At 31.6% G+C, this 55,747-nt stretch carries 49 protein-coding genes, 1 tRNA gene, 1 rRNA gene, 1 pseudogene, 2 riboswitches and 1 other annotated feature; of the genes and pseudogenes, 12 read left to right on the plus strand and 40 right to left on the minus strand.

Features of this window, described 5'->3' with window-relative positions:
* Positions 1-128: 128 nt before the first annotated feature.
* The 12 genes from fabG to thrC all read right to left on the minus strand — a co-directional run bounded on the left by fabG (position 129) and on the right by thrC (position 11,610).
* Complete coding sequence (gene fabG / locus HNR33_RS19420) at positions 129-869, minus strand: 3-oxoacyl-ACP reductase FabG (protein ID WP_429086787.1); 741 nt, start codon at positions 867-869, stop codon at positions 129-131.
* Between the two features lie 330 nt (positions 870-1,199).
* Entirely contained in the window at positions 1,200-2,057 is an 858-nt protein-coding gene (gene lipA / locus HNR33_RS19425) for a lipoyl synthase (protein ID WP_429086790.1), read from the minus strand.
* A gap of 17 nt (positions 2,058-2,074) precedes the next feature.
* Positions 2,075-2,743, minus strand: a complete 669-nt coding sequence (gene lipB / locus HNR33_RS19430) for a lipoyl(octanoyl) transferase LipB (protein WP_429086793.1) — start codon at positions 2,741-2,743, stop codon at positions 2,075-2,077.
* Between the two features lie 154 nt (positions 2,744-2,897).
* On the minus strand, positions 2,898-3,062 hold the full coding sequence (locus HNR33_RS19435) for a hypothetical protein (RefSeq protein ID WP_429086795.1): 165 nt from the start codon (positions 3,060-3,062) through the stop codon (positions 2,898-2,900).
* A gap of 244 nt (positions 3,063-3,306) precedes the next feature.
* A complete protein-coding gene (locus HNR33_RS19440) occupies positions 3,307-3,804 on the minus strand; it encodes a hypothetical protein (protein ID WP_429086798.1) in 498 nt (165 codons plus the stop codon).
* Between the two features lie 150 nt (positions 3,805-3,954).
* On the minus strand, positions 3,955-5,409 hold the full coding sequence (gene gcvPB, locus HNR33_RS19445; RefSeq protein WP_429086801.1) for an aminomethyl-transferring glycine dehydrogenase subunit GcvPB: 1,455 nt from the start codon (positions 5,407-5,409) through the stop codon (positions 3,955-3,957).
* Positions 5,406-6,749, minus strand: a complete 1,344-nt coding sequence (gene gcvPA / locus HNR33_RS19450) for an aminomethyl-transferring glycine dehydrogenase subunit GcvPA (protein ID WP_429086804.1) — start codon at positions 6,747-6,749, stop codon at positions 5,406-5,408. Before gcvPA ends, gcvPB begins: the two co-directional genes overlap by 4 nt.
* Before the next feature lies 1 nt (position 6,750).
* On the minus strand, positions 6,751-7,134 hold the full coding sequence (gene gcvH / locus HNR33_RS19455; protein WP_429086807.1) for a glycine cleavage system protein GcvH: 384 nt from the start codon (positions 7,132-7,134) through the stop codon (positions 6,751-6,753).
* Positions 7,135-7,166: 32 nt separating this feature from the next.
* Positions 7,167-8,273 carry a glycine cleavage system aminomethyltransferase GcvT gene (gene gcvT, locus HNR33_RS19460; RefSeq protein WP_429086810.1) on the minus strand — a complete coding sequence of 369 codons (1,107 nt, stop codon included), beginning with the start codon at positions 8,271-8,273 and terminating at the stop codon, positions 7,167-7,169.
* 206 nt (positions 8,274-8,479) lie between these two features.
* Positions 8,480-8,559, minus strand: a riboswitch (glycine riboswitch).
* Between the two features lie 3 nt (positions 8,560-8,562).
* A riboswitch (glycine riboswitch) is annotated at positions 8,563-8,665 on the minus strand.
* Between the two features lie 107 nt (positions 8,666-8,772).
* Positions 8,773-9,210: an ACT domain-containing protein gene (locus tag HNR33_RS19465; RefSeq protein ID WP_429086813.1), complete on the minus strand. Its 438-nt coding sequence runs from the start codon at positions 9,208-9,210 to the stop codon at positions 8,773-8,775.
* Between the two features lie 18 nt (positions 9,211-9,228).
* Positions 9,229-10,110 (minus strand): homoserine kinase, encoded by an 882-nt coding sequence (gene thrB / locus HNR33_RS19470; protein WP_429086816.1) that lies wholly within the window; start codon positions 10,108-10,110, stop codon positions 9,229-9,231.
* 9 nt (positions 10,111-10,119) lie between these two features.
* Complete coding sequence (gene thrC / locus HNR33_RS19475; protein WP_429086819.1) at positions 10,120-11,610, minus strand: threonine synthase; 1,491 nt, start codon at positions 11,608-11,610, stop codon at positions 10,120-10,122.
* Positions 11,611-11,797: 187 nt separating this feature from the next.
* Between thrC and HNR33_RS19480 the strand changes: the two genes are divergently transcribed.
* Together HNR33_RS19480 and HNR33_RS19485 are read left to right on the plus strand one after the other, a co-directional pair.
* Positions 11,798-13,090, plus strand: a complete 1,293-nt coding sequence (locus HNR33_RS19480; protein ID WP_429086822.1) for a homoserine dehydrogenase — start codon at positions 11,798-11,800, stop codon at positions 13,088-13,090.
* 20 nt (positions 13,091-13,110) lie between these two features.
* Positions 13,111-14,343: an aspartate kinase gene (locus HNR33_RS19485; protein WP_429086824.1), complete on the plus strand. Its 1,233-nt coding sequence runs from the start codon at positions 13,111-13,113 to the stop codon at positions 14,341-14,343.
* A 36-nt stretch (positions 14,344-14,379) separates the two neighbouring features.
* Here the strand turns inward: HNR33_RS19485 and HNR33_RS19490 are convergent, their stop codons facing one another.
* From HNR33_RS19490 to HNR33_RS19525, 8 genes are all read right to left on the minus strand, one after another.
* The gene (locus HNR33_RS19490) at positions 14,380-15,816 is read right to left on the minus strand and encodes a spore germination protein (protein ID WP_429086826.1); all 1,437 of its coding nucleotides are present in this window, start codon (positions 15,814-15,816) and stop codon (positions 14,380-14,382) included.
* A gap of 10 nt (positions 15,817-15,826) precedes the next feature.
* On the minus strand, positions 15,827-16,966 hold the full coding sequence (locus HNR33_RS19495; RefSeq protein WP_429086829.1) for a Ger(x)C family spore germination protein: 1,140 nt from the start codon (positions 16,964-16,966) through the stop codon (positions 15,827-15,829).
* Positions 16,950-18,044, minus strand: coding sequence for a GerAB/ArcD/ProY family transporter (locus HNR33_RS19500; RefSeq protein WP_429086832.1), 1,095 nt, complete (start codon positions 18,042-18,044; stop codon positions 16,950-16,952). Before HNR33_RS19500 ends, HNR33_RS19495 begins: the two co-directional genes overlap by 17 nt.
* 127 nt (positions 18,045-18,171) lie before the next feature.
* Entirely contained in the window at positions 18,172-18,561 is a 390-nt protein-coding gene (locus HNR33_RS19505) for a pyrophosphohydrolase domain-containing protein (RefSeq protein ID WP_429086833.1), read from the minus strand.
* A 122-nt stretch (positions 18,562-18,683) separates the two neighbouring features.
* Positions 18,684-20,102, minus strand: coding sequence for an NCS2 family permease (locus HNR33_RS19510; protein ID WP_429086835.1), 1,419 nt, complete (start codon positions 20,100-20,102; stop codon positions 18,684-18,686).
* A gap of 235 nt (positions 20,103-20,337) precedes the next feature.
* Positions 20,338-20,871, minus strand: a complete 534-nt coding sequence (locus tag HNR33_RS19515) for an ECF transporter S component (RefSeq protein ID WP_429086837.1) — start codon at positions 20,869-20,871, stop codon at positions 20,338-20,340.
* A gap of 60 nt (positions 20,872-20,931) precedes the next feature.
* The gene (locus tag HNR33_RS19520; protein WP_429086839.1) at positions 20,932-21,348 is read right to left on the minus strand and encodes a DUF3842 family protein; all 417 of its coding nucleotides are present in this window, start codon (positions 21,346-21,348) and stop codon (positions 20,932-20,934) included.
* A gap of 1 nt (position 21,349) precedes the next feature.
* A complete protein-coding gene (locus HNR33_RS19525) occupies positions 21,350-21,781 on the minus strand; it encodes a DUF1893 domain-containing protein (protein ID WP_429086840.1) in 432 nt (143 codons plus the stop codon).
* Between the two features lie 804 nt (positions 21,782-22,585).
* Here HNR33_RS19525 and cls point away from each other — a divergent pair.
* Both cls and HNR33_RS19535 read left to right on the plus strand, forming a co-directional pair.
* Positions 22,586-24,031 (plus strand): cardiolipin synthase, encoded by a 1,446-nt coding sequence (gene cls / locus HNR33_RS19530; RefSeq protein WP_429086843.1) that lies wholly within the window; start codon positions 22,586-22,588, stop codon positions 24,029-24,031.
* A 77-nt stretch (positions 24,032-24,108) separates the two neighbouring features.
* Complete coding sequence (locus tag HNR33_RS19535; RefSeq protein WP_429086846.1) at positions 24,109-24,480, plus strand: hypothetical protein; 372 nt, start codon at positions 24,109-24,111, stop codon at positions 24,478-24,480.
* 106 nt (positions 24,481-24,586) lie between these two features.
* Here the strand turns inward: HNR33_RS19535 and HNR33_RS19540 are convergent, their stop codons facing one another.
* Positions 24,587-25,777, minus strand: a complete 1,191-nt coding sequence (locus HNR33_RS19540; protein ID WP_429086849.1) for a M20 metallopeptidase family protein — start codon at positions 25,775-25,777, stop codon at positions 24,587-24,589.
* Positions 25,778-26,002: 225 nt separating this feature from the next.
* Between HNR33_RS19540 and HNR33_RS19545 the strand changes: the two genes are divergently transcribed.
* Together HNR33_RS19545 and HNR33_RS19550 are read left to right on the plus strand one after the other, a co-directional pair.
* On the plus strand, positions 26,003-26,467 hold the full coding sequence (locus HNR33_RS19545; protein WP_429086852.1) for a pyridoxamine 5'-phosphate oxidase family protein: 465 nt from the start codon (positions 26,003-26,005) through the stop codon (positions 26,465-26,467).
* A gap of 57 nt (positions 26,468-26,524) precedes the next feature.
* On the plus strand, positions 26,525-27,295 hold the full coding sequence (locus HNR33_RS19550; protein WP_429086854.1) for a dimethylarginine dimethylaminohydrolase family protein: 771 nt from the start codon (positions 26,525-26,527) through the stop codon (positions 27,293-27,295).
* A 17-nt stretch (positions 27,296-27,312) separates the two neighbouring features.
* Here the strand turns inward: HNR33_RS19550 and HNR33_RS19555 are convergent, their stop codons facing one another.
* From HNR33_RS19555 to serS, 13 genes are all read right to left on the minus strand, one after another.
* Positions 27,313-28,341 carry a lysylphosphatidylglycerol synthase transmembrane domain-containing protein gene (locus HNR33_RS19555; RefSeq protein WP_429086855.1) on the minus strand — a complete coding sequence of 343 codons (1,029 nt, stop codon included), beginning with the start codon at positions 28,339-28,341 and terminating at the stop codon, positions 27,313-27,315.
* Position 28,342: 1 nt separating this feature from the next.
* The gene (locus tag HNR33_RS19560; RefSeq protein WP_429086857.1) at positions 28,343-28,885 is read right to left on the minus strand and encodes a YkoP family protein; all 543 of its coding nucleotides are present in this window, start codon (positions 28,883-28,885) and stop codon (positions 28,343-28,345) included.
* Positions 28,869-29,576 carry a polysaccharide deacetylase family protein gene (locus HNR33_RS19565; protein ID WP_429086859.1) on the minus strand — a complete coding sequence of 236 codons (708 nt, stop codon included), beginning with the start codon at positions 29,574-29,576 and terminating at the stop codon, positions 28,869-28,871. The genes HNR33_RS19560 and HNR33_RS19565 overlap by 17 nt, the downstream gene beginning before the upstream one ends.
* A gap of 14 nt (positions 29,577-29,590) precedes the next feature.
* Complete coding sequence (locus tag HNR33_RS19570) at positions 29,591-30,763, minus strand: MGDG synthase family glycosyltransferase (RefSeq protein WP_429086860.1); 1,173 nt, start codon at positions 30,761-30,763, stop codon at positions 29,591-29,593.
* Positions 30,753-31,898: an MGDG synthase family glycosyltransferase gene (locus HNR33_RS19575; protein ID WP_429086863.1), complete on the minus strand. Its 1,146-nt coding sequence runs from the start codon at positions 31,896-31,898 to the stop codon at positions 30,753-30,755. The genes HNR33_RS19570 and HNR33_RS19575 overlap by 11 nt, the downstream gene beginning before the upstream one ends.
* Positions 31,899-32,230: 332 nt before the next feature.
* Positions 32,231-33,466, minus strand: a complete 1,236-nt coding sequence (locus HNR33_RS19580; RefSeq protein WP_429086865.1) for an amidohydrolase family protein — start codon at positions 33,464-33,466, stop codon at positions 32,231-32,233.
* A gap of 208 nt (positions 33,467-33,674) precedes the next feature.
* Positions 33,675-34,457, minus strand: a complete 783-nt coding sequence (locus tag HNR33_RS19585) for an IclR family transcriptional regulator (protein WP_429086868.1) — start codon at positions 34,455-34,457, stop codon at positions 33,675-33,677.
* Between the two features lie 137 nt (positions 34,458-34,594).
* Entirely contained in the window at positions 34,595-36,661 is a 2,067-nt protein-coding gene (locus tag HNR33_RS19590) for a 5'-nucleotidase C-terminal domain-containing protein (protein WP_429086871.1), read from the minus strand.
* 490 nt (positions 36,662-37,151) lie between these two features.
* Positions 37,152-37,601 (minus strand): tRNA adenosine(34) deaminase TadA, encoded by a 450-nt coding sequence (gene tadA / locus HNR33_RS19595; protein WP_429086874.1) that lies wholly within the window; start codon positions 37,599-37,601, stop codon positions 37,152-37,154.
* A 24-nt stretch (positions 37,602-37,625) separates the two neighbouring features.
* Positions 37,626-37,702 (minus strand) — tRNA-Arg (locus HNR33_RS19600).
* A gap of 62 nt (positions 37,703-37,764) precedes the next feature.
* Entirely contained in the window at positions 37,765-38,922 is a 1,158-nt protein-coding gene (locus HNR33_RS19605) for a D-alanyl-D-alanine carboxypeptidase family protein (protein WP_429086877.1), read from the minus strand.
* Between the two features lie 217 nt (positions 38,923-39,139).
* The gene (locus HNR33_RS19610; protein ID WP_429086879.1) at positions 39,140-40,702 is read right to left on the minus strand and encodes a M1 family metallopeptidase; all 1,563 of its coding nucleotides are present in this window, start codon (positions 40,700-40,702) and stop codon (positions 39,140-39,142) included.
* A 97-nt stretch (positions 40,703-40,799) separates the two neighbouring features.
* Complete coding sequence (gene serS, locus HNR33_RS19615; protein ID WP_429086882.1) at positions 40,800-42,083, minus strand: serine--tRNA ligase; 1,284 nt, start codon at positions 42,081-42,083, stop codon at positions 40,800-40,802.
* Positions 42,084-42,133: 50 nt separating this feature from the next.
* Positions 42,134-42,331 (minus strand) — a binding site (T-box leader).
* Positions 42,332-42,521: 190 nt separating this feature from the next.
* Between serS and HNR33_RS19620 the strand changes: the two genes are divergently transcribed.
* A complete protein-coding gene (locus HNR33_RS19620; protein WP_429086885.1) occupies positions 42,522-42,716 on the plus strand; it encodes a hypothetical protein in 195 nt (64 codons plus the stop codon).
* A gap of 62 nt (positions 42,717-42,778) precedes the next feature.
* Positions 42,779-43,865 (plus strand): annotated as a pseudogene (locus HNR33_RS19625) (GerAB/ArcD/ProY family transporter).
* A gap of 295 nt (positions 43,866-44,160) precedes the next feature.
* Here the strand turns inward: HNR33_RS19625 and HNR33_RS19630 are convergent.
* The 5 genes from HNR33_RS19630 to HNR33_RS19650 form a co-directional block, all read right to left on the minus strand.
* Positions 44,161-45,081 carry a DUF4179 domain-containing protein gene (locus tag HNR33_RS19630; protein ID WP_429086888.1) on the minus strand — a complete coding sequence of 307 codons (921 nt, stop codon included), beginning with the start codon at positions 45,079-45,081 and terminating at the stop codon, positions 44,161-44,163.
* A complete protein-coding gene (locus tag HNR33_RS19635; RefSeq protein WP_429086891.1) occupies positions 45,071-45,622 on the minus strand; it encodes a sigma-70 family RNA polymerase sigma factor in 552 nt (183 codons plus the stop codon). Before HNR33_RS19635 ends, HNR33_RS19630 begins: the two co-directional genes overlap by 11 nt.
* Before the next feature lie 175 nt (positions 45,623-45,797).
* The gene (locus HNR33_RS19640) at positions 45,798-48,593 is read right to left on the minus strand and encodes a UPF0182 family membrane protein (RefSeq protein ID WP_429086894.1); all 2,796 of its coding nucleotides are present in this window, start codon (positions 48,591-48,593) and stop codon (positions 45,798-45,800) included.
* Positions 48,594-48,691: 98 nt separating this feature from the next.
* Positions 48,692-49,216, minus strand: a complete 525-nt coding sequence (locus tag HNR33_RS19645; RefSeq protein ID WP_429086897.1) for a transcription repressor NadR — start codon at positions 49,214-49,216, stop codon at positions 48,692-48,694.
* A 17-nt stretch (positions 49,217-49,233) separates the two neighbouring features.
* Positions 49,234-49,890, minus strand: a complete 657-nt coding sequence (locus HNR33_RS19650; protein WP_429086899.1) for a TetR family transcriptional regulator — start codon at positions 49,888-49,890, stop codon at positions 49,234-49,236.
* A gap of 502 nt (positions 49,891-50,392) precedes the next feature.
* Here HNR33_RS19650 and HNR33_RS19655 point away from each other — a divergent pair.
* The 4 genes from HNR33_RS19655 (at position 50,393) to HNR33_RS19670 (ending at position 55,411) form a co-directional block, all read left to right on the plus strand.
* The gene (locus HNR33_RS19655) at positions 50,393-51,718 is read left to right on the plus strand and encodes a glycine/sarcosine/betaine reductase component B subunit (protein ID WP_429086902.1); all 1,326 of its coding nucleotides are present in this window, start codon (positions 50,393-50,395) and stop codon (positions 51,716-51,718) included.
* Between the two features lie 13 nt (positions 51,719-51,731).
* Entirely contained in the window at positions 51,732-53,048 is a 1,317-nt protein-coding gene (grdH, locus tag HNR33_RS19660; RefSeq protein WP_429086904.1) for a betaine reductase selenoprotein B, read from the plus strand.
* A gap of 162 nt (positions 53,049-53,210) precedes the next feature.
* Complete coding sequence (gene grdA / locus HNR33_RS19665; protein ID WP_429086906.1) at positions 53,211-53,681, plus strand: glycine/sarcosine/betaine reductase complex selenoprotein A; 471 nt, start codon at positions 53,211-53,213, stop codon at positions 53,679-53,681.
* Positions 53,682-53,905: 224 nt separating this feature from the next.
* A complete protein-coding gene (locus HNR33_RS19670; protein ID WP_429086909.1) occupies positions 53,906-55,411 on the plus strand; it encodes a glycine betaine uptake BCCT transporter in 1,506 nt (501 codons plus the stop codon).
* A gap of 241 nt (positions 55,412-55,652) precedes the next feature.
* Here the strand turns inward: HNR33_RS19670 and rrf are convergent.
* A 5S ribosomal RNA gene (gene rrf, locus HNR33_RS19675) occupies positions 55,653-55,747 on the minus strand; the annotation flags it as partial.

Consider the following 55,747-nt stretch of genomic DNA (forward strand, 5'->3'; position numbering starts at 1 on the left):
TCCTAGGTCTATAGCTGATAATGATGCTAAACTTCCTCCAAAACTTCCTACAGGTGTTCTAGCTGCACCTACAATTACTACTTCTCTCATTCTGTGTCCTCCTCCTTTATTAAAATATTGTTGTATTTCTATAATACTACTCCACCAGTAGCCTCTAATACAGCTCCTGTTATAAAGCTTGCCTCGTCTGATGCCAAGAAAGCATAACAGTTAGCAATATCTTCTGGCATACCTAGCCTCTTTAAAGGTGCCTTATCCTTCATCATATCAAGTACTTTTTCAGGCATTTTCTCAGTCATTGGAGTAAGTATGAACCCTGGAGCTACAGCATTTACACGTACACCCTTTTTACCAAGCTCTTTTGCCCATGTTTTAGTCATACCTATAACTCCCCACTTTGTTGCTGCATAGTTTGTCTGACCAAAATTACCATATAAACCTACTACTGAAGTAGCGTTAAGTATAACACCGCTACCTTGCTCAGCCATTATCTTTGCAGCTTCTTGACCACAGTTATAAACTCCTTTTAAATTTACATTAATTACTCTGTCCCATTCAGACTCTGTCATTTTCATTAATGTGTTATCTGCTGTAATCCCTGCATTGTTTACTATTATATCAAGTCTCCCAAATTCTTTAACAGTTTCAGAAATCATATTATGCACACTCTCAAGGCTAGTAACATCGACTTTTACTCCAATAGCCTCTCCACCGACTGCTTTTATTTCTTCAACTGTTCTATTGATGTCCTCTACATTTATATCTGCTACAACCACTTTTGCTGCCTCATTTACAAACTTTTTAGCCGTAGCTTCTCCAATACCTCTTCCTGCTCCTGTTATGATAGCCACTTTACCACTTAATCTCATTATTAACTCCTCCTTAATATTGTTTAATTTAATAAATTTTTCATAAATAGAAAGCTAATAATGTAACTAGCAAAGACTATGCCATCAATTTTTATAAACCTAATATATAGTATCTATCTGTTTTTCACCGTTCAGAGAGTTTTTATACTTTTATTAATTTCTGTTTTTATGTTCGAAATAAATACAAAATCTTTTATTTTTTTTGTGCAATACTAAATAAGGCAGTTCAAGCATATGTACAGTTTTCTGCACATGTGTTTGAACTGCCTTACACAACTAAACCTCTGACTATGGCCGGTTTCTCAGTTATTTATCTAATTTCCCCATAAACTACCTTGTTTCATACATATCTGCAGCATTATATGAGCTTCTTACAAGGGGTCCTGAAGCAACAAACTTAAACCCTAAATTATAAGCTGCTTCCTTATACTTATCAAAAACATCTAGTGGAATATATTCAACTACTGGATGGTGCTTTGTGGAAGGAGCCAAATACTGTCCTACAGTTAAGAAATCACATTCTACCTGTCTCAGATGTTTAAATACTTCTATTACTTCATTCTCGGTTTCTCCAAGTCCAACCATTATACCTGACTTTGTTAGAATATTTTTATCCATAGCCTTTACGTTTTTTAATAGATTTAAAGAGCGTTCATATATGGCCATTGGTCGTACTTCTTTATATAATCTAGGGATTGTTTCAATGTTATGATTAATTATCTCTGGTTTAGCATCCACAGCTTTCTTAAGTGCATCTATGTTTCCCTGAAAGTCTGGAATAAGCACCTCTACTATAGTTTTTTCATTTACATCCTTTATAGCTTTTATTACATTTGCAAAATGCTGAGCTCCTCCATCAGGCAAATCGTCTCTTGTTACCGAAGTAATTACTACATACTTAAGTCCCAGTTTCATAGTCGCATTTGCAATGTTCTCTGGCTCTTTTAGATCGACAGCCTGAAGATTACCATGAGAAACATTGCAAAATTTACAGTTGCGTGAGCATTCACTGCCTAAAATCATAAAAGTTGCTGTTTTTTTACTAAAACATTCTACTCTATTGGGACAATTAGCTTCTTCACAAACAGTATTTAATGAATATTCTGTAAGTATCTCTTTGACATAGTCTAAATTACGACCTTCTCTTAGCTTTATTCTTAGCCATTCTGGCTTTCTTTTAATTTCCATAAAAAGTCCTCCATCAATTATTTATCACTCAAATCTAATATTTCATAGCTATCATAGTTAAAATGCTTACAAAAATATTCTATAACTAATTTATTTGAATCATTAAAATCTATATAATTACCAGTAGCATTCTGAACTGAAGTAACTCCTCTGTCAGATATGCCACAAGGTACTATCCAATTAAAATGATCTAGGTTCGTATTTACATTAAACGCGAATCCATGCATGGTAACTCCACGCTTTACAGCTAATCCTATTGCAACAATCTTTTTATTGCCAATCCACACACCTGTATGTTCTGAATCTCTTTCAGCTACAATATTGCATTTCTCCTCTAATAATTTAATAAAGCTCTCTTCCAAAGTCCTAACAAACACTCGAATGCCCATATTTTTGCTTCTGAGATTAACTATAGGATAACCAACTATTTGCCCGGGTCCATGATAAGTTACATCTCCACCTCTATTTGTTTTAAAAATCTGTACACCATTGTCGTTTAAAAGCTTCTCTGATACTATTACATTAGATTCATTAGCATGGGTTCCTAATGTTATAACTGGTGGATGCTCTACTAAAATTAAAGTATCTTCAATAGCATTATCCTGCCTTTTTTTTAAAATATCATATTGAATATCTAAAGCTTTTTCATAATTACATCTTCCTAAGAACATTATTTTTAGTTTCATTTATTTCATCTCCCTATCTTAGCTTTTGCTATAATAACATGACTATATAATTTAAATCCCCCTATTTATGCAAATCAAGGGATATTTGCTGTGCAAGCATGTGGGGATTATCAGATGAAAATAATGTATTTTAATTCCAGCAGTAATTATTTAACTACATTGCTATTTGATATCTATATATTAATATAGCTTGATCAGACTTTATTTTAACATCTCCTTTTAAGAAAGAAATTTTTGTTCCATCATCTAGTATCATTTCTGTTCCTGATATACTTCTTACATATTCTTGAACTGCTTCTGCATGACTTAAATCTACCATTTCTTTAACGCCCCAGGCGGTTGCTAAAACAGCTACTGGGTCTCAAGTAGAACATGCATTTTCTTTTCTTTCTTTTATTGAATTTACTATGCTATCTATGAATGCTTTTTTAACATTACCATCGCTTGCAAACATCTTAAGCACCTCCTATTTCGTTACCCTTTTCACAGAGTAAAATTTTGTTTTTTACTTTATTGAATAAACTGATTATTAATCAAAAAAGTCAGGAGTTAACTGCTCCTGACTAGCCTTTAAAATCAACCTTTACAGGTCTTCCTTTTTCATTTAATGTAGTCTTTGTAATTTTAACTAATTTTTTCTCATCATCAATTTTACCGCATTCAAGTACTTGATATGTCTTTGAACTATCTCCGTTTGTTTTATATACATCCCCAAGTAGCTTAAAGAACGAATATGGATGATCTGGATCCTTAAGACAAATCATTGATGCATTTTGCTTTAACATTACATCAGTAATTAGCTTTGCATAATCAATATCTTTAAGGTCTCCAATTAAATAATATTCAGCATCATCAGCTAAATCTCCAAAGCTTTTAACCTGCTTCATTGAAAAATTCCCTTTTGCCACAGCACCTATCGTAGCAAAGAGAGGAAGAATTCCCCATCCTTTGTGGCCTGAAACAATAAAAGAATCTTTATTCGCTACTGCTTCCTCAATATAGTTTGCAAAAGCTTCTGTCATAAATCCTTGATCGACTAGTTTTTTTAACATAGGATTCATATTTATCACTCCATTAAAAATTTTATTACTAACTTTTATGGGCTTTTAGAATACATATTCCTTCCTCGACTAATTCCCATAATATATTTATCTATTATTGCAATAGAGTTCAGGCAGAGAACATATATTACCTGAACTCTAAATCAGTCTTTATTTATTCCACTTTAGTACAAGTTCTCTTGCAGCTTTAGCCTCATCTACTCTTCTTACTGGAGTATCATATGGTGCATTCTTTAAAAGCTTTGGATCACTATCTGCTTCTTTTGCAATTTGTATCATTGCGTCGATAAAACCATCAAGTGTCTCCTTACTTTCTGTCTCAGTAGGCTCAATCATAATAGCTTCATGTACTATTAATGGGAAGTACACTGTTGGAGGATGATATCCATAATCCAACAATCTCTTAGCTATATCTAGTGTTGAAACCTCAAGGTTAGCATCTTTAAGCCCACCTAATACAAACTCGTGCTTGCATATTTGGTCTATTGGAAGATAATAATGCTCTTTTAACTTATTCATCATATAGTTAGCATTTAATACTGCCATTTCACTTGCTTCTTTTAAACCTTCTGCTCCCATTGAAAGAATGTATGTGTAGGCTCTTATCATCACACCAAAATGTCCATAGAATCCTTTCACCTTTCCAATCGATTCTGGTCTATTATAGTCTAATATATATTTATCGTCTTTTTTCTCAATTACTGGTGCAGGTAAGAATTTTACTAAGTCTTCTCTCACTCCTACAGGACCACTTCCAGGTCCTCCACCACCATGAGGTGTTGATAAGGTTTTATGAATGTTGTAGTGCATTACGTCAAAGCCCATGTCTCCAGGTCTTGTAATACCCATTATTGCATTCATATTTGCTCCATCGTAGTAAAGAAGTCCACCTGCTTCGTGTACAAGATCAGCTATAAGCTTTATATTCTTTTCAAATAGTCCTAGAGTGCTTGGGTTTGTAAGCATAAGTCCTGCAATTTCATCATTTAATACTGCTTTTAAGCTCTCTATATCAACCGCACCATATTTATCCGATTTAATTTCTACAACTTCAAACCCTGCAACTTGTGCACTTGATGGATTAGTACCATGTGCTGAATCTGGAACTATTATTTTAGTTCTCTTCTTATCTCCCCTGCTATTATGGTAAGCTTTTATAATCATTAATCCTGTTAATTCACCATGGGCACCAGCCGCTGGCTGAATAGTAGACCTTGCCATACCTGAAATCTCTGAAAGCTGTTTATCTAAATTATACATTAGTTCAAGCGCACCTTGAACAGTTTCCTCAGGCTGATAAGGATGAATATCTGTAAACCTTGAAAGTGCTGCCATATCTTCATTTATCTTAGGATTATACTTCATAGTACATGAGCCTAACGGATAAAATCCTGTATCTACTCCATAGTTTTTATTTGATAGATTAGTGAAATGTCTTATAACATCAACTTCACTTACCTCAGGAAGAGCAACTTCTTTATCACTTAAGAATTCACTTGGTATAATCTCTTCTAATGAAAGTTCATTTACATCGTTTTTAGGAAGGCTGTATGCTCTTCTTCCTTCTCTTGAAACCTCGAATATCAATTTATCATATTTTCTCATGCTATCACCTCCATAACACGAGCTAGCTTATCTATTTCTTCTTTTGTTCTCTTTTCAGTTACACAGAACAAAAGTCCATTATTTAATCCACTATAATCTTTGCTAAGTTCATATCCGCCAAGTATTCCATTAGCAAGTAGCTCACTGTTTACCTTATTTGCTTCAATATCACTTGTTACTGCAAATTCCTTGAAGAATGGTTTATTAAATAGTGGTTTATATTTTCCACTTTTAATTAATTCATTATAAGCATAGTGAGCCTTTTGAGTGCTTTGCATTGCCACTTCTCTAAGCCCATTTTTGCCCATCGTTGTCATGTATATAGCAGCCATTACCATGTTCAACCCTTGATTTGAGCATATATTTGAAGTAGCCTTAAATCTTCTTATATGCTGCTCTCTTGCCTGAAGTGTAAGCACAAATGCTCTTTTACCATCTACATCCTCAGTTTGCCCTACTATTCTTCCTGGAAGCTTTCTTACTAATTTTGAGGTTGTAGCTAAGAACCCAAGATATGGTCCACCAAAGTTAAGTTTGTTTCCTAATGACTGACCCTCTCCAACAACTATATCAGCACCAAGCTCTCCTGGAGTCTTCAATATACCTAGGGATATTGGATCAGTGTACATGATAAAATTTGCTTTATTTTCATGAGTTATCTTTTCAACTTCTGTAACATCTTCTATTATCCCAAAGAAGTTTGGAGAAGCTACTACAACACCAGCAGTAGTCTTGTCAACCATTGATTTTAACTTTTCTATATCTGTAACACCATCTATCATATCAACTTCTTTTAGTTCTATATCTCTGAATCTAAGATAAGTTGACATAACCTTTCTTACTTCAGGATGAACTGTTTTAGATACTATAACTGATTTTCTTCTTGTATTCTCACAAGCCATTATAGACGCCTCAGCTGCTGCTGTAGGACCATCGTACATAGATGCATTTGTTACATCCATTCCTGTCAGGTTGCATAACATTGTTTGATATTCAAATATTACTTGAAGAGTTCCTTGACTTATTTCAGCTTGATATGGAGTATATGATGTATAAAACTCTGATCTCATAGCTAGATGTTTTACTATTGACGGTATATAGTGATCATATGCACCTGCACCTAAGAAACATGTAAGTTCATCTGTACTCATATTTTTATCAGTTAGACTTGCCATGTGTTTTATTATTTCAGACTCTGATAAAGCTTCGCTTATATCAAGTTTTCTATTAAACTTAAGCTCTTTTGGTACATCTTCAAACAAATCATCAATTGATTTCACGCCAATGCTGTCTAGCATTAGCTTTTTGTCCCCCTCAGTATTAGGAATATACCTATGCATGTTAATCCTCCTTACTACAGAATTCTTCGTATGCTTTAGCATCCATTAAGTTTTCAAGTTCTGATTTGTCAGCTATTTCAATTTTTACAACCCAGTTTGCATAAGGATCTTCGTTAATAAGCTGTGGCGAATCATCTAATGCTTCATTTACTCCAACAACTTTACCTGAAATAGGTAAATATGAATCAGATGCTGCCTTAACAGATTCAATAACTCCAAAAACATCTCCTGCATTTAATTCATCATCAACTTGTGGTAGCTCTACATAAACTATTTCTCCTAATTGATGCTGTGCATGATCTGTAATTCCTATATAAGCTTCATTTCCCTCAACCTTAATCCACTCATGATCATTTGAATATAGAAGACCTTCCAATACTTTCATTTTTATTCCTCCTCAAATTTAATTTTTATAAATTATTTTTTGTATTGTTTTTGATAGAATTTCTTACTTATAACTTTAGCTTTTGTAGCTTTATTTCTAATCATTATCTCAATTTCTGTATCAAGCTTTGAGTACTCAATATCAACCATGGCTAATCCTATGTTTTTCTTAACAGTAGGGGCAGAGTATCCTGTTGTAACGAAACCTATTTTTTTGCCATCTGCATGTACTTCATATCCATGTCTTGGAATACCTCTATCAATCATTTCAAATCCTACTACTTTTCTTTTTAATCCTTCTTCTTTTTGTTTCACTAATGCATCTTTACCAATGAAGTTTTGTTTGTTAAGTTTTACAAAAAATCCTAGTCCAGCTTCTAATGGAGTTATATCTCTGCCGATTTCATTACCATAAAGAGGCAATGTGGCTTCAAATCTTAATGTATCTCTTGCACCAAGACCAGCTGGTTTAATTCCTTCTTCACTTCCTGCATCCATTAGTTTTTCCCAAACCATTTCAGAATTATTATGATCAAGATATATTTCAAATCCATCTTCACCTGTATATCCTGTTCTAGATATTAAACAGTTTGCTCCAGCTATGCTCACGTCTCTCTTACAGTAGAAAAAACCTACTTGTGATAAGTCTGTATCAGTTAGCTTTTGAAGAATAACCTCTGCCTTTGGTCCCTGTATAGCTATTTCTGATATTTCGTCTGAAAGATTTTTTAGCTGAACATCATACCCAACTGCATTTTCTACCATCCAGTTGTAATCCTTTTCTACATTGCTTGCATTGATTACAAGAAAGAAATGATCGTTTGAGAACTTATAAACTAATAAATCATCTACAATCCCTCCGTCTGGGTAGCACATTAGATTATAAAGAACTTGGTTGTCATTAAGAACTGATACATCATTTGTCACTAAATTTTGTACAAATTCTAAAGCCTGACTTCCTTTTACCTCTACTTCTCCCATGTGTGAAACGTCGAATAATCCTGCACTAGTTCTTACTGCCTCGTGTTCGGGTGTTATTCCTTCAAACTGTACTGGAAGAGCCCATCCCGAATAGTCTACAACTTTTCCGCCATATTTTTGATGAACATTAAAAAGTGATGTTTTTCTTAGTTCAGTCAAAATAATTCCTCCTTTCAATATATCGTTTTATTTGTATATATTAATTATATGATTCCATCTAGTAAAACGTTTTTCTTAATAGTTATTTTCTACACTATCATTGAAAATATACTTTAATAAGTATCATAGTACTATTATCAATTTTCTAATTTTAGGTAATAAAAAAAGAACATAACAGCATTGCAAAGCCAAGTGCCATTACATTCCTCTGTTTACTTAACCTGAGAGCTTCTACATTTATCAAATGTATTTCTCCTTCGGCGCCGATTAACCGGGCTCTTCAGAGTTCCATCTAATAGCGATACTTTTGCCTGAAAGTTTCTATAAAAAGCTGGCTCTTTTTACATTGCTTCTTCGGCTATCTGTTAAAAGATATCTCACGCTATTTTCATCTGGGACAATATTATGTTTTGGTATTTATTATTTATCCTTTAATTAAATAATAAATCATATTTTAAAATTTTTCAACAATTGATATTTTATTAACTTAGATTTTATTTTATTCCATAGATACTAACTCTAATTTTTCTACTCCTTTTACTTGCTCTATATCTTTTATTACTTCTTCTAGCTCTCTTTGCAGCTTCGAAATATCAAAGGTAATGCTAACATTTGCTACATTATTAACTGGATTGTCTTGATTGATAGTAAGTATGTTACCATGATTACTTGATATCATCTGTAATATTTTTGATAATACTCCAGTTTGATGACTCAGCAAAAATGATAAAGTGATTTTTTTACCTCTTGTTCCTTCAGAAAGGGTAAAAACATAATCTTTATATTTATAAAATGCACTTCTGCTTATTCCAACACTTTTTACGGCTTCTGTTATCCCTTTAACCTTCCCAGTTCTCAAAAGCTCCTTAGCTTCTACTACTTTTTCAAAAACATCAGGTAATATTTCCTTATCTATAACTAAGTACTTACCATCCATGATATTCTCCTTCCTATACTAGTTAATGACAATGCCATGATAATCGATACTCATTTCTTTAATCTCCCATTTATTTTCAAGTTCTGATAAAAAAATAAGAAGGTCATTGTACATGCTTTTATTTTTTTCTTTATCTACAGCAATAATGGTAGGACCTGCTCCACTTAAAAATGTACCATAAAACCCTAAATGTTCACATTTTTCTATTATTGTATCATATTCATCTATGAGAATACCTCTATATTTTTGGTGAAGCTTATCTTTACTTGCTACCTTCAGCAAGTCAAATTCACCATTTACAAGTGCAGCTATCATCAAAGCAGTTCTTCCAACATTAAAAACTCCATCATCAAAAGGTATAACTTTTGGAAGAACTGATCTTGACTTCTTAGTAGATAGTTCAAAATTAGGAATTAGAGCATAGAACTTTATTCCATCTGTTACTGGTATCTTGCTGCAATAAACATTATCATTATCCACTATTGACGCAACCATTCCACCAAAAAGTGCAGGAGCTATATTGTCAGGATGTCCCTCTATTTCAGTAGCTATTTTTAATATTTCATCCCTTGATAATCCTCCTTTTGCAAGCTCATTTGCCGATACTACTCCTGCCAATATGCAAGCTGCACTACTTCCTAGTCCTCTTGAAACTGGTATTTCACTATCTATAGTTATCCTCATACCTTTATATTTATAACCAAGTTTTTCAAAGCATTTAAGCATCGATGTATATATTAAATTATTTTCGTTTTTGTACTCTTCGTCGCAGCCATTAATTATGAGTCCTTCTTCTATTTCTTCAACATTAAATTTATTATATATATTTAATGCTATTCCTAAGCTATCAAATCCAGGGCCTATGTTAGCGCTTGTTGCTGGTACTATTATCTGTATCATGAATATCACCTATGCCTTCAATATATTTTTTACTACAGACCTTATATCTGTTTTATTACAAATATTATCATGAACTATTTTCTTATTCTCTAAATCTTTTATTGTATATGGTACTTTGAGCTCTGCTGACTGAGAAAGTTTATATAGCAACTGAAAATCGTTATAATTATCTACCTCAAGTAATAATGCTTTACAAACACTTTTTGTAAATTTGAATGGACTTGCAGTAGAAACTACTACTGTTTTAGTATGATCTGATGTATCCTTTTTATATTTTTGATAAACAGAATATGCAACAGCTGTATGCGTGTCTATTACATACCCAGTTCTATTATATATGTCTCTTATAGATTTATATGTCTCCTGCTCGTCGCAAAATCCGCCATAAAAATCTTTTAACTTACCTTTCATTTGCACTGGTATTTCATAGAAGCCATCACTGCTGAGCTTTTGCATCATATTGCTTACTAGCTGAGCATCATTTGTACTTAAGTCATATAATAATCTTTCAAGGTTACTAGAAATCAATATATCCATTGACGGTGATGTAGTTACCTTTAGCTCTCTTCTTTTATCATATATTCCAGTTCTTATAAAATCATATAGTACATTATTCTCATTAGATGCACATATAAGCCTATTTATTGGAAGGTTCATCTTCTTAGCATAATATGCTGCAAGTATATTCCCAAAGTTTCCTGTAGGAACTACCACATTTATTTTCTCTCCTATCTGAATATCTTTGTTTTTAAGTAGATTAGCATAAGCATAAAAGTAATAGACTATTTGCGGAACTAATCTGCCTATGTTAATGGAATTAGCTGAAGATAATATTATATTATTCTTGCCTAGTTGCATACATAATTCTTTATCATTAAATACTTCTTTAACTCCTGTTTGAGCATCATCAAAATTCCCATTTATTCCGCAGACATATGTATTTTTGCCTTTTTGTGTTATCATCTGTCTTTTTTGAATCTGACTTACACCATTTTGCGGATAAAAAACTATGATTTTAGTGTTTTCTACATCTTTGAAACCTTCAAGCGCAGCTTTACCAGTATCTCCAGATGTAGCTGTGAGTATTACTATTTCTTCTGAACGATTAAGTTTCTTAGCTGCTGAAGTCATAAGATGTGGAAGTACGGACAAGGCCATATCCTTAAAAGCTAACGTTGGTCCATGAAATAGTTCTAAAAAATAAGTATCATCCTTTTTTACTACAGGAACTATTTCCTCTGTATCAAATTTTTCATCGTACGCATTTTCTATACAACATAGCAGTTCTTGATCAGAAAATTCTGAGAAAAACTTCTTCATTATATAAAAAGCTAGCTCGCTATAAGTCATACTTGCTAGTTGATTTAATGGTTTATCTATACAAGGTAAAAACGATGGAACATATAGTCCTCCATCTTCTGCAATGCCCCTTATTATAGCTTCAAGTGATGAAACACTGTTTTCTGCACTTCTAGTGCTCTTATATGAAATTTGTGCCATTTAATCTCCTCCGAATTCAAAATCATATTTTCTATTTTAACTTAGTTATATATAAGCCACTAAAATTTTTCTCAAAAAAACTATTGCTTAATACATATTATATGATATAATGTTTTTCATCGAAATACAAGTGTTTTTTATACAAATACATTTTAGAAATAGTGTTAACGAAAGAAGGTTGAAAAATATGATAAAAATAGGATTGCTGGGTTTTGGTACTGTAGGATCAGGAGTATATGAAATTATAAATACCTGTAGAAATGAGTTAAAGGAATGTACAGGTCAAAACATAGAGGTAACTAAAATACTCGTTAGAGATATAGATAAGTATAAAAATTCATATATAGATGTTAATCTTCTGACCATTAATGCTTCAGAAATATTGGACAACCCTAATATTGATATTGTAGTTGAAGTAATTGGTGGTGTTGAACCTGCTTATAGCTATATAAGTTACGCCCTTAATAATGAAAAACATGTAGTAACTGCCAATAAAGCAGTAGTTTCTAAGTATATGAAAGAGCTTACATACCTAGCCAAAAAAAATAATAAAGGGCTATTATATGAAGCAAGCGTAGCTGGGGGAATACCAATCATAAAATCTGTTAAGGAAAGCATTAAAATAAATAAAATAAGCAGAATAAAAGGGATACTCAATGGAACAACAAACTTCATACTCTCAAAAATGTATGATGATAATATTGGTTTTAATGACGCTTTAAAAATTGCTCATGAACTTGGTTATGCTGAAGCTGATCCTACTGATGACATAGAAGGATATGATGCAGCAAGAAAAATTGCTATTTTGTCCTCATTAGCATTTAGAGCTAATGTCAGCTTCAACGATATAGCATGCCGAGGAATAACATCTGTTTCAGCCTTTGATGTAAGCATGGCTAAGCAAATGGGTTTAATTGTTAAACTCATAGGTAGTTCTATTTTAAAGGATAATAAAATAACTGCATCAGTCGAACCCGTATTAATAGATGAAAATTCTCCATTTGCAGCTGTAAAAGATGCTTTTAACATAGTATCAATCACTGGAAATACAGTTGGAGAGCTTCAATTCTACGGTCAAGGAGCTGGTAAAAATCCAACCGCTAATGCTGTAGTATCAGATATCATAGATATATTGAATGAGGATTACAAAATACGTTCTAGCAAAAATAAAGATGTGACTAAAATTTCTAACACTGATAGAACTAAAGGAAGATATTATATAAGAACCACATTGGATGATAATATTACAACAGATAATTTCCTTGATGAATTGAATTTGCACAATTTGAAATACGAAGTTGTTGCTGCAGGAGAATATCTCGTTCTTATTACTGAAAAAACATCATCAGAGCAAGTAGCAGGTATAATAAATTCATTAGATTTACCTAAACAAAGCTGCTTTTTTATGAGGATTGATAGTAAAAATATTAAGCTTATTCAAAGCTTAATATCCACTAAAGCTAAAAACTGTGCTATCTAAACTACCTAGGGGGAATTAAGATGAAGAACATAATAGTTCAGAAATATGGAGGCTCATCTGTTGGATCTATAGAAAAAATCAAGAATGTAGCCAAAAGAGTTATTGATACAAAAAATAAGGGGTTTGATGTAATAGTTGTAGTATCTGCCATGGGAGATACTACTGATGAGCTGATGGATAAAGCAAAGCAATTAAGTGATAATCCATCACCAAGAGAACTTGATATGCTGCTTTCAACTGGTGAACAGATTTCAATTTCACTTTTATCTATGGCAATACAAGCATTAGGTCATGCTTCGATTTCCCTTACCGGCCCTCAATGTGGAGTATTTACAAACAATAATCATAAAAATGCGCGAATACAACAAATAAACATTGATAGAATTCAAAAAGAGCTTAGTTATGGCAATATTGTAATAGTGGCAGGATTCCAAGGAATAAATGATCATGGCGATATAACAACTCTAGGCAGGGGCGGATCTGATACATCTGCTGTAGCTTTAGCAGCAGCAGTTAATGCAGTCGCATGTGAAATATATACCGATGTTGATGGTGTATATACTACAGATCCAAGACTAGTTCCTAGTGCAAAGCTTATCGATAAAATATCCTATGATGAAATGCTGGAGCTTGCAAATCTTGGTGCAAAAGTACTACATCCTAGGTCAGTCGAAATAGCAAGAAAACATAATATTCATCTTGCAGTAAAATCTAGTTTTAATAATACTACTGGGACAAAAATAGTGGAGGTAGATGCTATGGAAAATGCTATTGTAAGGGGTATAACATTAGATGAAAATATCGCAAAGATTTCTGTAATAGAAGTACCAGATAAGCCAGGGGTAGCTTTTAAGCTATTTTCTAGATTATCTACAAATAATATACATGTTGATATGATTATTCAAAACATAAGTCGTGATAAGGTAAATGACATCTCTTTCACTATAAACAAAGATGACTTGTATGATACACTTAGAGTGGTAAAAATGGTTGCAAATGAAATAGGTGCTAAGGAAATGATATATGATGACTCGGTCGTAAAGCTTTCGGTAGTAGGAACTGGAATCTCTGGCAGTTCGAATATTGCCTCTGCTTACTTTGAAGCTATATATGATCTGGGAATCAATATTCAAATGATAAATACTTCAGAAATTAAAATGTCTTGTATAATAGGCCGAGATAAAGCAATAACTGCTTTAAAATACCTTCACAGTAAGTTTAAGCTTGATAAGGCTGAAGCATTCGCAGTTTAAAGCATAGACAAATATATAGAATCAGTGTAACTGGTTCTATTGTTTTGTCTTATCCTTAGTTTTCAAAAACCTAGGTCTTATTTTAGCTAATGTTATATCACTCAAGATATAGTTTTTTAAATCTTTAACATTTAGGGGTGCTACAGGTGAAAAATATGGCACACCAAAAGATGTTGCAGAAACTATGTTAATGACTATAATTGTGAATCCCATAATGAATCCAAACAGTCCAAAAACACCAGTAATAAAAATCATCATAAACTTTAGTATACGTATAGGAGTAGTTATTGTATAGTCAGGTGCAGCAAATGATGCCATGGTAGATAGTGAAACAATGATTACCATAAGAGGGCTTACGAGACCTGCTGCAACAGCTGCTTGACCTATAACTATAGTACCAACTATACCAATTGCAGGGCCTATCTGTTTTGGAAGCCTTATACTTGCTTCCCTAAGCAGCTCCGACACAAATTCCATAAGAGTAGCCTCTAATAGAGCATTAACGGGCACTGTAACTCTTGAAGTTGCTAATGCTAAAATATATTGAGGTGGAAGAATATCGGGATGAAAGCTTACAACTGCAACATACAGAGCTGAAAGATTTAAAGTTATAATAATGGCGGTTATCCTTATGAACTTCGTAAAAACTGCAAGATACAAATTATCATAATGATCATCACCAGTGTCCAAAAACTCAAAAAAAGTAGTTGGCAATATTAAAGCCAAATTGCTTCCCTCAACAATAACACAAATCTTACCATTCAATATGCTTGCACATGCTGTATCTGATCTTTCAGCAATACTTACTTGAGGAAATAAGTTTAAGGGGTTATTTAAAATAAACTTCTGAATATATCCGGATTCAACGATGCCATCTATCTTAATATCTTTTAAGCGATTTTTAATTTCACTTACAGTTCTTGGATTTGCAATATCATCTATATATATAACTGCAGTTGTAGTCTTAGTTCTCCTGCCAACAGAGCAGTAATCAATCCTTAGCGCAGAATCTTTTATCCTATATCGTATCAGAGATAAATTAGTATTTAAGTTTTCAGTAAAAGAGTCTCTTGGAGCTCTAATAGCAGTTTGAATATCAGGAGGTTCGACACTTCTTTTCTCAACTTTAAAGGTGTTTGCAATGATATATTTATCATCATTAGATGTCAAAATTACTGTATTACCTTTTAGTATATATTCTGTAATACTATCCTCCTCATCATCAATACATATATCATCTAAATATAGAATTGAACTCACCATAGTGTCTATATCTAGCTTCTCATTTTTTCCAAACTGTAGTATAGGTTTAATAATATCACTCGATAATCTCTCTCGATCTGTAAGCTGTGGTATATACAATAAAAATATCTCTATATCAATAATCGATATTTTTCTTATAGTAATGCCTAATTTATCTTGTCTAAGATCTTCTATTCTTTTTAAAAACTTATTTTGCTTTATATTCCTCATATTATCATCCTTAATACATTTTCTTAGCGTCTGGATCTACCAAATTCTTATTTACAATCGTAACTGTAGCATCTACATTTATAATTGCATCAGGATATTCCTCTAACCACTTAATTTGTCTATATATTTTAGGGTTTTCAGCTCTAAAATATCTTGCAAATTCAAAAACATCACACTTCCATTTTTTTTGTGATTTTTCTATAGCATTAATTATATCCTTTTTTACTTTTTCAGCTAACATTTCCTCTAACCTCTTGATTTCATCATCACTGATAGGCTCTACATAATACTGGTATTGCAGTAAAGAGTTTAAATCAAAATGCAAGTCTATAACAACCTTCCCATCAACATAGTCAGTTTTTATCTTTCTCTTTTTTATTGTTGAAAGAAATGAAATTTTGTTTTTAGGATTTTTAGTGCTAGTCATGACTTCTGTAAATTTAGGGCTGTCTGCTAATATGTACAATATTCCTGTTGTATCCTTAATATTAACTGTATCTATTAGTCTTGAATCCTTCATCGCTGCAAGTCCCAAGTATTTAACAGAATTCTGTTCAACCCCAACATGTGGCAGGAGGTAGCCTACTTCACCTAATGCTATGTCCGAAAGCAGTTCACCAATGGTTGGATATAAGGCAGCTCCTTGACTTGATAAAAAATTTAAATTATCTTCTATAAAAAAGCCTACAGATATATCATTTTCTACCTTAGTTTTTAATAGTTCTCTTGGTGATTCACGGCTAACTACAGCTAATACTGTTTTTCTATAGTCATATATATTGTTAATTCTGTTCAAATAAGGCTCAATACTCTCCTTAGCATAATTTGTACTGAAAATAACTACTCTCGTCGCTCCTAAAAAAGTAGGGTATGGGCGTTTGCTATCATAGTCTAATCTACCTTTTTCAAAGTTTTCTCCAATAGACACATCACTATATACGCCCGAAGTTTCTATTTTCCCTTTTTCTTCTCCCATTTTAGGTATGAGTTTTGCAACCTCAGTTGAAAATTCAATCTTATCATCAACTCTATCTACACCAATAGAAATTACTATGCTCTTTTTCTCAATATCTCCATAGTCCCAGCATCCTGTTAATAAAATCGATGTTAATATAATTAAAGACCATAACTTATTATACTTTTTTGTCATATTTTTTCACCTTTGTAATAATTAATAGTATTAATGGTATTATTACTGCTGCAATTACTGCTAAATATCCAGTAAAATCAATTATTTTTTCTACTTGGATTACAGTTTTAGGTGCTTGAGATACTATAAATGACATAGTTATCACAATAATAGCTACTAGTCTATATGAGATGTTTTTAAAGCATTTTGAGATATAAAAAGTTGTTCCATATGCAAACATCATCATGGTTGTAAATACTGCAATATTCCATACTAAAAGCAAAATACCATCTAGTCTTCTAAAAGTCTCCAAATATTTGATATCTATTCTTCTTACGGTAGAAATTATTGCATCTTTATAATGTACAATATCATCTACGCCTACAACAGAAATATTAGCTTCAAATATGATTATATAAGATAGACCTATAAACGCTATCATAAGTGCTGTATATTTGAATATTCCTTTTTTATTCTCTTTACGTAAAGGTAAAAAAGTAATTGCTTCCATACCTAGAAATGGAATCACGAGCTTAAAAGAGGTTTTAATATATTCCTGCACATCTTGTATCACAAAAAAAGGTTTTAAATTAATCATTTCGCCTTGAGTAAACATTAGAAAATGTATAATGAAAGCTCCAAAAATGATAATGAATCCATATAACTCACATATCCTAGCAACAACCTTTATTCCTTTAATTATTGCGTAATATACAACAATTAAATAAAGCAAAGATATAGCCCACACTGGTGTCTTTAGTAAAATAGTAAGCTTGATTACTTCACCAGACATTCTTGCTATCATCGTAAAAAACAAGAAAAAATATACAATATATAAAGCTAAGAATATATATGTTATATATCTCCCTACTAATATTTGACTATATTCATATAATGTTTTGTTTTCATACACACATCCAAGATAAGCAATAATATATGTAATGATAATAGACGCTATAGTTGCAAGCAATAATGGTACCCATCCTCCAGTACCTGCATTCTCTGCAATCTGTTTTGGAAGTGCTAAAATACCGTATCCAACTATTGTACCGTAGATTATAAAAGCTATCTGCCTATTATTAAGAGTTTCGTTCATCATTCTTCACCTCTCATGAGATTATGATTTCCATAAATACATAAAATATTGCATTTTAAGTATAAACAAAGAAACAGGATAGCTAAAATATCTAAGCTATCCTGTTTCTTTATATACAAATATAAAGTTTTTATTTTTTTATCTGACTATCTATTTCATCCTTTAACTTAGGATATGGATCTTGCCATCCTGCTGGTTTAATAGTCTTACCATCTTCATTATAGTGCGGCTTACCATCTTCCCATAGCTTGTCCATGTTTGCTTTATGAACTATTTCAAATATATTATCAGGTTCAATTCCCATTTCAACTAAAGTGCCTAAGGCAAAGTACATTAAGTCTATCATTGCATCTGCCTGTTCATATATATCTTCAGCTTCTTTGAATTCATCTATTTCTTCAAGCATCCAATTATATCTTTTCCCAACCCTATCTTCATCTAATAGCTTAGGACTATCTTCATAAGGATGATTGAATCTAATTTGAAAGTCTCTAACCATATTCCACCATTTATTGCTCATATGTATTCCTCCTAGCACATGTAGTATTAGTTTAATTTATTATAATAAATATTTTACATTAACTTTAAGCTTTTGTAAAAAGGTAACAAAAAAGCTGTCGAAAATCCGACAGCTTTTTTTCATTAGTTAGGCAACAATGTAAATCTTATAATGAACATCACTGCTAATATATACATTATTGGGTTTACTTCTTTATGTCTTCCAGTAAATATCTTCATAATAGGATAGAATATTATTCCAGCTGCAACTCCATTTGCTATACTAAAAGTAAATGGCATCATAGCTATTGTAAAGAAAGCTGGGACAGCTTCTGTAAAGTCTGTAAAATCTATTTTTACTATAGACTGAATCATTAGTACACCAACTACAATAAGTGCTGGTGCAGTTGCTTGAGTAGGTACAACCCCGATTACTCCAGCAAAGAATAATGAAGCTAAAAACAACACACCTGTTACAACTGACGTAAGACCAGTTCTACCACCTTCAGCTATCCCTGCAGTTGACTCAACATAAGTTGAAGTAGTAGTTGTTCCAAGGAACGAACTTAGCGTTGTAGCAATAGAATCTGATAGAAGTGCTCTATTCATATTTCTTACTTTTCCATCTGGCTCAATCATATTTCCTTTTTGAGCAGTTCCTAGTAGTGTTCCTATATTATCAAATAAGTCAACAAAGCTTATTGTCATAACAACCATAACTATATTTAACAATGCACCCGCAACACCAACTTCACCATTTCCTAATAATCCTTTAAAGTCCCATTTCATAAATGTTGGTGCTATAGATGGTGGCGCAGTAAATATTTTGATACCTTCAATATTTGTTACTCCTAGTGGTATACCTATTATAGTAGTTAAGATAATTGATATAAGGATTGCTCCTTTAACATTTCTAGCCATAAGAACAACTGTTATCATTAGTCCGATTAATGTCAATGCTACACCTGCATTTGTAAAATCTCCAAAACCAACTAATGTAGCCGGGTTTGAAATAATGATACCTCCACTTTTTAAACCTATTAATGCAATGAAAAGACCCACTCCTGCACTAATAGCTGTTTTAATATTTTGTGGAAGACTGTCTATAATCTTTTCTCTTATTGAAGTTACTGTTATTATAATAAATAGAATACCAGATATCATAACTGCTGCAATACCTTGTTGCCATGTATATCCTAAAGTTAAAACTACACTATATGCAAAAAACGCAGAAAGTCCTAATCCCGGAGCTGTTGCAAAGGGTAATTTAGCATATAAACCCATAGAAAGAGTTCCATAAGCAGATATTAAACATGTAGCTGCAAATATAGAAGCTACAACAGGATCATTAAATATCGTAAACTCTGAAGCAGCGTCTCCCACTACTCCAGCTGCATTTAAACCTGCTGCCTTTAAAAGGTTTGGAATAACTAAAAGAACATATGCCATTGTAACAAATGTAGTGATCCCTGCAATTATTTCTGTTTTAACGTCTGTACCATACTTAGATAATTCAAAATATCTTTCAACAAATGAATCTGTTTTTTTCGTGTTGCTTCCCACTTCATCTCCTCCTCAGAATATTTTCATTGGTAATCGTTTGCATGTTAAAATTTTTTAAGTCGAAATTCACTATTTCGACCTAGAAAACGTTAACACATTTTTATATACTAACAATATTATTATTTGCTGTCAATTGTAAAATACTACTAAAGAACGTTATCAAAAATAGTATACATATTTTGTAAATAAAAAATCCCTAGAAAAGCTCTAGGGATAAATCACTTGCATCACTATGTTAGCCTTGTATAGTTTGATTTTTAATAAAACCTTTTAGAGCGTACATTAGTGATGGTATTATTACTATTTGTATAATTATTCCTGGCAGTCCAGTTATTACTGCCCCCTTTACAAAGGCTATTGAATTCATTTTAATACTAAACAATTGAACTAAGACAGCCACTGTTAACCCTGCAACTATTCTTCCACCTATCATGGATATGATAAGAGAAGGAATAGAAGATAATTTAAACTTTCTAGTAGCCAATGAGGCTATAATCCCATATGCTCCCAACTCAAATGCCATAATAACTGCCATTGGAAACATTGGAGGCATTCCTGTAAGCACACCGCTTATAATTGGAGTTGCAATCCCCAGAACAAGAGCTAAATATGGAGAAAGTATAAGTCCTCCTATTAAAACTGGTATATGCATAGGTAGAAAAACAGGCCCCATCATACCAAAACTGTGAAATATCATTGGTAGCAGTATTCCAATTGCTAATAATAATCCTCCTGACACTAATTCTTTTGTTGTCAATTTACTATTCATATTATTCCTCCTCAAAAAAATAACCATGAAAGTTTCCTTCTTGGAAATACCTTCATGGTTTTATTTTTCATCTATTATTTTCTTTATTGTTTGTAAAAGCTCATCAAAAAGGGATTTAAACTGATAATTATTCAGTCCAATAACATCAATGTTACATTTGCTTACTGGCAATAAAAGCTTTCTTGCTTCACTACTTGCAACAGCCTCTGCCATTTTAGGACTAATTTCACCCATCATAGAATTAGCAGCAATAATAGCCATAGGTCCAATTATTATATCAACCTTTTTACTGGTCCATACAACTGCATTTTCTCCAGTAGCACCATCATCAGCACCAGCCTTTAGCATATTAGAAGTCGCTTGGGAGTTCGTTCCCAATGCAATGATTTCAATACCATCGGTTTTGAAAGACTTCAGTCTTTCAACGACTTGACATCCAATGCCTCCGCCTTTGCCATCAATCACAGCTATTCTCATGTCAGTTTCTCACTTTGATGCTTTTTAGAAAGCTTGATATATCTTCTAGCAAGTCATCAACATTATTGACGTTTTGTGACAATGTTTCTACTGGGCACATACCGGTTTTATCACGGTTTTTTATGTATGGAGTAGTTTCGTCATAACAAAATTGAATAGATGTTTTTTGTAACACCTTTACTGCATTTTCTGATACAAGCTTTGTATAAAGCTCCTTTATACAAGCATATTTACAAAGCATGGCAGCTGCTTTTCCAATAACTCGATCAGCAACACTCGCTCCTTTAAGCTCATCCTTAAGCTCACTTACTGCAGTATACATTGGCTTTATACCTCTATCTCTACTAGAAAAAATTAACTTCCCCTCTTTGACGATTGCTAAGGCAAGCTGTTCCTTTTCTAATAGCTCCTTAGCTAAGTCAATATCCTTCATAAACTCAACTCCTGATTACAGAATATACTATATGATATCAAACTTTTCAATAAATTTCAATTTATTGATATTTGTTAAATTAATATATTTAATTTATAAGGACATTATACCAATATATCATATAAATGGTGTTTTTATGCTAGTATTAAATATTATATATTAAAAAGAATTTATTCATGCAAAGGCAATTGTAATACATGGAAAGCTTATGTCAGTCGAAATTAGAAATATTGATGTTAGAAGCTTTAAGCTAAAAAAGATGTGATTATCAATCCTACTATATTTACTATACAAAAAATTATTAAGCATAGAGAAACAAAACCATTATCATTTTTCACAGTATTAGGAAGTCCTTTGTAGTTTTTTAAAACTGTAAATTGACTTCTAATTTCTTCAAAAAAGTTACGATCTGGAGTTTCCCAGCATATATTTTTTTCGGCTTACCTATATATATGTACACAATAGATAAAATCGAAATAAAGACCCAAAATATAAAGAATATTTCTAGATTAATGCCTGCAATTAACGTTAAAAATAGACAAAGAATCTCTATTAAAAATAAAATGATAATACCTTTATATTTTTTCACACTAATTCCCTCGTTTAATTATTTACTTCTCTATTTATATAATATATTTTTACCTTACATATTATAATTGTCTTTCATAATCTCAGCTCTTGATTATATAACTATAATTTATGGTATCAAACTTTTCTATAAATTTCAATTTATTCATATTTACAGAATTGATATATTTAAAAGATTGGGATATTATACTATTATATCATACAGGGGGTGAATCTATGCAATTATTCCTTTCTACTCTTTCCGTAATGCTGATATTAAATATTATTTTGGCATTTGTTATAATTTTTCTTGAAAGAAAAAATCCTGCTTCTACATGGGCATGGTTAATGGTCTTATTGTTGATACCTAACATAGGATTCATTCTGTATTTAATACTTGGTCAGAATTTGAGCAGACAAAAAATATTTCAATACAAAACTGAAGAAGACCAAATAATACGCAAGCTTCTATTAGAACAGATTTCCCATTTGCAGAACAACGAACTAGAATATAATGATAAATCAATGGTATCCTATCAAGATATGATCCATATGAATTTAATAAGCAGCGACTCTATTTTTACTCAAGACAATGAAGTGAAAATATTTACTGATGGTATAGAAAAGTTTGATGAACTTATTCGCTCAATTGAAGAAGCAAAAGACCACATACATATGCTTTACTATATAATAAAAAACGATGATATAAGCCAAAAAATAATAAGCGCATTAACTAGAAAAGCAAGTGAAGGACTCGAAGTTAGGTTCTTATATGATGCGGTAGGTGGACGATCTCTTCCAAAAAACTTCTTCAAAGAGTTTAAAAAAGCTGGTGGAAAAGTAGCTTCATTTTTTCCTTTCAAAATACCACTTATAAACTTGAGAATAAATTATAGGAACCATAGAAAGCTTGCTATAATAGATGGAGAAATCGGATTTATTGGTGGTTTTAATATTGGAGATGAATATCTTGGGCTAGACAAAAAATTTGGATATTGGAGGGACACTCATCTAAAAATAAAAGGAAGCTCTGTACATATGATACAGACTAGATTTCTACTAGATTGGAGTTATGCTTCAAAAGAAGATGTTAATTATAGTGAAAAGTACTATCCAATTATAAATTCAGCAGGTACAACTGGTATACAAATAGTATCTAGTGGCCCTGATTCTGAAGAAGAGCAAATAAAGAACGGATATATAAAAATGATAAATTCTGCAAAAAAAAGTGTCTATATACAAACACCTTACTTTATTCCTGATGAAAGTGTGCTTGAAGCATTAAGGATTGCATCATTATCTGGTGTAGATGTTAGGATTATGTTCCCAAATAAACCAGATCATATGTTTGTATATTGGGCAACCTACTCTTATATAGGTGAACTCTTAAAGTCTGGCATTAAAGCTTATGTTTATGAAAATGGATTTATCCATGCAAAGACCATTGTAGTGGACGGAAAGCTTTCATCAGTTGGAACTGCCAATATTGATGTTCGAAGCTTTAAGCTCAATTTTGAAGTTAATGCATTTATATATGATACGGTTACATCAAGCAAGCTGAAAACTATATTTGAAAAAGACATTCTATACTGCACTGAATTAACTAATGAAATGTATGAAAGCCGTTCACGAAAAATAAAATTCAAAGAATCTATATCAAGACTATTGTCACCTGTTTTATAAAACATAACAACAATTTCTACATAAAGCCAGCTCTAAAAGTAAATAATATACTTAAAATAATCTAAGAGGTGTTATTTGTGAAAAATAGAGCTGTTATATTTTTACTTGTAATTATAAGCATCTTTTCTATAGGATGCAGCAACAAATATACAGTTGAATCATTAGATGTGCCTATAGAAGAAAACATGAAGCTAGAATCAACTAAAGAAGGAGAAACTGAAGGAAAAACTGTAGAATTATCTACCTATGTTGTGGAAAATGGAGCCTTAGATTCGTTCCTATTTGAGTATGAAAAAAAGCTTAATGATAAAGGCTGGAAAACTACAAATAACCTCAAGCCTAATGGTCTGGTAGTTGAAAAAAACAACAAAAAAGTAACTATTCTAGCTTATGAGAGAGAAGGCAATTTAATGGTAGATGTAATTCCTACTCCAAAAGAAAAGGAGTAGTATAAGAAAGTATTTAAGGGTTATCAATATGATAACCCTTAAATATTCAGTCAAGCAATTAATCCTTAATATTTTTTTACTTTATCATCTTTTGTATACATTTTTATTACTTGCTAAGAAGCTTTATGGCATTAGCTATTTGAAGAAGAACTCCTATTTCTAAGCAGTCCTCATCAATATTAAATAAATCACTATGAAGCGGAGCTGTAATCCCTTTTTCTTCATTTCGGCAGCCTAAATGATAAAATGCAGCCTTTGAATAATGTGTAAAAAAAGAAAAATCCTCAACCCCAAGAGAAGGCTTCTCTTTATAAACCACGTTTTCTTTACCCAGTATGTATTCACTATTTTCCTTTATTACATCTACAACGTCAGAGTCGTTTATTAAAGACATGTATCCTTTTTCTATTATTACTTTCCCCTCTCCACCCATGGAGCAAGCTAACCCTTCAACAGCTTGTTTAATCCTATCCTTAAGATATTCTCTTATCTTTACATCATAAGTTCTTAATGTTCCTGTCAGTTCTACATAATCGCATAATACATTATGAACTGTTCCTCCATTTACGATTCCAAAGCTTAACACAGCTGAATCCAAAGGAGATATATTTCTACTCATAATCGTTTGGAGTACTGTAATTATCTGCCCTGCAATTACTATTGCATCAACTCCAGCTTCAGGGTATGCACAGTGACTTTTTCTTCCCTTGATTATGATTTTTATAGTATCGCTAGATGCATTAAGCTTTCCATACTTAATCTCTATCTTTCCAGTATTTATATAAGGAGCTACATGCAATCCTATAGTGTAATCTACTTTAGGATCTTTCATGCACCCATCTTTGATCATTGGAAGAGCTCCTCCATCAGTTTCCTCTGCTGGCTGAAAAAATAGCTTAACATTCCCTTTTAGCTCATCTTTATGTTGAGTTATAATTTTTGCACAACCGAGAACAATAGCTGTATGTGCATCATGTCCACAAGCATGCATTTTACCTTTGACCATAGACCTATATGTAATTTTATTTGCTTCTTCAATTGGAAGTGCATCTATGTCTGCCCTTAACGCTACTGTTTTCCCACTTTCATTGCCTCTTATAATCCCTACAATTCCTGTATTCCCTACTTCTCTGGTATATTCCACACCTATTTTATCAAATTCTCTGCATATTATGTCCCCTGTCTTATGCTCTTCCATACCTAATTCAGGATACATATGGAACTCTCTTCTTATTTCAATAAGCCATGGTTTTATTTCACTTATTTGTTTCTTAATCATTTCTAGTTCCACTAACATTCCCCCTAAGTTCAATCTATTAATGATGTTTCTTTCTAGAATTATTGGGAATTTCCTTTATAATATTATTTAAATTATGATTTTTGTTTCTTTATCACGATACATTTTTTATATATAATATTGTATAAGAAGAAAACAAATAGTAGAAACACTTACAAATTATTTTCATAAAATTATTTCTATTGCTAATTCTGTATAGCAGATTATAGAAGGGGGAGTTTATTAATGTTTAAAGAAATGAGAAAAGCTGAAAGAAAAATAACTGATTTAGAAAGCTATGAAATACTTGAAAATGGAGAGTACGGAGTGTTATCTACAATAGGCACTAATGGTTATGCTTATGGAGTACCTGTTAGCTATGTTCTATTAAATAATTGTATATACTTCCATTGTGCTACAGAAGGAAGTAAGTTAGAGAATATTAGTACCAATAATAAAGTATCTTTTTGTGTTATTGGAAAAACTGAAATTTTACCTGAAAAGTTTTCTACAAAGTATGAAAGTGTTATTATCTTTGGAAAAGCTGTTGAAGTTTATAATGAAGAAAAAGAAGATGCTCTTGAAGCAATCATAAACAAATATTCAAGAGATTACCTTGAAGTTGGAAAAACCTATATAAACACTTCTAAAAATAAAACTAAAGTAATTAAAATCATAGTAGAACATATCACAGGCAAAGCAAGAAGATAAAATGTATTTATTAAAAAAGTTACATATTTTTAATTATATTAAATAGGGGGTATTTTGATGTTTAAAAATGTAATTGTCAGAAGACCGAGTAAGTCATTGGTAAATGGTATCACATCATCTCCTGAATTAGGTAGACCAGATTATGTGTTAGCTCTAAAACAACATGATTCATATATTGAGGCTTTAAAGTCATGTGGAGTAGAAGTAACTGTGTTAGAAGCAAATGAGAGATATCCTGACTCATGCTTTGTTGAAGATGTTGCGGTTGTTACCAAAAACTGTGCTATCATCACTAATCCAGGCGCTCCTACAAGAAAAGGAGAAGAAAAAGAAATTATTGATGTAATAAAGAGATTCTATACTGAGGATAAAATAGAATATATTAAAGACCCTGGAACTCTAGAAGGTGGAGATATTATGATGGTTGGAGATCATTTCTATATAGGTCTTTCCGCTAGAACTAACAAGGAAGGTGCTAGACAGTTTATTGAATCATTAGAAAAATATGATCTCACAGGCTCTGTAGTACCTTTAGAAAAAGTTCTTCATCTAAAAACTGGACTAGCTTATCTTGAAAACAACAATCTTCTCGTAGCTGGAGAATTTGTTACTAGTCCTATATTTGAAAATTTTAACAAGATTATAATTGATGAAAACGATAGCTATTCAGCAAACTGTATATGGATTAATAATAAGGTTCTAGTACCTTTTGGATATGAAAAAACACAAAAAGCTATTGAAAACGCCGGCTATGAGGTAATACTTGTTGATACCTCCGAATATAGAAAGCTTGATGGAGGTTTAAGCTGTTTATCCCTTAGATTTTAGTCTAAGGGATGGATTTTTTACTCCTCTAGCACAAGTCTTCTTCTCTTCCTGACTAAATAATCTATAAGCGTAACTATTCCACATATGGATAGGCTTAAATAGTAGCTTATTATCCTCCATAAAAGCATTGCATATACTAAAAGATTGGCGCCAAAAAATACTTTAAATAGAACATAAAAACCTCCCTCTGAAGCACCAACTGTTCCAGGAGTAGGTATAAAAGATACTGTCATATACAAAAGAGACTGTATAGATATTATATCTACATAAGTAGCTTTCCCTAGCCCTAATGACAAGTAAATAAAATAGGTTATACTAAAGTACAATGTCAGTTGTATGATGGTCATAATTGAAGCCCTAACTGTCATGCCCTTATTTTCTCTTATCTTTATTATGCTTTCTTCATATTCAATAAGATGAGATTCTGCTTTTAATTTATACTTATCAATATCCTTAATAATTTTAATCTTATTAAGGAATTGCAATATCAGCATAGTAATTTTTTTAAGCAAACCTGGATTTAAAAATAGTATTAAAATAGTTATTAACCCAATAAAATTAAGCATTATTCCTATCACCATAAACGGCAATGCAGTTTTTATCCTTGTATACACAAAGCTTAGTCTAAGAATAAACATAATAATTGAATACAATGTCACTATTATTTGGTATATTATAAACTTTTCAATTAGAATAGATGTCGCCTTGCCTATAGGTATAGAGTCGTTCACCATAGAATAAACTTGAGCAGGCTGCCCACCACTAGAAAATGGAGTTATTAGACTGTAATATTGACCTATCATAGTGAATTTTAATGATTGAATAATATTATTTTTTATATTAAGCATTTTTGATATATTTGTAATTATCAACGCATCAAACACCCAATAGCCTATCATACATAAAAATGCTAGCAAAAGGTATCCCTTGTTTGTCTTAGTCAGTAATCCTGGTAACCTATATATATCACTTGAAGAAGCTATCATCCATACTGTTATGCCAACAAGTGAGAGTAGTACTATATAATTAATTAGCTTCTTTTTCATATTAATCGCCTTTCTTATAGTTTAATCTGTCTAATACCTGAGACTTAGATATCCAGCATTCCTTAGGTATTCTAAAGCCTTTATTTGTTTTCGCCTTGCTTTTTCCATATGATAATTTCAAAATATTTTCCCATATCCTTATAAAGATTTTCTTAGACTTATCTCTAATTTCTATAATTGTAAATCCTTTTCTTGAAGCTATTGGATAAAGTAGTGTCACTCCATAGTACGCTTTAATATCTCTATATTTGTCTATATTAGATATAGCTTGTGAAAGATCGTAAAGTTCTTCTTCTAGTATTGAATAAAGGGTACTAAGATCATTCTTTATCTTGCCTACTTTTAAATTATCTATGTGAAGCTCAGCTACTTGATCACCTTTTATTATAATTGTTCCATCTGCAAGCTTCAAATCCTCATCTTTATAAGTATGAGGATTTATATATATCATTTTCTTAGTGGAATTAGGTATATACTCCCATCCGTTTAGTTTTACTATGGTTTTATCTATCTTAATAAACAGAGCTTTAAACAGTTTGTTCACTTTTCACACCGCCCAGCTTTTCATCAACAGTGACAAATGTATAACCTTGGCTTTTAATAATAGGTATTATTTCTCTCAATGCTCGTATAGTTCTTTCTGGTGCTTTATCGGCACCATTACTATCGTGAAGAACTATTATGTCTCCTGATTTAACATTATCTGCTATTCTATCTCTTATTTGTTCAGCAGTAGAACTACTACTCCAATCTTTAGCCTCTATAGACCATAATATTGTTTTTAGATTGTTTCTTTCTGCATAATATTGTGTAAGAAGATTAAATGTTCCCCAAGGTGGCCTAAAAAATTTAACACGCTGTCCTAAATTTTCTAATGCTCTGACGGACTGTTCAAAATCCTTCTTGGTCTGCCATGGTAAACTGAGCCATGCACTCTTATGTTTTAACGAATGCAGTCCCACACTATGTCCTTCAGATATAATCCTCATATATATATCTTTATTTGTTTTAGCTTTATCTGCTACAAGAAAAAATGTTGCCTTTATCTCATGTTCTTTTAGTAAATCTAATAGTAGAGGTGTGTACTTGCTGTCTGGTCCATCATCAAATGTAAGTGCTATTTCATTCTTACCATTTATATGTTTTATAACTTTATTTGACTTATTTCTATAGTAATAATTAGGTAGTATAGAATATATTATAAATGCTATGATAATTAAAATAGTGATCCACAATTTATATCAGTCCTTTAATTGATTTTAAGATATTCCTTTTCCTCTGGCATAAAGTAATTTTGTCTTCTATTAGAATAGTATAAATCTAATATTGCTTTCGAAAGCATTTTCATGTCTACGTGCTTACTTAGGTTTATCGCACTTAAATATAACCTATTTCTGTAATTTTTGTCGTATAATACCCTATTTATCTCTTTTTTAAGCTCATATATATTATAAGCAATACTGCCTAATCCTTTATCTACTATAAACTTTGCGTTCTCTATTTCTTGCCCTAAAGATGGATTAAAAACTATCATAGGTAGATGTGATGTAATAGCTTCAAATAATGTAACTCCACCAGACTTTGAGACTAACAAGTTTGAGATTTTCATATATTCAGCTACATTGTCTGTATACTCTATTGGTATTATATTCTCTAAGTCGCTATATTCTTTTAGAGCATTATAAAGCTCTACATTTTTCCCGGTCAATATCATGGTTTTAGTATCCTTTAACTCATTTAACCATATATAAAATTCTTTTTCTTCTGGTAATATTCCCATTCCTCCACCCATCATCAATACAACAAAATCTTCATCACTTATATTAAATGCATTTAATAGCCAGCTATTTTCTTGTCTGTTAAAAAACTGAGCTCTAACTGGGATACCTGTAGGACATATTATTTGTTTACTAATTCCTTTTTTTATAAGCTTTTTTTTTGTTTCGTTATTAGCAACAAAATACATATTAGTATTTGGATGAATCCATTCCCAGCTATCTACTACATCTGTAATACAAGTAACTAAGGGAATAGTTGAATGATACTTCTCTTTATATTTTGATATGAAGCCTGAGCACACAGGAAATGTTGATATAATGACTCTTGGATCTATTGAAGAAATATAGCTTGATATTTTGGGCAAATATAAATTATATATTATATCATCAACTTGAGAATATTCACTATAATTCTTTTTATAATAAAAGTGATTATATAATCTGCTATTTCTTGATATCAATACTTCATAGCCTTTATACATGCTTTTATATATCTTTGGATTCATCAATTGAAACATGTCTACTATTTCTACGTTTAGGTTGCTCTCTATTGTTCCTATATGATCTTTAATAGCCTGTGCCACAGATATATGTCCCGAACCAAATGTAGCAGTCAATATTAAAATGTCTACGCTAGCTTTCATACACCATTCCCCATTTGAAACTATATTGATTAATAAGTTTGTCAGACAGCTTGACTATATTTTCTATTGAATATGTATTAGATATTTCCTTCATTTTTTCTTTCATTTTATCTAATACTTCTGGATTTTGAACAATATAATCAATTATATAATTAATATCTTTTATATAATTAACTCTAATAGCTACATTGTACTTTGCTAGAAAATCAGCATTTTCTTCTTCTTGACCCGGTATAAAGTAAGGTATTATCATAGGCACATTCTTTACTATAGCTTCAGAAACTGTTAATCCCCCAGGCTTTGTAATTATAATATCTGATATATCCATTAGCTGAGGTATTTCTTTTGTAAATCCATACACTATAATTTCTTTATTCTTAAAATTGTCCATATAGTTCTTTTCAATTTCATATTTTAAGATATTGTTATTGCCACATACAACAATAATTTTTATTGCATTTTCATTCACAACTAAATTGTTGAGAACTTTTTTCATGGCTTTCACGCCCATACTTCCACCCATTAGAAGAATTGTTAATCTACTATGTAAATTATGAGATTTTATGCTATTAATATTTTCTTTCTCAAGAAACTCTCTTCTAATCGGTATCCCATATGGGTATATCTTTTGCTCAGAAATGCCTCTGTTTATAAGACTCTGACTAGTATAATAGCTTGCAGTTATGTACGCATCTACATAGCTATTTACATAAGTCTGATGGGCTTGATAGTCTGTTACTATAGATATAAAAGGTATTTTAATTAATTCATTTGCTTTCATGTATCCTATTACATTTACAATAAAGGGATGAGTACCTATTATTAAATCTGGCTTATTTTCTATAATTAACTGATATATCTTGTTATAATGTAATTTTGTAATTAGTCTAGTAACTCTTCTATTAACTCTTTTCTTATCACTAAGCTTATAAAGACCACCGTACATTTTAGGCAGAGAGGTAGCTAAAATCCTGTAGCCATCAGATATCAATGTGTCTAGTAGTTTACTTGTTTCCTTAAGTACATCAAGCTTTATAACCTCATAACCATATGACTTAAACTCATTTTCTAATGATTTAGCGGCTTGATTATGTCCTCCCCCTGTTGAAGCTGTAAAAATAAGAACTCGCTTCACTATTATTACCTCCTTGAATTTTAAACCATATATTATGATAATAATTTCTTGTAGTTGAAGATTATCTCATTTTTAATATCATATATAATATATAGACTGATATTTGTATAATTTTACTTCACTTTATGGTAACAAATGCTATTTAATATAAATCTTTAGTATACATTCAGATTAACATATAAAAGTTAAATCTAGCTTAGAAATTTATTAAGTTTTTCTTAAATAGTTTTTGCATATACAAAAAAACAAGTCCGATTTATTGAAACACAATAATCAAACTTGTTTTCTTGTACATTATAATCTTTTTTTGTGTTTTGATAATATAACATTAATTAGAAATAAGTGACTACATTTCTTTTTGTACTTGCCACAATCTTACCTTTTCTAATAACATATAATCTATCAGGTTGGATCCTTATTGCATCAGCTTCATTCTCGACATCTAAAACAACTATATCTGCTCTTTTACCTATATTTATTCCATAGTCATCTAATCTTAATATTTTAGCAGAGTTCTCTAATGGCATATTAAATACAGTGTTTATTTCATTTGACATACTCATCTGTGCAGCATGTGCAACGATTAAACCTACCTCGAGCATATCTGCTTTTCCAAAAGGATAAAACGTATCTTTAATACAGTCTTGACCATATGCAATGTTAATTCCTCTACTCAATAGCTCTTTTACTCTTGTTATACCTCTTCTTATTGGCTGTTTATCATTTCTTCCTTGAAGCATCAAGTTCGTAACTGGATTAGTAATCATATGAATTCCAGCTTCTTTTACTTTATCCATAACATATTGAGCATAATGCTCATCATATGCAGCTAATGCACAAGTATGACCAGCTGTCACTCTTCCTTGGTACCCTCTTTTCATAGTTTCATCTGCAACCATTTCCAATGTCCTATAAAAAGGGTCATCTGATTCATCTACATGCATATCTATATCCGCATCATACTTTTGAGCAATATCAAAAACTATTTGTACATGCTTTCTACTATCATCTGGAGTGTTTTCATTAGCTGGCATTCCTCCAACTACATCAGCACCCATTTCCATAGCCTTCCACATCAATTCTTCGCATCCTATGTCTTTTATTATTCCTTCTTGAGGGAATGCAACTATTTGTAAATCTACTAAATCAGAGTATATTTCTTTTGCTTTTAAAAGACCTTCTATAGGCAGTAGTCCTCCAATTGTATCAACATCAGCATGAGTTCTCATCCTTGTAGTTCCATTAATTAATCCTGTTTTAATTATCTTACCTGCTCTTTCAACAATATCATCTACTGTGTATCTAGCTTTTTTCTCCCATATAATCTCGATAGCTTCCTTCAGTGTCCCAGATTCGTTAGACCTTACTACATCATTGATTAATGTCTTGTCTAAGTGAATATGTGGGTCAATAAATGCTGGAATAGTTAACTTGCCATATACATCAATTTCTTTTTCAGCTTTAGCTGATATTTTTTCCTCTAACACTACAATCTTACCATCTTTTATCCCTATGTCTGTAAGATTTTCTTTTTCTCTCAATCTTGCATTTCTTATAATTAGTTCCATAATAAATCCCCCTTGTAGTAATATTATTAATTTAAAAGCTTGTTTTTGATGATTATATTTTTATATTTTCATATTATGAAAATATAGTTTCATATAATCGGATCATAATTCTAGTATTCTATACAGTATTTAAAATTCCTCCCACATTTCTTGGAAAATTATTGTATTTAGGTAAACAAAAAGGCTTTATTCCTTTATAGAATAAAACCTAATAGTAAAAGTCTGTTAATTTTTTTGATATGTCTTTACTCTTTTCTTTTAATATGTTAGCAGTTTCCTTCATTTTTTCATCTGTTAGCCTTGTATTAGGCCCAGTAACAACCATTACTGCTATAACTTTCTCTTCCATGTTAAATATTGGAACTGCTACTGCATTAATCTGTTCTTCATACTCTTCAATCTCTATTGAATACCCTTTCTCTTTAATATCCTTAAGCTCTTTTAATAGCTCTTGTTTATTTGTTATTGTATTCTTACAATAGCTTAATAACTTGGTTTCCATATACAGCTTGTCTATTTCATCAATGCTCATATAAGCTAAAAAAGCTTTACCTGTAGCAGTACAATGCAAAGGTATATTTCTTCCTACCTGTAAAAATGCTCTTAGTGTTTTAGAGGTCTCTTTTCCTATAACACATATAGCTTGATTTTTGCTCTTAATAAATAAGCTGGTTGTTTCTCCGACAACCTCAACTATTTCCTCTAAGTCTTCGCTTGCTTTAAAAAAGTATCTTTCTATTTTATCAAATTCCAATAATGAGTTGAGCACTTTTGAACCTAGGTTATATTTCTTAGTTATAGTGTTTTGACTTACAAAACCTTCATACATCATAGTTTTTAATATATGGTGAACAGTACTAGTATTGTACCCTAATTCTTGCTGTAGCTCTTTAATACTAACTTCTTGAGGTGATGTAAGTATATAATGTAATATTTTCAAGCTCTTTTGAACTGATTTAATTATACTACTGCTATCGTTGTTTTCTTGCAATTTTGAATCTCCTTTCTTAAATGAAGTTATTAATAGCTATTATCTAGTTTATCATATCACTTACGTTGACAGTAATCTACCTATAATTAAAACTCCCTTCAGATTGTAAATATCTAAAGGGAGCTTGATATTCTATTTTATTGTTCTATTGGATTAACTATTTTAATTCTTCCTTCAAGCTGCGGAGATATAGTTTTATGATTTTGAAGGTATTCTACAAATGCATCTCTTAAATAGCTTTTTGTTTTTAATATTTCCTTTGTTTCATCCTTTAACATAGTGAATTTATCTCCTCCACCTGTTAAGAAATCATTTGAAACAACTTTATATGTCTTTTGCTTATCTATTGGTTTCCCATCTACTAATACTTCTACTATTCTTGATCCAACTTCTTTTGATGCATCAAAAGTATATTCAAGTCCTGATACCTGTAGGAATCCGCCTGCAGCACTTGGATAAGAAGATACTCCATGCTCTAAGGTCTTCCATATAGTCTCTCCACTAGCTTCTACCATAACAACAGTATTATCAAATGGAAGGACTGCGTATATTTCCTCCATAGTGATTTCACCACCGTTTATACTAGCTCTTACTCCACCACCATTTTGAAGTGCTATATCTGCTCCTGTTAATTCTCTTAAGCTATCAGCTATTGCATTTGCAAGGTTTGATTCTTTTAATCTTACAGTCTGTCTTTCCCCATCTAGCTCAACAGTCGTTTCTCCTATTACTTCTTTCATCTTATCATCAAGCTTAGATTCATATCCTTCTATAATATTATTTGTTGCTTCATCTGCTTCAAGATTCTCTGTTATAAATATATGGGCGAAATTAAATCCAATCATTTCATTTTTCAATACATTTATGTTAATTTGATTTAATACTTCAGCATGCTTACCAGGAGATATCAACCAAGTTCCATTAATATCTTGAGGGAATCCCACTACATCCTGTCCTCCACCGATCTCTATATCTATACCATCAACTTTTGTAGGTAATACAGGATTATTGCCATGTATATGTGCAAGTGCTATAACTATATCTGACTCCCCTTTAATGTCATTAACAGCCTTCTGTGCAGATTCAAATTGTTCTTTTAAAGTTATTCCTTCTACATTCTTAGGGTGTGTATAATACTTGCTTTGATCATCAGTTAATCCCATTATTCCTATTTTAACTCCATCAACTTCTTTAATTATTGATGGCTTTAAAAATTCAGGATATTCATCATTATAATATGTGTTCGCTGAAAGGAATTGAAAATCAGCATTTGCAGCATTTCTTTCCATAACACTGAAAGGAAAATCAAAGTCATGGTTTCCTATTGCCATTGCATCGTAGTTCATTTCATTCATTACGTCTATAGCTGATGCGCCTTCAAATAGATTTGTTATATTTGTATTATATGGAGCATCACCTACGTCTACTAATAGAGTATTAGGTTGTTTCTGTCTAAAGTCTTTTATTATCTTGCTCATTTTAGCAAGTCCACCAATATCATATTTTGCATCACGTGGCTTATATGGCTCTAAATGTCCATGAATATCGGATGTTGCAAAAACAGTAATAACTTTAAATTCTGAATTTGATACTATATTGTATAAAATACCAGCTGCTTCTTCTCTACTAATTAGATCTTGTGAATTCGCAAATTCTTCAGTCACAAACCCTAGTTCAACAGCTTTTTTAGAGAAGTCTATTTTTTGATCTGCTCCAAAAATTATCTTAGCTATCATATCAGCAAATTTAGCCTTTGTTACTTTATCGTTAGGATTATATATGTTTTCTTTTACTTCATCTGCTCTAACTTTTATAATACCTTCTATGTAATTAAGTCCCCAGTGATTTACTATGTCTTTTGCTGATGGTATAGTAAATGACTCATCTATTACTTGCAATGGATCACTGTAGCTAAATTGTTTTTTTATATTTGTATCTTCAATAACCATAGGTTGTATTTCTGGTAGCTTAAATGCTCTAACTAATAAATCAGCTGCCTCTGCTTTTGTTAATATACGATTAGGATAAAAAAGTGAATTTGAATCTGTACTTATAATCCCTTGTTCATGAAGATTTAATATTGCTTTCTTGTACTGTGAGTCTGAGATATCTGTAAATGTGTCTATGCTTTCACCATAAATAGGCAAGCATACGCTGAAAACAAGGATAAAACATAAAGCAAAGCTCAAAAATCTTTTTGTCATACTTAACTGCCTCCTTTTAATTAATTGCACATTTCAGTTCATTCAACTATTATTATAATATAAGAAATGACAATATGTAACTCTGTTAACAAAATTTTTACATATTTTTTAATTGTATTTTCTCATATCTTTTGTTACTGATTTGATATAATGATGTTATTAGAAAAAAATTGCTAGAGTGGTGATATAATTGTTAAAAATACAAGATAAGGCTATTTCTTATGTTAAAAAGAATGGTTTAGATTTTATTGTTGAAGTCACTTCTTCTCCATGTGGGTGAGTTGGAACAGTAAGGAATCTAAGTGTTAGATCTTCTAAAAGCTTTAAGAATAACGGAAACTATAGGGAGCAGGTCTTTGAGGGGATAAAAGTTTTTGTTCCTAAGGCTGCTGATATTAAAGGTGACATTTATATTTTTCAAAACATTAAACTTCCTTTTATTGGACCTATTTGGGGCATAAAAGGAAAAATATAAAAGAGATAGCTTTCGCTATCTCTTTCTCAATTTCTTAAAGAAATCTTTCATTACATCCGAACATTCTTTTTGCATTATATCCCACGTTATATCCACTTGATGATTAAAGCTTTGGTTTTGAACTAAATTAATAACCGAACCACAAGCACCCATTTTGGGGTCACTGGAACCAATCACGAGCCTTTCTAACCTTGAATTAATTATTGCACCAGCACACATAGGACATGGCTCTATAGTGACGTACATAGTGCATCCTAAAAGTCTCCATCCATCTAATACTTCACTTGCTTTCTTAATTGCTATGATTTCGGCATGAGCAATAGGATCCTTAAGAGTCTCCCTCATGTTATACCCAGCACTTATTACTTTATTCCCTTTTACAATAATAGCACCAACTGGAACTTCGTCAGCGCTATAGGCTTTATATGCTTCATCTAATGCTAATCGCATAAAATATTCATCCATATTATCATCCTCAAAAAACAATAATGGCGCTCCCGAGAGGAATCGAACCTCCGACACACGCCTTAGGAGGGCGCCGCTCTATCCTGCTGAGCTACGGGAGCACATTTATTGAACAATTATATATTTTACAGTAAAATACTATATTTGTCAATGCAAGGTTTCACTATAAGCCTACTAAGTTTGCCAAAAACCTAAATATCCTACTAAATACACCTGCTTTAGCTACATCTCTATTAACTATTAAATCAATATTTTCTTCTTCTTCGCCATTTTTCACAATAATTGTGCCTACTTTTGTTCCCTTTTTTATTGGGGCTTTAATATTTTCATCAAGTTGTATCTCTTGCTCTATATTTTCGCCGTTCTTAACTAATAGATACAAATCTCTTTGTGGCAAAATATCTACTGTAGGCTTTTTAGCATTGTCTATTTCTATGGTTTTGATATGTATATCCTTGTTTAAAACTTGTATTTTTTTATAATTGTTCACCCCATATTGTAAAAGCTCTAAACTTTTGTTTTTTCTTTCTTCTTCACTTTTAGCTCCCATAAGTATGCCAATAAGCCTAAATGGCTTTTGGTTCTCTTCTGACTCCTTGACGACTATAGTTGACACTAGGCAATATCCTGCTTTATCAGTATACCCTGTTTTAAGTCCATCTATTTCTTTAATTTCATTCAACAGTGGATTTGTATTTTCTTTTTCAAAGTTTCTTGATGGCATAATTATTCTATTCATTTTTGTTATATTAAGTATTTGAGGATACTTAGTAATTACATATCTAGCAAGCTCGAATATGTCTCTTGCTGAAATTCTGTTTTGATTACCATTCTTAAGTGGAAGTCCATTAGAATTTAAAAATGCAGCTTGAGTTAATCCAAGCTCTTGTGCTTTATTATTCATCATATTAACAAATTCGTCTTCTGTACCAGATACATGCTCTGCTATAGCTACACATGAGTCGTTAGCAGATACTATCATTATAGACGCAAGAAGTATTTCTAGTTCTATTTCTTCTCCTTCTTTAAGCTTAAATGATGTACCTTTTGTATCAGCTGCTTTTTTACTTACTTTTACTAAGTCCTTTAGGTTTACTGTGCCATTAGTTACTTGATCCATTGTAACAAGATATGTCATAATTTTAGTTATACTTGCCATTTCAATCTTGTTGTCTATGTTGTATTCATATAATATTTTTCCACTTTCGTATTCACCAAGTAAAGCGGATGCAATCCCATCTTCAATACCGCCATCACTATATGCAATACTAGATGATAAAAATATAAAAATTGAAAGAAAAATTAATATACTTTTTTTCATTTTTGCCTCCAAAGCTATGTCATAATAAAACAGTGCTATAATACTATTTATTCTTATTATATCAAAGTTATATATATTTCATTATATTTTGTAGAATTTTATTAAAAACCAATTTTAGGAATGACACTCTATTTAAATATGAATAGAATACATAAAAAAATAACTATGAGATTTTATTAAGAAATCAAAAAGGAGCCTAATAGACTCCCTGTAAATTCTATTTTCCATATAACCATTCATTTGCTAACTGATCAAAATTATCACCAGTAACTTCTTCACAAACTTTTATGAAATCCTCAGTTGTAGCATTTTTGAATTTATATTGATTGAAATAATTGTTTAGTATTGTATATAATGTTTTATCTCCATACCTTACCTTTATCTCATTTAAAAGCATAGCCCCTTTATTGTATACAAGTGGGCCATAATCATCCCAATTTTCAAACTCACTCAAAGGCTTTACAACAACTTCACTTGACTGTGATAGTACTTCCTTCGATGATTTGTAATATTCTTCCACATTGTTCGCATAGTAATTTTCTGCTACCTTATCTCCATATTTCCCTTGTGCATATACTACTTCAGAATAAGTCGTTAAAGATTCATCAAGCCAAGCTTCATCGATTTCATCATTTCCAACTACCCCATACCACCATTGATGGCCTGTTTCATGAGCTATAACAATTTCAAGATATCCTTTATAGAAATCATCATAGTATTTTTCTCCTATAAAAACAATTCCTGGATATTCCATGCCACTCGGAAAGCTTGTAGCTACAACAGAATATTGTCCATATGGGTATTGCCCAAATTTATCATTAAATATTTCTATGGAATTATATGAAGCTTCTTCAGCAAATTTATTAATTTTTTCATCTTCTTCTAAAAAATATACCTTAACTATGGTTCCATCAACTTCTTTTTCCTTCTTAATGAAATGCTCACTTGCTACCCAAGCAAAGTCTCTCATAAGCTTTGCTTCTATCTTCCAAATTTTATTAGTACCTTCAATCTTTTCAGATAAAATATTCCCTGATGAAGCTATTTCAACGTTTTTAGGCACAGTTATTGTAATATCATAATTACTTGTATCACTATAGAAAGGATCACCTATACTGTAATACGGATCTAGATTCCAGCCTTCATCATCGTATACTGCCGCTATTGGATACCAATTTCCGAAGTTAAATGTCTTCTCTCCATAACCAAATCTATCTTGAGCCGGTGGTAATACTACACCATATTCCATGTCTATAACTAAGTTTTCCCCTGGCTTCAATACCTTTTCTAATGGAAGCTTTAGAATAGTTTTTCCATGTCCTTCTATAGAATAATTTTCTACAGATTTATCGTCTATACTTAATTTTTTAATGTCTATCTCTCCAGGTTTAAATCCATCGGGAAAAGCTTCTTCAAAATTATCAAATAAAAATGGTGCCGTTTCCTTCTCTCTAAATGCATTAGGATATAGATGGAAATACAATTCATTTAATTCAACATCCTCGTTATTCACATACACTACCTTTTGAGATGCTGTATAGCTTTTTGTACTCGGATTAAATTCAACATATATTGTATAATCATTTAATTTGTCTATGTCGACATTATTAAAATCACTAGTAATTAGCGTTGGATGACCTTTATAGCTTTCAGAGGCATGTATGTCAGAACTCTGTTTTTCATCCTGGACAGCATTACTATTGTTGTTTACATCGCATCCTATAAATGATAGTGCAAGCAGCAATATTGCAAGTAGCAAAGATAACCTTTTTCTATTCATCATTACCCTCCTAATTAAGCGGTTTTACATGTTATGTACTAAATATATTAACCTTGAAGGATACATATCCCTCAAAGTTAATATTGCCAATTTATAATTATTTATTTGTTTTTTCTATTTTTTCGATTCCACCCATGAAATGTCTTAATGCTTCTGGTATTATTACTGAGCCATCCTCCTGCTGGTAATTTTCAAGTATTGCTGCAGTAGTTCTTCCAACTGCTAAGCCTGAACCATTTAATGTGTGAACATATTCAACCTTACCTGTTTCTTTATCTCTGTACTTTATATTTGCCCTTCTTGCTTGGAAATCTTCAAAGTTACTACAAGAAGATATTTCTACATATCTGTTGTAGCTTGGCATCCAAACCTCTATATCGTATGTTTTTGCAGATGAGAACCCTAAATCACCAGTACATAGCTCTACTACTCTGTATGGTATATTTAAAAGCTGAAGCACCTTTTCTGCATTATTAGTAAGTGTTTCTAACTCTTGATATGAATTGTTTGGTTTAGCAAGCTTTACAAGCTCTACCTTATCAAATTGATGATTTCTTATCAGTCCTCTTGTATCTCTACCTGCAGATCCTGCCTCTTGTCTAAAACAAGGAGTATAAGCTGTGTAATACACAGGAAGCTTTTCCTCATCTAATATCTCATCTCTATGGATGTTTGTAACTGGTACCTCAGCAGTTGGTACAAGGAAAAAGTCTTTTTCAGGTAGTCGGAATGCATCTTCTTCAAATTTTGGAAGCTGTCCTGTTCCTGTCATACTATCTCTGTTTACCATAAATGGTGGAGCAATTTCCGTGTATCCATGATCAACTGTATGAAGATTAAGCATAAAGTTAATTAGGGCTCTCTCAAGCTTTGCTCCAAATCCTTTAAATATTGTAAATCTAGCTCCTGTTATTTTTGAAGCTCTTTCAAAATCTAAAATATCAAGCTCTGTTCCTATGTCCCAGTGTGCTTTAGCTTCAAAAGCAAATTTTCTTGGCTCTCCCCATCTTCTCATTTCTTTATTATCTTCATCACTTGCTCCAACAGCAACGTTCGGATTCGGAACATTAGGGAATCTCAACAAAAGATCGTTCAGTTCTCTTTCTACATCTTTAACTTCTACATCAAAATCTTTTATTTTTTGAGATAGTTCCTTCATCTCTTCAAGTACTGCAGAAACATCCTTACCTTCCTTCTTTAACTTGGGAATATCTTTAGACACTTGATTTTGTCTGGCTTTCATTTCTTCTACCTTCACAAGAAGCTGTCTTCTTTTCTCATCAAGCTCTAAAACTTTATCAACATTATATTCTCCGCTTCTTTTAGCTAATCCTTGTTTTACCTCTTCTGGATTTAATCTAATTCTTTTAATATCCAACATTACAAACTACCTCCTTTTTTAGATAAAAAAATAAACCCCCCATCCCTAAAATAAGGGACGAGAAGTTTTCCCGCGTTGCCACCCTAGTTAACCATATTGGTCCACTCTTTGCAGTTATCCCCTGCTTAGGCTTACCTTTTAAGTAAAATACTCAAGGATGGATTCGATACCTAATCACACCAATTCACACCAACCATTAGCTCTCTTTAGAAATCAATGTATCTACTATTTCCCCTCATTGCATTATCTTATATAAATTTGAATGAATTATATCATATATACATTAAAATTTCAATACTACTTTATTTAATTATTGCCTTTTATATAAATAAATATGTACTATAAAATAATTTTTAAAAATCATACTTCAGTTTTCACGTATATACTTTTTATTTACGTCAATAATAATAATAATAAATATTCAAGGGGGATATTACTATGATGTTTGATATTGATATTTTAGCACAATTAGGAGACATGAAAGACATTAATTATAGAAATACTTTAGCTATTGCAAGTATAATTGAGATACTTGTAGAAAAAGGACTTATAGACAGAAGTGAAGTTACTTTTAAAGCAAAAAAACTGGACTCAATGTCAATAGATGAAATAAAACTGATGAGAAATATATAAGAAATTTATGCAATTCATTTATCAAAATTAGTCGATAATTATGTAGTATTTGGAGGAAAAAATTGAGCAAAGAAGTTCTTTCTGATAAACAAGGTATATCTGTTATAAGTTTATTCATAATAGGAAGTTCGATAATCCTGACTATAGCAGGAGAATCAAAACAAGATTTATGGCTTGCGATTATTATGTCAATTATCGCTTCAATACCTTTATCGATGATATACTCTAGACTTCTAGTGCATTTCCCCGAAAAAGACCTGTACGATATACTCCCGGTTGTTTTTGGAAAAATCATTGGCAAAGGAATTTCAATATTATTTATCTTGTTTTCATTCATTTTAGGAGGGTTAGTATTAAGGGTTTTTGGTGACTTTATTTCTGTAACCTCTTTGACACAAACTCCCATAATCATATCTATGTTTCTAATCGGTATTCTATGTATTTGGGCAGTAAAGGCAGGTATCGAAATAATAGGAAGATTAGGAGAGTTTTTTCTAACAGGAACTATTATCTTAATATCAATATTTACTTTATTTCTAGTTAATAGAATGAGCATAAATAATTTAAGTCCCACACTATCTGAAGGCATAAAACCAATTATCGAAGGTTCTTTTCATGCTTTTATTTTTCCATTTACTCAAATAGCCATGTTTACAGCTTTTTTTTCTACAGGTAAGGTAAAACACATCCGTAAAGTTTTTATATTAGGTTTATTAATAGGCGGAATAATTATATATATCTTCTATTACTAATATTTTAGTATTAGGTTCTAATATTGCTAAAGAAATGTATTTCCCAACATATGCAAGTGCTAGAAGATTAAGTGTTAGAGATGTTATTGAAAATTTAGAAGTTGTAATTGCAGCAACATTATTAATAGGAGGTTTTATTAAAGTATGCATATGCTTATTAAGTACTTGTAATGGAGTTGCTAAAGTATTTGGTCTTGGTGATTATAAGTTTATAGTAACACCAATTGGATTATTAATAATTAATTTATCTTATTTTATTCATGAAAGTGTAATGGAAAAAGCAGAATTCGCTTCGGATATATATCCTAGTTATGCTCTCCCATTTCAAGTAATTTTACCTATTATTATATTTATTACTGTTAAAATAAAAAAGAATTATAGAGAAAATAGCTTATAGATATTCCTATATATAACTAAAAATAGAGGTCTAACAAAAAATAACAACAGGTAAAAAATTAGATGACTTGTATGAAATCTTAAAGTATTTGGTAAACCTAAAAGATATTCAAAATACAGAATACAGATAATAAGAATTAAACAAAAACAAGCCAGTAAAGATAATCAAAATTATCTTTACTGGCTTACTTGAGCTATATAAAATTTTTTATTGTCCAGCCACTAATGATAAAATTAACCTTTAAATCTTTTACTTATTATAATCTATAGAGAAAGAAACTAGTACTATTGCTATTCTATTTGCTATTCGCTGATGGTAAGCCTTCCATAGTTCTTTCTTCAACTAACAATTTTACACTTTCTCCATAAGTATTCTTGAGCTCTTCCATTTTTTCTATTGCTTCTTGTTCTGTTTCATAGTTTCCCAATTCATAAAGAAATGTTCTATTTTTATCTTTCAGTACCCTTAAAGTATCAATTTCAAATAAAATTTCTTCCATCATTGCGAATTCTTCTCCTTTTTCATAAGAATTAGTTCTTACTGAATAGATCTTATGACTAGAATCTTTTGATGTATCTTCAGAAATAGTCACTTTTATTGAAGAAGGGTTTTTATATTCTTCTATCTCGAAGGTTACAGGACAATTGAAAACTATGTTAAATCTCTGTTGCGAGTCATCTAATGTTATTACACTATATATATCCTTCACGTATTGACTGCTTCTAATTTCATCAAAGTATTTTCTTGCTGTAAAATCTCTTACACCTGATACAGAAAAAGTCATAGTATATGGAGCTTCTTTATATTTTACATCAAAATATGGTGTAGTATCTTCTATATGTTCACTATCAAAACTAATAAGAATTGAATCTGAGTCCTTTCCTTTTTGAAGAAACATCTTATTTATATTAACACCATCAGTTATTTCTCCACCTTGGGATTTCCCTTCATTAAATTGAAGTACCTTTACTAAGGAACCTAGTACTGGTACATCTTCTAGTTTACTCGCAAAAGATGGAATTCCATTTATACTTACTGTAAATATGCCTACAGCAGCTGCGATACCTACTATACTCTTAAGTATACCTTTTTTTCTGTTACTTTTTTTCATATCAATTTTCCCCCTTAATATGGCATTATTAATAACTTCATCTAATCTATCTGATGTTTCTATATCCTCATATATTTTTTTTAAACTATCTATATCATTTTTCAATAATACCTTCCTCCTTTAACTCTATTTTCAATTTTTCCAGAGCCCTATAAAGCTGAGTTTTTACGGTGTTTAAAGGAATTTCTAGCAACTCGGATATTTCCTTTAAGGTCAAATCTTGAAAATATCTTAATATAATAACAGTTTTATATTTAATATCTAGTTGATTTAATGCTGTTTTCAGATCCATTTCTTCTGCAATATCTTTAGAATCCTGGACAATGTTTTCTGACATATCTTTATCTATATATATAACTTTTTTAGATTTATTGATAAAATTTATAGAACAATTTTTTACTATCTTTGTCAACCAAGTATTAAAGTATTCGGGATGTTTTAGTTTTTTTATAGATATATAGGCTTTATATACTGATTCTTGAACAATATCAAGAGCGTCTTGTTCATTATTAACAAAGCTATAAGCAACTTTATAAATATTATCTTTTCTGCTTTTTATAAGGACTAGAAAGCTTTCTTCATCACCTTCTATTGCTCTCTTAACTATTTCTTCCAGAACAACTCCCTCCTTAATATGTGTACACATTATTTTTTATTTAATTATTAGACAAATGAAACCATAAAAAGGTTTCATTCATAATAAAAAAAATTTTTACCCCTATTGAAGTCTGCCTATACATAAGTTAAAAGAAAAATTTAAAGGACTGTTGCAAACGAACTAATTAATTCGTTGTGCAACAGCCCTTAGTTTACTTTATTGTTTATTCTGAAGGTTGTTGTTCATTCTCTTGTGGTAATACAGAACTGTTAAGCTGGCCTAAAATCTGCTCTAAATCATCAATATATTCTCCATATTTAGCCCAATCTCCATTTTGAGATGCCTCTCTAGCATTATTAAATAACTCATTTGCTTTTAATATAAGTTGTTCTATACTTCCGTCTGTAATATCTGTATCAACATTATCTACAACGCCATTGTTATCTTCTTCTATATCCATTTGTCCAAATATCTTAGATAAAGCTAAATCTAATGTTTCTTCCATTACAATCTTATCTTTGTATCCCACTATTACTCTTTTAACTTCAGGCAATCCATTTTCATTGTCTGCTTGAAGATATATAGGCTCAACATAAATAAGTGAATCTTCTATTGGTATTGTCATCATATTTCCCCTTAATACGTTTGAACCCTTCTGACTCCATAGTGTAAGCTGCGGAGATATTGATGAGTCTTGATCTATCTTAGACTCCATGGTCATAGGACCTGGTATATTTTTGCTTTTTGGAAACTTATAAATAAATAGTTTTCCTAAGTTTTCTCCATCATTTCTAGCTACTAATAGAGATATCATATTAGGCTTTGTTGCCGGTGTATACGGCACAGATAACAAGAATTCAGCCTTTTCTTCACCAGGTAGCTTAAACATAGAATAGTTTGATTCAACAGTCTGAATTTCTCCCATATATTTTTCTTTTGCTATATCCCAAGCATCCTCTTTATTATAAAAAACTCTTGGATTATCCATATGATATATTCTATAAATATCTGACTGTATATCAAAAATTGTTTGAGGATACCTAGCATGTTCTCTGAGTGCTTTAGGCATCTGTTCCTCGTCAATAAATAGATCCTTGAATATTTTCTTATATGTCATTATTATTGGATCATTTTCATCAAATACATAGTATTTTACATCTCCATTATATGCATCAACTGTAACTTTAACCGAATTTCTTATATAGTTTATTCCAGTATCCTTGTAAGGCTCTGAATAAGGATATCTAGAAGTCATTGTATATCCATCAATTATCCAATATAGCCTTCCATCTTCTTGATTTACTACTAGGTATGGATCATCATCATACTCTATAAAAGGCGCAATCTTTCTTGCTCTCTCAAGTATATTTCTATACATTATTATCCTGCTATCCGAATTAATATTACTCGATATTAAAAGCTTTAGATTTCCATTTTTTATTGCAAATAAAAGTTTGTTAATACCATTAAGCTCTATCCCTGCTGTGCCCTGATAAGTGGTATCCTGATTATCATCACCCTTTGGATAGTCGAATTCTTTTTCATCAGTATTTATAACAGTATAATTATTAGTTATTTCACCAAAGTATATTTCTGGCCTCTCTATTTTTAAATTTGTCTCAGTTATCGGAGGTATGTTTTTAACTAAAAGCTTTGGCTGTCCTTCAGTAGTTACAGAGTTTACAGGCGATAATGTTAAACCATATCCATGTGTATATCTAAGATGTTGATTTATCCATGTCTGAGCCTGTGCATTTAGCTTCTTTTGGTCTAATTCTCTTGCTGATAGAAATACTTGTGTATACTTGCCATCAATATTGTATCTGTCAATATCAACATCATTAAATCTATAGTAAGATCTTATTGCCTGTACCTGATTATATACTTGTTCAACGGGAGTATAATCATTTATTCTAATATTTTTAATAGTTTCTTCATTATTCATTATTGATTCTTTCGTCAACTCTTGGCTTACCGGGAATTGTTTCTCCTCAACCTCTGATAGCCCATAAGCCTTCTGTGTGAATTCTATGTTATATTCTAAATACTTTTGTTCTTTAGATACTTCATCTGGCTCAACAATAAATTTTTGTATCGCACCAATAGCAATATTACCTACTATTGCTACAGCAACTAGTATTGCTGGACCAGCTAATGCTATTTTCATTTTCTTTTTAAGTGTGCCAAATAAAAATCCAAATGCAGATAATATGGCTATAACTGCCATTATTCTATTAATCCATAAAGTTACATGAACATCTGTATAACTTGCTCCAAATGCTATTCCTCTAGGTGAATATACAAGATAATAAGATTTCAATATATAGTTCAATCCAAATATAATAAATATAACTAATCCAATTATACTTACCTGAACTAACGCAGTATTAAATATTTTCTTGCTTATCCCTCTATACTTCTCTTTTTGATTTGCAAAGTCAGCAAAATCAAATACATTTGAATCCTCTGATTCAGGCCTTCTAATAGCCATCATCAAGAAGTAAAATGCAATCGTAACAACAATGAGTATAAACATCAATAGTATCAAAAGACTTATTATTTCACTTAATAGTGGAAGCTTAAATATATAGAAAGAAAGATCTTTACTAAATATTGGATCATCTATATTGAACATAGTAGAGTTTCTATACTGAAGTATAGTAAACCATAGCTTTCCTGCAAATATAGATGATGTAAAAATAGAAATTAATATAGCTACTCCTGCCAAAAGTTTATTAAGTCTTTTTTCACCATTTTTATCCGGCACTATATAACTAAGCCTATAATAATTCTTTTTTATTGACATTAAATAAACCATTATTAAAAGGAAAACTCCTAAAAATGTTGGAATTCCAATTAAAATTTGACTCTTTAGCTTTGTCAAAAACGTTTCTGTATATCCTAGCTCACTAAACCATTTATAATCAGTAATAAAGTCGATTATATTTGTAAATGACCCAACTAAAATGAACAGCGCTATTATACCCAATGTTAAAGCATAGCTTGATTTTCTTCTCAATAAGACAACCCCTTTCAAAAAAATAGGTAGCATAGTTAGTAATACCATTATACTACCCAATTACATTATTTTCAAATTATAATAAATGCAGTTTAGTTTTATTTTTCATTTATTAGATATCCTTTTCTGCCTAGCTGCTCTAATATCTTTTCATAAATTTCATCACTTGGTACGTCAATATTGTGTATGTGCACTCCTTCTGTAAGTGATGACAATGGTTCAGCTTTTTCTTCTACTAAACTTTTAACAAATTCATCTACTTCGACTCTTGAACTAAGCATCAATGAGTTTTTTATTTCACCATAAATAGGATGCTCCACTATTACGTCTAGCACTTTTCCACCCATATCAATTATAGTTTTAAGCTCATCATCTATCTCATCATAGCCAGTATGTTTACATACTACTGCCTTAACTATTCTGTAATCCTGTTTTTTTGTTAAAATCATATATCCCTGAGGAGTGGCAAGTATTTCTTCACCTTTTGCCCTTAATATAGCAATATCCTGTACTATGACCTGTCTACTAACATTAAATGTTTTTGCAAGTTCGGTACCTTTTATAGGAATCTCTTTCTCAACTAAAATCTTTTTTATAGACTCTCTTCTTTTTTCAGAATCCACTATATCACCTCTAATATCTATGCTTCTTTTAGAACATATGCTTTCAATATTTGCTTAATATACTTCATAGTTTTTTCTGTAGCTTCATTATAATCAATCTTGTTACGAATAACTCTTGAAAGTATACTTTCATAGATTAATAAAGTAAGTTCATTAAGTTCATATGCATCTTCCTGTCTTATAAATCCTTCACTAACACAGACATCTAAAGTAGTCATCGCTCTGTCATAGATATTATGCTTTAAAAGCATAGTTGATAATCCTTCTGACGGACTTCCTAATTCTTCAGGAAATAACTTATAATAATCCTTAACATATTCTTCTAGGTCATTATCAAGCTTAGCAAAGAATATAGCATAATATATTTCAGGTTTCTCAAAAGAATAAATACAAAAACACTCCCAAATAAGTAAATACTTGTCCAGTACATTTTTGGAATCTTTGATATAGTCTGGTAAAGCTAGGGCATATTCTTTGATATATCTCATTGCTGCAAAAAATGTTAGGTGATCAATATTTTCAAAATAATTATATAAAGTGGCGCTATTGTACCCGGCATAGTCTGCTACTTTTCTTATAGTGATTCCGTTAATACCTTCTTGCTCAATAATCTTATCAGCTGCATCAATAAAATAAGACATTATTCTTTTCCTCTGAATTTCTTTATTTGTCATGTTTCCCTCCATGTTACTTTTTAATTATCTACTATAATAATATCATAACTTATTTTCTAGCACATATAAAACTATATTTATATTAAAATTATTGACAACAATATAACTTTTATATTTTATTTTACAAAAACTATTCGTATAAGTTTTTGCAAAAGCTTTTTATAATACGTAAAAATTTTTAATTTGTTATGTATATTCTCTAATATTGTTTTTTTAAAATTTATTTTAGTTTATATATTAAACCTCTAGAATATAGATTTTAGCATGTTTTGTATTTTTTTAAAATCTTAACTATTTGTTATGTCTATACAAACTTTTTATTCTATAGAAAATTATTATATTCATGATTGTGTTTCAATCATGATTATGATATTCTATTGTTAAATAATTAATGAAGTCTTAATTTAAGTGTTGTGAAAACGTATTCCTTTATCATTTTGTTTTTTTGTTAAGAAAATTCTTAATATTAAGTCAATTTTTTAATAAGAAAGGAGTGTAATCAATGAAATTAGAACTAGGTAATTTTTATGTCAAAGATATTATCTTTGGCGAAAAAACTTCATATGTTAATGGAATTTTAACTGTTAACAAAGAAGAAGCTTTAGCTGTTGTCAGAGAAGATGAGCATATTACTGAAGCAGATTTACTGATTGTTAAACCAGGTGATAATGTTAGACTTGTTCCTGTTAAAGAAGCAATTGAACCAAGACACAGAGTAGGAGGCGGCCCATTGTTCCCTGGAGTTACTGGAGAACTAATGCAGGCTGGAAATGGACAAACTTTAGCACTTAAAAATTGTAGCGTTATTGTTGTTGGAAGACATTGGGGTGGTTTCCAAGATGGTCTTATTGATATGAGTGGAGAAGGTGCTAAATACACTTACTACTCTCAACTTAAAAATATAGTTCTTGTTGCTGATACTGATGAAGAATTTGAAAAGCGTGAGCAGCAAAAGAAAAATAGAGCTTTAAGGTGGGCTGGAATGCGTTTGGCAGAATATATAGGGGACTGTGTAAAAGACTTAAAACCAGAAAAGGTTGAAGAATATGAACTAGCTCCTGTAACTAAGCGTTCAGCTGAAGTAAATAATTTACCAAGCGTTGTATTTGTTATGCAGCCACAATCACAGATGGAAGAGCTAGGATACAATGATTTAGTTTATGGGTGGGATGCAAACCGAATGGTTCCAACGTTCATGCATCCAAATGAAGTATTAGATGGTGCAATTATATCGGGAAGCTTCATGCCTTGTTCATCTAAATGGTCAACATATGATTTTCAAAATCTCCCTATGATTAGACGTTTATATCAAGAGCATGGAAAAACTATTAACTTCTTAGGAGTAATAATGTCTAACCTAAACGTTGCTTTAGAGCAAAAAGAAAGATCAGCTTTATTTGTTGCTCAAATAGCTAGATCTCTAGGAGCAGACAGTGCTATAGTAGCTGAAGAAGGATACGGTAACCCAGATGCAGATTTTATAGCATGTATAGTAGCTTTAGAAAATGCTGGAGTTAAAACAATTGGATTAACAAATGAATGTACAGGTAGAGATGGTGCATCTCAACCGTTAGTTACTTTAGATCCTAAAGCTGATGCAATAGTATCTTGTGGAAACGTTTCTCAATTAATAGAGCTTCCTCCAATGGAAACAGTAATAGGTGAGCTTGCAGCTTTAGGCAGAGATGGACTATCAGGAGGATGGGATGGAGATGAAATATTAGGTCCATCTGTTAGAGAAGATGGTTCAATTATTATGGAAAACAATGCAATGTTCTGTGGTGATCAAGTTGTTGGTTGGTCTACTAAAACAATGAAAGATTTTTAAGGAGGTGTAATTGATGAAAAAGGCAATCTTATATATCAACCAGTTTTTCGGTCAAATTGGTGGAGAAGATATGGCAGATTTTGCTCCTGAAATAAAAGAAGGCTTAGTCGGTCCAGCAATGGAGCTTGATAAACAGTTAGGAGACGATGTAAAAGTTACTCATACAATTATTTGCGGAGATAACTTCATGGGTTCAAAAACAGAAGAAGCTGTAGAAACTGTATTAGGATTCTTAGCTGATAAAGAATTCGATATATTCTTCGCAGGTCCTGCATTTAGAGCTGGTAGATATGGTAGTGCATGTGGTCATATAGGAAAAGCTGTAAAAGAAAAATTTAAAGTCCCAGTAATCAGTTCAATGAATGCTGAGAATCCTGGGGTTGAAATGTTTAAAAAGGATATCTATATCTTTAAAGGTGGCGCTAGCGCTGCTGCAATGAGAAAAGATATTAAGTGCATGGTTGGCTTTGCTAAAAAACTATTAAATGATGAAGAACTTTTATCAGCAGATGAAGAAGGATACTATTCAAGAGGAGTAAGGCATCAAGTATGGTTAAATCCTCCAATAAATGCTACTGACAGAGTAATTGAAATGCTTCTTAAAAAAGTTCATGGAGAGAAATTTGAAACTGAATTGCCAATCCCTGCTTCTGACTTAGTTCCTATAGCACCAGCGATTAAAGATTTAAGCAAAGCAAAAATTGCTCTTGCCACAACTGGTGGTATTGTACCAGTAGATAATCCAGACAGAATTCAATCTGCTTCTGCTACTAGATGGGGTAAATACGATATTACAGATATAGATAGACTAGAAGGTGGAGTATACAAAACTATACATGCTGGATTCGACCCAGCAGCTGCTGATGCTAATCCAAACGTTATAGTTCCATTAGATGCCTTAAGAACATACGAAAAAGAAGACAAAATTGGTTCTATTCATAATTATTTCTATACAACAGTTGGAACAGGAACTACTCAAGGTGAAGCCGCTAGAATGGGCAGAGAAATGGTAGCCGATATGAAAGCTGCTGGCGTAGATGCAGTTATATTAACGTCAACCTGAGGTACTTGTACACGTTGCGGTGCAACAATAGTAAAAGAAATTGAAAAAGCAGGAATTACTATAGTGCAAATGGCTAACCTAATACCAGTTGCTAAAACAGTCGGTTCTAATAGAATGGTTCCAACAATATCAATTCCTTATCCTTTAGGTGATCCAAGTACTTCTCATGAAGAACAATGGAAATTAAGATATCATAGAGTAGGTGTTGCATTAGATGCACTAGCTACAAATATCATTGAACAAACTGTCTTTAAGGTTAAATTTTAACCTTGATATAAAACAAATCATAATTCAGTTAAAGTTTTTTTAACTCTAACTGAATATACACTCTGTGATGGATTTTAAAGTTTTCTATTTAATAAATGCATAAATGAAAGAAGTCACAATTAATCTAACATTACTAAAATTGAAATGAAAGGAAGTGCAGAAATGGGGTTATTTGACGATAAAAAAGTCATAGTAATAGGCGATAGAGATGGCATTCCAGCTCCAGCAGTTGAAGAATGTCTTAAATCAACTGGTGCAGAAATAGTTTTTGCATCAACTGAATGTTTTGTCTGAACTGCTGCAGGAGCAATGGACCTAGAAAATCAACAAAGGGTTAAAGATTTAACTGAAAAGCACGGTGCTGAAAATATGGTTGTATTATTAGGCGCTGCTGAAGGTGAAGCTGCAGGATTAGCAGCTGAAACAGTTACAGCTGGAGATCCAACGTTTGCAGGTCCATTAGCAGGAGTCCAGTTAGGACTTAGGGTATACCATGTTGTAGAACCAGAATTCAAAAACGAAGTAAACGCTGACGTATATGATGAGCAAATCGGTATGATGGAAATGGTTCTTGATGTTGATGACATAGTTAATGAAGTAAGTTCAATAAGAAAAGAATATTGTAAATTTTAACTTATAATTTAAGTTTTTTGGTAGCATGAAATCAAAAGTAGTTGTTATATTTTAGCTTTAGATAAATCCTCATTTGCTGGATTAAAATGAGGATTAGTGAAGAATAGTCTATAGAAGAGTGTTATAAAATAACACTCTTCTATAGGGTAACTTTAATATTTGAAATAGTAATATCTATTGTTAATTTAATAACATTTTAAATAATTTGTAAAGGAGGAAAACGTTTGTCTAAGAAACTAGCTGATAAATCAGTTTTTTATATTTCTCTAATAATTGTTTTCTCAATATCACTTTGGGGAATAATATCACCTTCTAGTTTTGGAAATATAGCAAATAATGTTTTTAAATTTCTAACTGAACAATTCGGATGGTTCTATCTTTTAGCAATGCTTTTCTTTGTTATATTTATGCTAGCAATTGCTTTTAGTAAATATGGAAAAATAAAACTTGGTCCTGATGATTCAAAACCTGAATACAGCTATATATCATGGTTTGCAATGCTCTTTTCAGCAGGAATGGGTATAGGACTTGTATTTTGGGGAGTCGCAGAACCCTTAAATCATTTCATGGCACCTCCTCCTGGTATAGGAGCTGGAACCCCTGAAGCAGCAAATTTTGCAATATTTGCATCGTTCATGCATTGGGGTATACACCCATGGGCTAATTATTCAGTAATAGCTCTTGCTCTTGCGTATATGCAATTTAGAAAAAATAAACCCGGTCTAATAAGTAGTATCTTCATTCCACTTATTGGAGAAAAAAGAGCGCAAGGTCCTATTGGTAAGCTAATAGATATTTTAGCTATATTTGCAACAGTTGCTGGTGTTGCGACTTCTTTAGGATTAGGTACTCTTCAGATTAATAGCGGAATGAATTATCTATTTGGACTACCTATAAGCACTGTTGTTCAGATGAGTATAATTGTAATAGTTACTATTCTGTTCATGGCTTCAGCCATATCAGGACTCGATAAAGGTATAAAAATATTATCTAATACAAACATCGCATTAGCAGGCGCGCTTATGTTACTTACCCTGATCTTAGGTCCAACCATTAAAATAATAAACTCGTTTACAAACGGTTTAGGAATGTATGCAAATAATATAATAGGCGAAAGTCTTTCAATACAAGCTTTTGGCGATAATAGTTGGATTAATGGATGGAGAATATTTTACTGGGCTTGGTGGATAGCTTGGGCTCCATTCGTAGGAGTGTTTATAGCACGTATATCTAAAGGAAGAACTATTAAAGAATTCATTTTAGGTGTATCAATAGTACCTGCACTAGGTTCATTCTTATGGTTTGCTATATTTGGGGCTACAGGATTAAGTTTAGGTACAGAAGTTGCGACTGAAGCAATAAAAGTTACTGAAACAGCTTTCTTCGTAGTGATGAATCATATCCCTTTAGGAAGTATAATATCTTTTATTGCAGTAGTATTACTATGTACTTTCTTTGTTACATCTGCAGACTCTGCAACATTTGTTCTTGGTATGATGTCAACAGGCGGCGATTTAAACCCTACCACAAAGAGAAAGCTTGTATGGGGAGCTATTCAATCCCTAATGGCAGCTTCTCTAATGCTTGCAGGTGGTTTAAACGTACTTCAAACAGCTTCAATAGCTGCAGCCTTCCCATTTGCAATTGTTATGATATTCGCATGCTTCTCCCTACTAAAAGCACTTAGGCAAGATACAAAAGAACTTGATGGAGAATATACAATCGATTAAAAAATATTGTATCAATACAGAATAAAAGCTGGCTATTAAATAGCCAGCTTTTTGGGTAAAAAAATCCAATAATATTCTACTCTTCCATAAGCATAAATAGAGAACTCAAATCTTTGATCTGGTGTTGGTCTCTTAGTTTTTTCATCAGGGCACTCAAATCTACGCTTCTAAAATTTGGTGTGCATCGCTTAGTCCAGGCAAGCACTACGCTAGAATATAATTTTGTTTCAAAAAAATAAAAAACCAGCGATGTCCTACTCTCCCAGGGCGTCTCCGCCCAAGTACCATCAGCGCTGGAAGGCTTAACTTCTGTGTTCGGTATGGGAACAGGTGTGA

Origin of the sequence: Brassicibacter mesophilus, from assembly GCF_050433385.1 — a bacterium.
In the GTDB taxonomy this organism is placed as follows: Bacteria; Bacillota; Clostridia; order Tissierellales; family Proteiniboraceae; genus Brassicibacter; species Brassicibacter mesophilus.

Coding starts and splice junctions, on each gene's coding strand:
- HNR33_RS19540 (WP_429086849.1), bottom strand. CDS start 25,777: ATGTTAGTGGAACTAGAAATGATTAAGAAACAAATAAGTGAAATAAAA.
- HNR33_RS19605 (WP_429086877.1), bottom strand. CDS start 38,922: ATGAAAAAAAGTATATTAATTTTTCTTTCAATTTTTATATTTTTATCA.
- HNR33_RS19515 (WP_429086837.1), bottom strand. CDS start 20,871: ATGAATAGTAAATTGACAACAAAAGAATTAGTGTCAGGAGGATTATTA.
- cls (WP_429086843.1), top strand. CDS start 22,586: ATGCAATTATTCCTTTCTACTCTTTCCGTAATGCTGATATTAAATATT.
- gcvH (WP_429086807.1), bottom strand. CDS start 7,134: ATGAAAGTATTGGAAGGTCTTCTATATTCAAATGATCATGAGTGGATT.
- lipB (WP_429086793.1), bottom strand. CDS start 2,743: ATGAAACTAAAAATAATGTTCTTAGGAAGATGTAATTATGAAAAAGCT.
- HNR33_RS19635 (WP_429086891.1), bottom strand. CDS start 45,622: ATGTGTACACATATTAAGGAGGGAGTTGTTCTGGAAGAAATAGTTAAG.
- HNR33_RS19520 (WP_429086839.1), bottom strand. CDS start 21,348: ATGAGAATAGCTGTGATTGATGGCAAAGGCGGAGGCATTGGATGTCAA.
- serS (WP_429086882.1), bottom strand. CDS start 42,083: ATGTTGGATATTAAAAGAATTAGATTAAATCCAGAAGAGGTAAAACAA.
- gcvPB (WP_429086801.1), bottom strand. CDS start 5,409: ATGAGAAAATATGATAAATTGATATTCGAGGTTTCAAGAGAAGGAAGA.
- HNR33_RS19525 (WP_429086840.1), bottom strand. CDS start 21,781: ATGAAGGATATTGACTTAGCTAAGGAGCTATTAGAAAAGGAACAGCTT.
- thrC (WP_429086819.1), bottom strand. CDS start 11,610: ATGGCACAAATTTCATATAAGAGCACTAGAAGTGCAGAAAACAGTGTT.
- HNR33_RS19620 (WP_429086885.1), top strand. CDS start 42,522: ATGATGTTTGATATTGATATTTTAGCACAATTAGGAGACATGAAAGAC.
- HNR33_RS19465 (WP_429086813.1), bottom strand. CDS start 9,210: ATGGATGGTAAGTACTTAGTTATAGATAAGGAAATATTACCTGATGTT.
- HNR33_RS19545 (WP_429086852.1), top strand. CDS start 26,003: ATGTTTAAAGAAATGAGAAAAGCTGAAAGAAAAATAACTGATTTAGAA.
- HNR33_RS19490 (WP_429086826.1), bottom strand. CDS start 15,816: ATGAGGAATATAAAGCAAAATAAGTTTTTAAAAAGAATAGAAGATCTT.
- HNR33_RS19655 (WP_429086902.1), top strand. CDS start 50,393: ATGAAATTAGAACTAGGTAATTTTTATGTCAAAGATATTATCTTTGGC.
- HNR33_RS19500 (WP_429086832.1), bottom strand. CDS start 18,044: ATGATGAACGAAACTCTTAATAATAGGCAGATAGCTTTTATAATCTAC.
- HNR33_RS19485 (WP_429086824.1), top strand. CDS start 13,111: ATGAAGAACATAATAGTTCAGAAATATGGAGGCTCATCTGTTGGATCT.
- HNR33_RS19435 (WP_429086795.1), bottom strand. CDS start 3,062: ATGGTAGATTTAAGTCATGCAGAAGCAGTTCAAGAATATGTAAGAAGT.
- HNR33_RS19610 (WP_429086879.1), bottom strand. CDS start 40,702: ATGAATAGAAAAAGGTTATCTTTGCTACTTGCAATATTGCTGCTTGCA.
- thrB (WP_429086816.1), bottom strand. CDS start 10,110: ATGATACAGATAATAGTACCAGCAACAAGCGCTAACATAGGCCCTGGA.
- HNR33_RS19590 (WP_429086871.1), bottom strand. CDS start 36,661: ATGACAAAAAGATTTTTGAGCTTTGCTTTATGTTTTATCCTTGTTTTC.
- HNR33_RS19580 (WP_429086865.1), bottom strand. CDS start 33,466: ATGGAACTAATTATAAGAAATGCAAGATTGAGAGAAAAAGAAAATCTT.
- gcvPA (WP_429086804.1), bottom strand. CDS start 6,749: ATGCATAGGTATATTCCTAATACTGAGGGGGACAAAAAGCTAATGCTA.
- HNR33_RS19505 (WP_429086833.1), bottom strand. CDS start 18,561: ATGAGCAATAAATGGTGGAATATGGTTAGAGACTTTCAAATTAGATTC.
- HNR33_RS19570 (WP_429086860.1), bottom strand. CDS start 30,763: ATGAAAGCTAGCGTAGACATTTTAATATTGACTGCTACATTTGGTTCG.
- HNR33_RS19495 (WP_429086829.1), bottom strand. CDS start 16,966: ATGACAAAAAAGTATAATAAGTTATGGTCTTTAATTATATTAACATCG.
- tadA (WP_429086874.1), bottom strand. CDS start 37,601: ATGGATGAATATTTTATGCGATTAGCATTAGATGAAGCATATAAAGCC.
- HNR33_RS19650 (WP_429086899.1), bottom strand. CDS start 49,890: ATGACAAATAAAGAAATTCAGAGGAAAAGAATAATGTCTTATTTTATT.
- fabG (WP_429086787.1), bottom strand. CDS start 869: ATGAGATTAAGTGGTAAAGTGGCTATCATAACAGGAGCAGGAAGAGGT.
- HNR33_RS19440 (WP_429086798.1), bottom strand. CDS start 3,804: ATGAATCCTATGTTAAAAAAACTAGTCGATCAAGGATTTATGACAGAA.
- HNR33_RS19480 (WP_429086822.1), top strand. CDS start 11,798: ATGATAAAAATAGGATTGCTGGGTTTTGGTACTGTAGGATCAGGAGTA.
- lipA (WP_429086790.1), bottom strand. CDS start 2,057: ATGGAAATTAAAAGAAAGCCAGAATGGCTAAGAATAAAGCTAAGAGAA.
- HNR33_RS19555 (WP_429086855.1), bottom strand. CDS start 28,341: ATGAAAAAGAAGCTAATTAATTATATAGTACTACTCTCACTTGTTGGC.
- HNR33_RS19550 (WP_429086854.1), top strand. CDS start 26,525: ATGTTTAAAAATGTAATTGTCAGAAGACCGAGTAAGTCATTGGTAAAT.